This is a genomic window from Mastigocoleus testarum BC008, from assembly GCF_001456025.1.
GTDB lineage: Bacteria > Cyanobacteriota > Cyanobacteriia > Cyanobacteriales > Nostocaceae > Mastigocoleus > Mastigocoleus testarum.
This window is the reverse complement of record NZ_LMTZ01000089.1, coordinates 1-57671: the sequence shown is the minus strand read 5'-3', so window position 1 is coordinate 57671 and position 57671 is coordinate 1. Positions and strand designations below refer to the sequence as shown.

Below are 57671 nucleotides of genomic sequence, written 5' to 3'. Positions count from 1 at the left end.
TTTGCTGAAGGAGAACTTCTTCTAATTGGTCTGCCATGCGGTTAATATGAAATCCCAAAGCCGCGATTTCATCGTTTCCACTAACTGCAACTCGATTGTGAAGATTACCCTTCGCTAAAGATTTAACGGTAAAAGTTGCCGCAAGAATTCTTAAAACTATACGATTAGCAACAATTACACCTGCTCCGCTAGCAATTAACCCTGTCAATAAGGTTGCTAGGGCGATGGTCATAAAAACATGATTGTGAGTATCTTCTTTAATTAGTTCTACTTCGTCACTATGGGGCGTGCTGTGTGTAATCGAGTAGATTGATTTATGAATAAAATGATGAGTAATAGAACCAAATATTAATACAGGAAGAGTTCCCAAACTAACAGAAAAAGCAATAGCTTTGGTACGCAAGTTTGTCTGTTGTAAGAATGAACTCAAACGATTCTTATCGGAGTTATTACCTCGAATTTTTTTTTGAATTACGGTATTTGGTAAAGACTTAACTCCATTTTTTGAATTACCCAAAGTATCATTTGTATAAGGGATTTTATTTTCTAATTCTGAGTTAAAACTTTCTCGATCAAAATTAACTTTTTTATCAAGCATCAATAAATTCTCTCTAATTATATATTGTGAAGAATGCCGTTTCTAGAGTGATGGCTGATTGTTCAAAACTGCTAATTATTATGAAAAATTGCAGATTGCAAAATAGCTTGTGTATTTAATACTAAAATTTGCTCTTGGTTCTGTAAAACCCATCCTCGTAAATAAGGAACCAGATCGGAAGAGAATTTTTCTTGAGGAGACTCTATCTCATTTGCTACTAATCTAGTAGTACCAATAATTTCTGGTACTACTAAAGCTAAGGATGTAGATTCTGCTTGAATAACAAGTATCTTATGTTGTCTGCAAGTACGATTATTAGTCTCTAAATTTAACATATTTGGTAAATCAATTACCCAAATGATACGACTTCGCCAGTTGATTAGTCCTAAGACGCAAGCAGGCATATTTGGAATAGAAGGGATGGACTCAACTGGCACTACAACTACTTCATGTAAATATTTAACTGGTAATGCAGCATAAGTAAATTCATTTAGTTGAAACTTGAGATAAGTATCTGCCAAAGAACTTTGACTTTTATTTATCGTTAAGTTATTGTTTAAATTATTCATTTGATTTTAAAATCAAGCAATTTCTTCTGTTAACGATTTAATTGCATTTAATAATTGTTCGCGACTATAGGGTTTAGTGAGATAAATATCAGCCCCCTGCCTTATACCCCACAAACGATCTATTTCTTGGTTTTTAGAAGTACAAACAACGATTGGTACTTTTTTCGTATCTGGATTTCTTTTTAAGCAACGACATAACTCGAAGCCACTCATTCCAGGCATTACGATATCAGTTACGATTATGTCTGGCTTGCTTTCTAGTGCTATTTCAAAAGCCTCCTTCCCACCTGTAGCTTTGATAATGTTGTAGCCGCTATTAGCAAGATAATAGCTCATAAGCTCCAACTCGCTCGGAGAATCCTCCACTATCAGAACAGTATCAAAACAGTTTGCTTTCACTCTTTAACCTCTCTGAATCCACTAACATATCTATTTGTAATTATGCGAACGCTTATAGAATATCGAGATGCTGGAACACTACTTTCAGTAAATCTCCTTGTGTAAATGGCTTAGTTAAATAACCAGATGCTCTAACCAATTTTGCTTTAGCTCGATCAACAAACCCAGTTCTACCCGTGACCATAATTACTGGGGTACTTTTAAAGTATGAATGTTTACGCAGCAAAGAACACAGTTCATAGCCATCTAGGTTAGGCATTCCAATATCTAACAAAACTAGATCCGGTTTTAAACGAATTATTTGCATCAATGCTTTTAATGGATCTTTGATGCCAACTACAGAAAAAATCTGATCGTCCAAATAATTTTTGATTGCATTTAAGACTGCTGGACTATCGTCGATACAAACTATCGTATATTTTGTACTGTGTATTGATGACTGATTATCATTGTTTTGATAATTGAAATCATTAATTTGTAATGATGATTTGATTTGAGAATAGTCTATTAAATGCGTGCTGTTATTTTGGTCGTTTATTTGCTGGTTTAGACTTTGGACATTTAGATCTACACCACTAACATTCTCGGGAAGAATACTATTGTAGTTATCCACTAAATCTATAACAGAATAACTCTTGTCAGGCTGCTCTGAAGATGAGCGAGATGGCATATTATCATCTGATTCCATATTTTGACTAGATTTCATTACAGTTTTTTGAGTATTACTAATGCTTTGACTAGTTCTTTGTCTTGTTGGTGATAGGTAGCTGTTGTGTTGTCGTGATGTACTTGGAGGAGCATTACTCAATGGTGACGCAGAATCATATTGATTTCTTGGTGAGTGTTTATTGGCGATATTATTAGGCTTCTGACAACGTTCTACAAGTGAATGCCAATCTATATAATTGAACTTTGGTAGCTCTTCCAAAAAACTTCTAGGAGTAAAATCATAGCTTCCCTGCTCTAAAGATAAGAAAGACCTCATCAAGTCCAGCGCTAAATTTTCTATTAATGCACCTGCTTGAGGTGGATCAATATATTTTTTATGGACTAGCCAACAGATAGCTAAATACCCTTTATCTCTAAACGAAGCATCATCTTCATCTTTCCTACTCAATATTCTCTGTAAATGATGACATATTTCTTGATAAATATTTCGGTCACTATCAATTAAATAGCGAATATTCTGAGACAATAAATCAAGCATATTATCTGAGTAACATGCATAAATGATTTTGCTATTCTCTGTATAAAATGACCAAGAACGTAATGGACTAAAGACTTGTAAATGACCATTTGCATACTCAGTATTTATTCTTTGCAACACAGACATAGGATCTAGTTGCTGAAAAAATCTGTACCGAGCGATAGGAAGTGTATCCATTGATATAACTCAATTATTAAAGCGCAAGTGAGTAATCTTTCTATTTATGTTGCTGATAACTTTATTAAGATGAAAGTCTTAAATTGTAGTAAAGAAATATTTATTAAACTATATTTGCTACAAAATTGACCTTTCATGTATTTATAATAGAAATGTGTGTGGAGGGTGAGTTCTCAATTTAAACTCCAATGCGGTAATTTACTACTTAAAAGAACAATACTCAAAATTTTAATTTGAGAAATTTTATACCTAAATATAATCCCAAATTAAATTCAATATTGCTGGGATATACGTGATATTTTCATTACTCCCCGTGAATAAACCCCGTGAATAAAATATTAAGATTGCAGGCTGCGAAGGCTTCAAGAAAAATATCTGAATTAATTGTTCATCCTAATGTTTGCGAAAAACACAGCAGGTACAATTGCAAATTTATCAGGAATAATTTAGTTCGGAAGTAATTTTATCAAAAGTATTTAACTAATAACTGACGTACACAGGTTACACAATATTAGTTGTAGTACGAATTTCTACTAACTATTAATTCTGCTCAACCCCCAACAAATTTTACAATCATACGTAAGTTTTGAGAGGTAGGAGAAAGAAACTTAACCCCAAAATACTTTTGTATCCGAAAATCTAAACAAGGACCTGTTTTCAAAAGCAAGTTAATCCAAAACACACAATTCGTTTAGTCATAGCCTTAAACATTCATTATTTCAGACTGTCAGTAGATGCCATACAACATGGTTTCTATGATACAGATTACTATAAAATCCTAAAAAAAGTTAGGGATAAATATAAATTTTATCCCCAATCTTTGAAAAAGATCGGAGCGGTCACATATTAGTTTATTGTATTTTTAAATAATCATTGAATTATTTATGTTTTAAGTATAAGCACTTAATAAAACTATAATTAACTCATTCTCAGTGATTGTATGATTATTGTCATCAACGTTTATATTGTAGTTTAATTCTTCTCAGCGAAAACGAAGTTTTACCGTATTTTTATATACAAAAAGTTTTAATACTTGAGATATCTCGAATTTATCTTTAAAGACATAAAGTATGAATTTACACTATTTTCATAAAGTTTTATCATTTACTACATTTGAGATTCGTCCTTGAAAGCGAATAAAGGTAATACTTTAAGAATTATAATTCTAAACAACTCATATTTTGACTGAATCATTTATTACCTTAAATTATTACTATTCTTTCAAAATCATAAGTGCCAAAATTTATATAGATTTATTTTTGGATTAATTTTATAGACCTAGTTGAATGGTGATAAATTAATCACTAAATAGTGATTATAAAACTTTATAAATCACTGATAAACAGCAAGTATATAACTGTTATTTAAAATACTTTGTGTTCAGTATTAATATTTTTTTTATGTGTATTTTAATTCCTTAGATGATAAGCCCTAATGTTAATTGCATTAAGTGAATGCTTTGCGTTGACTGCAATTGGAGCTTATTATTTAAAACTGCACCTTACTATTTGGGTTTGAAAACCTGAACAAAAATATTGATCAGTTTCTTAAACAGAATTTTCAGTATATTTTAGTCCAAACGTTTATTTGTTGTGAAGTCGCTTAGGCTAACGAAAAAAAATGTCTGATCTAAGATAATGTCCTGTAATTCAAGGAATGCTTTGAACTAGACAGAGAAGATTACTTCTCAGGATATCTTCATCTGCCAATGAGTAAATTGATACTCAATAGGCTATTCATATGAGAAAATTTAGTTATCAATATATAAGTTATGTAAATAAAAACCTCATTAGATATTATTTAACGTCGATTTCTTTCTTGCTGCAAAGCATCTCTGGAACTGCGTACACTCTGGATAGTGGTACGAGAAAAGTTTGATTGAAATTTTTCAAGTGCTTCCAAAGCTTTGTCAAAATTGGTAATTATTTGTTCCAGATCCGACTTAGATAGTTTTGAAGCTTTTTGTTTGAATTTATGACCAATGTTCGTTAGAGCAGAAGCAGCGTCTGAGCGCAGTAATTGGGATTCATGATTTAAAGCTGCAATTATAAAGGGTAAAGTAGTTTTGAATTGTGCTCCTTTAAATTCAGAACCAATGTTTGCAAGAGCGATCGCTGCACTGTAACGAACGCGAGGTTTTTTGTCTTTTAAGGCTATCACCAGGTCTGGAACAGCAGTTTGAGCCTGGTTACCCATACCACCTAAAGCACGAATAGCATTTACACGGGCTTCGATATTTTTATCTTTAAGGATTCCAACTAAAGTCGACACAACATCATTAAGATTAACAATTTGAACTTTGGAAGTATTGGAATTTTGTGTTGGTAAAACTTGAACCTGGTTTTTTTGTTCTGCCAAGCTAGCTGTTATGGGAAGTATTGGCGATAATATAGACAGCGTTAGAAATCCCGTAATTAAAACAGATGATTGCTGTTTTGAAATTGCTACAGCTTTCTTGAATTGTGCTTGGAAGTTGTTCGAGCAAATACTGTTCATAACTCAATTGACATTAGTACTGTACTTTTATAAGCTCGATCACTAGCAAACCGCATCTTGAAAACTAAGAAAATTTACTTTACTTCCTTGTTCCCATATAAATACAAGCAAAATAAGGCAGATCGGGACTATTTAAGAACTATTCCAACTATTGGTAGATAATTTTAAACAAAATTTACAGAAGATGATAAATTTATTTGATCTGAGTCTTGGCAATGAGGTAAGGCGATTGATGAATATCTGTAGTTAAAAATTTATGTTTTATTTTACAGAGAGCATGAAATAAAAAAAATTTCCAGAAGAAAATACAGCACTATATTTGGTTATATCTTTTTGAGAAATTGTTACCCTATTAACTTAAATTTAAAAAGTATTATCATTGCAGTTCATCAGCTGTCACAAACAAAAAGCTAAATTTGTTTATTTTATGTGTGTAAATTTGAATTTTGTACAGGATAAAATATCAACAGACAATTAGCATAACTTCATTGGAATTCATTATTTATCTGAGTTTTGTGAGTTAGGACATTTTTATTACAATTTTCCCATCCTCTCTTAAGAAAGTGTGAATAAAGTTAATCTCGAAGTCGAACAAGAAAACCTGCGCTTAGATCGCTATCTTTCCCAAGCCTTACCAGAACTTTCACGTTCTCGAATTCAACAACTTATAGAACAAGGAAATGTTCAATTAAACCATCAAATCTGCAATTCAAAGAAAACGATTGTTAAGCTTAAAGACAAGATAAATTTGGAAATACCTCCTCCTGCACCTTTAGAATTAAAACCAGAAAGTATTCCTCTAAATATACTTTATGAGGACGATCAAATACTGATTCTCAATAAGCCAGCTGGATTGGTAGTCCATCCTGCACCAGGTCATCCTGATGGTACTTTGGTAAATGCTATTTTGGCACACTGTCCCAATCTACCAGGTATTGGAGGAGTGCAACGTCCGGGTATTGTGCATCGCTTAGACAAAGATACCACAGGTGCGATCGCAATTGCGAAAACAGAATTAGCCCATCAGCGCCTACAAGCCCAACTTAAAGCTAAAACTGCACGAAGAGAATATTTGGGGGTAGTTTATGGTGCACCTTCCCAGAGCGATGGTACTGTTAATTTGCCCATAGGTCGTCATCCGGTTGATCGCAAAAAAATGGCTGTTGTCTCTGTGGAGAAGGGTGGACGGGAAGCTATTACTCACTGGCAAATTAAAGAACGTTTAGGTAATTTTACACTAATACACTTCCAGTTAGAAACCGGACGCACTCATCAAATTCGCGTTCATAGTACTCATATCGGACATCCAATCGTTGGCGATCCAATTTATGGTTCCGGTCGTTCGCTGAAAGTAAATCTTACCGGACAAGCCTTGCATGCTTGGCGACTTAAGCTAATACATCCTATATCTCAAGAGTGGATGGAATTTTGCGCTCCCTTACCAGAACAGTTTACAAAACTTTTAACTGTTTTGCAAAAAAGAGTTGCTTTTACTTGAAAACAATAGCTGATTTTATCCCACTACATTTCTGGATAAGGGTGTTATTTTGTTTTCCGTTCCCCATCTTGCGACTCTTTACCATCCTGCGGGGTAGTTGCTGCACCGGATGACCGACCAATTGCGTTGTTGCGGGGTAGTCGCGCTGTTCCCTGTCCCCATTCCCTTTCTAGAAAATTATTACTTCCTGACCCGCATACTTAATGTTATGAGGATTCGTCATTGACAAATGATAATAAAAACAAGAATCATTAGTCTGCGATCATTAGCAAAAACTTTTTAATCAAAGTCCTGTAACTAATGATCGATGACTAATGACTAAATATTTAGATTCCAAATTGTTATGTCACACTAAGAATCTAAATTTGCTTAAACAAATGAATTAAACCTTATTTGATGTTGTTCTGCGATAGGGAACGGATTTAGCGATATCAATGTTAAACGGAGAAATTCTTTGGGGAGGATTACCCTGAGCATTTACACCCAATGCCATATTCATAAACAAGGATGGATCTCCTGCTTTTGCTTTTTTCTCCTGGGGAGTAAAACGACGGATTTCGTTTTGCCAAACAATTTGGGGGAAGCCCAATTTGGCACGATAGTAATCATCGTAACGGGGAGATTGAATATTGAAAGGTCTTTCACCTTCTGCTCGTCCAGGTAATGAGCGACGTCGCTGATAGGGAACAGTATCGTAACCAAAGTTATCTAAATACTCGTCACTATCAAGTAACTCATCTACAAAACCTTTTATACCTTTGGTCGCAACCACAATTGACCAAGCAATTTTTTCGCGTTCGCTATAAACATCTCTGCCTAAAACTCTTTGTACGCATTGCTCTACAAAGCGGTAGTTGCTATTGAGGTTGTAAAAGCTTCTTTTAAAAGTATCAGAAAGTACTAGACCGCGAATAAAATCTCTAACTGTAATTTGTCCGCTCCGAAGTTGGGATTCTAAAAAGCGCTCGCGGTCAGATGCAAAAGCATGGAAAAACATTTGACGATAAGCTGCTTCAATCAAATTATCCATGTCGGATACTGAAAGCAGATTTTCTGTCGAATAAACTTTGGGCTGATCGTCACCTGCTTGTACGTAGCCAGCTACCCGCTGGTTTTGAGATGAAGGAGCATAACCCAATAGAGGAATTGACACGCTTTATACCCCCATTTTCTTAATTAAAATTTATAACTTTCAATCACATCTTAAGGGAGCATTAGTAACATAAACTTATAATTATGATAAAAGTTAACGAAACTTAACTGTGCATCCAGTTAAGCTTCTATCTGTTTAAAATTATACTCCAGTATTAGCTCCGTAACTGATGAGTAAAGTCAATACTGCGACTCCTGCGAACAGTAGCAATACTCCTGCAACTCTTTTAAGATCGATCTCTTGAATAAATTTTTCAAAATTAAAAGGTGCGTATGGGTCGTAAATACTCAACATCTTGCCGCTACTGGGAGGTAACTTGTCGCGGTAAAAACTGTCATAACGAGCCATACGGGCAAAAGGTAGTTCTCCTTGGTTGCGCTGCGGCAAAATCCGCCGTCTTTGATAAGGAATTGTCGTATAACCAAAATTACTTAAATATTCGTCACTATTGAGTAAATCATCGATAAAACCTCTCAGCCCCTTAGTTGCTAGCACTATAGACCAAGCAAGTTTTTCGCGTTCGTCGTATACTTCGCGCCCCAAAATTCTTTGGATACACATTTGTACGAAGCGATAGTTGTTATTTGTGTTGTAATTTCGGCTCCGGAAAACATCGGAAGTAGCCAATCCACGAATAAAGTCTTTAACGGTGATTTGACCAGCCCGCAATTGGGATTCCAGTGAAGTTTGGCGGTTGCTAGCAATCAGTTGTTGTTCGTTAAAGATTTGGCGATAAGCTGCCAAGATCAAATCATCCATATCTGATAACGATGGCAGATTATCAGTACTGTAAATCCTTGGTTGCTCATCACCTGGGATCTCAAATCCAGGTACGCGTTGATTTTGGGATGAAGCGGGATAATCTAATAAGGGTATAGCCATATCAGTGCATCTCTAAGTGTATGTAGGTTAACTAGGAGACAAGAAGCAAATGACAATTAGCGTACCAGCAAACAGTTAAATGACAATTGCTCTATTAATATTTAGCCTAGAAGATTTAGCAATCTTTTTTTCTATACTAGCAATAATCTGTAATATTGTTTCATTGTAAAATCGGGAAGTTGAGCCGAATGGCATCGTTGAAAATTTTCAATAAAATTTTATTAGTCTACCTTCCTGAAGTGGGTGGTGCTATAACAGGTAGCACGTATCAAATCCTTTCTACTTGTCCTAAAAGTTACTAGTGACTGATGGGGATAGTATTTAGGGATTTTGCCCTTGGGGGTTTTTACTAGTGGATGAATCTATACCGGCAAACGAGCAACTGATTTTAGCTGCAATTCGAGGTGATATTGAGAAAGTAAATATTTTATTGTCTGAAGGTGTTGATGTGAATGCCTCGGGTCGGGGGAAAACAACTGCTTTGATGATGGCGGCTTCCGAAGGTTACTTAAATATAGTGCATCATTTGCTGGCTGCTGATGCAGACGTAAATATCAAAAATGATTCTGACTATACAGCCGTACTCTATGCTGCAGAATCAAATTACCCAGATATAGTGGCAGCATTAGTTCATAAAGGTGCAGATATTAGTGTCACGAACCACTATGGAGAAACTGCTTTAATGTCACTTGCGCGCCAAGGACATACAGAATTAGTGGAATTACTAATTGCATGGGGCGCAGACATAAATGTCACTAATTTTATTGGCGATACAGCTTTGTACTTAGCAGCCGAGAACGGCCACGCATACACAACTCAAACTCTAATTGATTATGGTGCTTATGTAAATACGGCAAATGTTGTTGGTTGGACACCTTTGATGATGGCAGCAGCACGGGGGGCGACTGCAACAGTTGCAGTATTACTGGAAAATGGTGCAGATGTAAGTGCTCGAAATCGTTGGGGAAGTACTGCTTTAAAGGAAGCAAAAAATGCTGCATCTTTTGCAACAATTGAATTATTAAAACGTGCTGGAGCTAAAGAATAAGTAAACAGTTATAAACTGGAAATGTTTCTTTATTTATCTTATTAATTTGGAACCCAGCATAAGTCTAAATTATTAATCTAGGGCTATATCTTCCATGGTGTTCAGGAGGGTTGTTTGGCACTTTCACCTTTCTTGTCTTTCAAAAAATTAAATTAATATGTAAAAGCATCATTAAAATTAATAATTTTTAATAAATATAGCTTCGACGTCGTATAAGAATTAAAAAGGAAAAGAAAGATGTGAATAGCTTCAAAAACTAAAATTATCGTTACTATAGTGTTTTTTCAGAATATTAATTCTGGGATTTTGTTTCGATATATGAAGTTTGTTCGCATTTTTGTAATACTTTCTCAAGAAAACACCGTTATTAACTGGGAGATAGTTTGAATGGCTTTCGGACCAGCATCTAGACTCGGGGTAGCTCTGTTTGAGGATTCAGACCGAGTTGAAATGTGCCCTGGTTGCTCTGCTGATGATAAAGAAATCATCATTAAAGCAGTTTATAGGCAAGTTTTAGGCAACGCTTATGTTATGGAAAGCGAAAGATTGCCTGTACCTGAATCGCAATTAAAAAATGGAGACATTAGCGTTCGCGAATTTGTACGTCAAGTCGCAAAATCTGATTTGTACCGTTCGCGCTTTTTTGATAGCTGTCCCCGCTATCGAGCTATTGAATTGAATTTCAAACATCTTCTCGGTCGCGCTCCTGATAGCTATGACGAGATGAAAGCTCACAGTGCGATTTTGGATGCGGGTACCTTTGAGGACGAGATAGATTCTTACCTCGATAGTGATGAGTACCAAGACACCTACGGGGAATACATTGTACCTTACATTCGTGGCTATAAAACCCGCAACGGCCAGAGCATGGTTGAGTTTACTCACATGTTCCAACTTTTGCGTGGTGCTTCCAGTAGCGATTTAAAAGGTAATTTGGCTGGTAAAAAGCCAAGACTAAATTCTTTAGTCATAAATAATACTCCTACCCCAATTGTGCCACCTAGTGGTGCTACAAGCGGTTGGTCTTTCCAAAATCCAGCACTTGGTTCTCGGAGCCGTCATGGTGTTGGAGCAACTGCTGATGGTAAATCATATCGCATTGAGGTTACTGGCTACCGAGCAAAAGCGGTAAATCGGATTTCCAAGTTCCGCAGATCTAATCAAGTCTTTATCGTACCCTTTGATAAGCTTTCGGACGAATACAAGCGGATTCACAAGATGGGCGGCGTAATCGCGAGTATTACTCCTATCAACTAAACGATCTGTTTGCAAATTAAATTTGGGAAGATTAGGAAATGGCAAGTACAGTATTGGATTATCCAACTGTGGAACTATGGCAAAATAGTTCCTTGGAAGAATTAGAATTAGTTTTTCGCTCCGTCTACAAGCAAGTTTTAGGTAACGCTCATGTGATGGAGAGCGAACGGCTAGTAAGTGCTGAATCACAATTACGTGATCGCGCTATTACAGTACGGGAATTTGTACGTGCTGTTGCAAAATCTGATATGTATCGGGCGCGCTTTTTTGAGACTTCAGCACCCTATCGCTTCGTAGAACTTAACTTCAAGCATTTATTGGGTCGCGCTCCCCAAGATCAAGCAGAAGTTTCCGAACATATCCGGCGTTGTAATGAAGCTGGATACGATGCTGAGATCGACTCTTACATCGACAGTGCTGAATATTCCGATGCTTTTGGCGAAAATATTGTCCCCTTCTACCGGGGTAATATTAGCCAAGTAGGGCAAAAACAAATCTCTTACAACCGAATATTTGGAATTGTAAGAGGTGCTGCAGAAACTTCTAAGGCTGTTAAAGGCTCAAAGTTAGTTTACTCGGTTGCGGCTAATTCTAGTATCAAAATTAAGCCTAGTAACAGTGCTGCTAGCACCGAAAAAAGGTTCAAGATTTTGGTTACAGGTTCTAAATTTGACAGCCCACGCCGTAAAAGCACAACTGAGTACATTGTTTCCGCAACTAAAATGACACCAACAATTCAGCGGATCAATCGTACCAGTGGCAAAATTGTCAGCATTGAAGAGATTTCCTAGGTCTTAAAACAAAATCAGGAGTTAGGAGTGAGAAGTTGAGGCTTTTAATTCGTAGATTGGGAAATTACAAAAACCCACATCACAGATCGTCTATTAATAGATCGTAAATTATCAGTCGTAACTTTTGACACCTAGCTCCTGGACGTTAGATACTACGTATAAAATAAATTAGATATAAATCAAATTAGATATTAGTCTAAACTAGATCTGTATCTGAAAACAAATTATTATCGTTGGAGGAGTATCAAGAATGTCACTTTGGGCTACAGCTTCTACCGCAGCAGAACTACGTCAAGATGCAAATGAGGACGATTTACAAATAATTATTCGGACTGTTTATAAACAGGTCTTAGGCAATCAGCATTTAATGGAAGGTCAGCGCCTCAGTAGTGCTGAGTCATTGTTACGAGATGGTTCCATATCTGTACGCGATTTTGTGCGCATTGTAGGTAAATCAGAACTGTACAGAGCTTTGTTTTTCAATTCTTCTTCTCAATACAGATTTATTGAATTGAACTTCAAGCATTTCCTTGGTCGAGCACCTCAAGACCAATCGGAAATTTCTGAACATGTTTGTATTTATAACGAACATGGATATGATGCCGAAATTAATTCTTATATCGATAGCGATGAATATCAGCTAAATTTTGGCGAAAATGTAGTTCCTTATCTTCGTAGTACTAGTACTCAAACAGGTGTAAAGAATATTGCATTTAACCGCACATTTGCTTTGGCAAGGGGAATGGCTAGTAGCGACCGCGACACAAAAGCAAAATTAATTACGTCTTTAGGTAGTAATTTATCAACAGCTATTAAGGCTCCGAGTGGAGCTTCTGGCGCTGTCAGCAACACTGGTAAACGCTTCTTGATTAAGGTTTCCAAGAGTGCTGTGGGTCCAAGACCTCGCTTGAGTAAAATGGAATACGTGGTAGATTATACTCGCATGTCCGAGAAGATTCAAAATATTCACAAAATGGGTGGGAAAATCGTCAGCATTGCTGAGGTTGCTTAGTTTGTGAAGTTTTAGATTGCTAATTAGGAATCTTGAGGGGAAAACTTTGAGAATGCTCAAAACTTACCCAAAGTAATTTCTGCATTTTCTTCTTAAAGCGAGGATAATTCAGATTGCACTTGCTTCTTGCTTAGAGAATACATGTAATTCTTCAAACATCGTCATTTTAATTTTTTCTTTGTCTTTAACTTGTATCCCCTCAGTAGATGAGGAGAAATACTGTAGCACTTGATGCTAAGACTTAAGAAAAATAAATGTTATTTTGAGGCGATTTGATGTCTGGTATACTAACCACTGGTACTGCCGACTTAAGTGATTATAATAGTCGCATCATCATCATTGAAGTAACTGGTGCGTTGAATTATCTAGTGCGTAAAAGTAATTATACTCTCAAAGTTCCTTATAATCGAATGCCTGAAAAAGTGCGGCAAATCATCCGTATGGGTCAGAAGATTGTTAGCATTAGAGCAACTTCATCTGTTGGAGCAACAGAATCTGAATGAAGCTCTATCTAGAAAGGTACAGAAATTTAACATAAAATACACGGTTGGGTGTATGGGTCAATTCCTATACTATCTAAACCTTGCCTTGGCTGGAGGCTATATCATATAACCTTTTGCCAAGGAATCCTTTAAAATTATAACTTTTTGCGATCAGCACTTTTGTAACCAAAATTACGAAATTTCTGACAAGTTGCTTCGTACAGTAGCGATTACTCTGTCATGCTTGTTATTTGAGATTTACTGACTTTGAAATTTACTTCTTTTAAATCAGCACTTTCTAGAATTAATATTTTAGATATTTACTGTTGATGAAGTAACAGTATTAAAAATTTGTAAATCTTATAATTTTGGACCGGAGAAAATTATTTGTTGATCGAAAGTGGAGAGAAAAATTCGTTATTTACCAATTTTCTAAAATTGGTAAAGTCAGATTACAACATTACAGTAATTTAAATCAATAAGCTTAAATTCAATCGGATTAAAGTAAATAGAATATCTTTACCCCGTTACCCTCAAGCTTAGAATTTTAAGTTTACATTTTAAGCCTAAACCCAAAATTTAAGGTTTAAAATTAAAGTAGGGAAATAAATATGGGGCTCAAATAACAGAACTTTTAAGTCTGAAAAATCACCAGCCAGTTTTACTTTGAAAGTACCTGACGCGAGTTCCTAGCAATCATGTATTTACATTCAGAACAACCTAAAATGTTACCGCCACTGGCTGAAAAAAAGATGCGATGTTGGATTCGTAGTCGCCACTTAATTTGTTCCGGTAATTTTTTTATTTTTCAGACAGTTGAATACAGTACTGTTGAAAGATTTACAGAATGCGTAACCTCTCTAGGAGGAAGTTTAATATCTGTAGAACCAATTAACAAAATTTGGATGGGAAATCACCGCCAAGTGATTTTATATCAAGCAAAAGCTAGTTTGCATACTCCCCATCACGATTTAAAACAGTATTGGATTAAGTATGGTGCTTTCTATACTCGATTTGACGAACGTGGATGATTTAATTCAAGTTATATCTAAAAAATTCGGTTTTAATTAATTTAGTTTGTCGTAATTTTAATTGATAACTATTTGATTATTTAAGATGTAATTTGATTTAATTTTTTGCCCCAACACTTACGAATAAAATCCAATAATTTATGAAATTAATATAAATTAATATTTTTCTACTTCCAGGCAGAAGATAATTTATATTATTCCTCTTTTAGATATAAATATACCTAAAGTGTTTAGGATGACTTTTGAGACTAAGCTGTTTGTGGAAATTGGCTATTTTTGATTTGAAATAAAAAAATAATAAAAGCTAATTTTTCCACTAAAAAATTATATTGTTAGAAATTTTAACTAATTAAAAAACTAAAAATTGATACATAAATAATAGATATTTGAAGGCCGAACTTTAAATTAAAAGATTTTTGGAGATAGTTTCAATGGTAAGTACTTTTATCAATCCTGCGATCGGTCGCGCCTCAAAATTAGGTATTGGTTTTTTTGAAGACTTAGAACCATTAGAATATAGAACAGGGTACTCAGAAACGGAATTTGAAACCTTAATTCGTGCAGTATACAAGCAAGTTTTGGGTAATGCCCACATTATGGAAAGCGAACGGCTTAAAGTTCCGGAATCACAATTAAAAAATGGTGAGATAACTGTACGTGAATTTGTCCGTCAAATAGCTAAATCAGAGTTATACAGTTCGCGCTTTTTTGATAATTATCCTCGTTATCGCTTTATAGAACTCAATTGTAAGCATTTACTTGGTCGCGCACCTAACGATCATGCTGAAATGCAGTATCACATCAGATTGTTACAGGAATCTGGCGTTGAAGCCGAAATTGATTCTTATCTTGATAGTGAAGAGTACAGTAAGTGCTTTGGTGAAAATACAGTTCCCTATTATCGGGGTTATAAAACCCAATCAGGAAGAAATATATTGGGATTTGGTCACCTTTTCCAGTTACTTAAGGGTAATGCTAGCAGTGATAAATCCAGCGTATTAGCTACTTACTCAGGTTTAAATAAATCCCTGATGACCAACAGTCCATTAACTGTTATTCCTCTAACTGGTCCTTCTACTTATCCTCAACTTACAGATATCAACAAACTAGTAGCTGATATTCTCAAGCTTAACCAGCAAAAAACTTTATCAATAGCTACCAGCAAAAAAGAAAACTCAACAGTTCTGGTGGAAGATGAAATTAGACAACAACAATATCAAGCTTTTCAAAGGACAGAACCAATAGAATTTATATCTGGTGATTCGCCTGATGATATTGAAATAGTCATTCAGGCAGTATACCGTCAAGTATTAGGTAACGCTTATGTGATGGAAAGTGAGAGACTTGTAGTTCCAGAATCTCAACTTAGAAATGGCTTTAGCAGCGTGCGAGAATTTGTTCGTCAAGTAGCTAAATCAGAATTGTATCGATCGCGCTTTTTTGACAACTGTTATCGCTATCGAGCAATTGAATTGAATTTTAAACATTTACTTGGTCGCGCACCAGGTAGTTATGATGAAATGAAATTTCATAGTGCAATTTTAGATTCAGAAGGTTTTGAGGCGGATATAGATTCTTACATCGATAGCGACGAGTATATCAACGCCTTTGGGGAGAACATAGTACCTTTTTACCGGGGTTACAATTCCGAACCAGGTAAAACAATGATTGGTTTTACCAATATGTTCCAACTGTTGCGTAGTAATTCTAGTAGTGATAAAGAACTTACTTCTCCTAATAAACCTCGATTAATACGATCATTAATTCGCAATACTCCCTTTGGTAAGCAAAAAGTCAGCGATGTTGATGCTATTTTGGCGAAGGTGTTCAAACCTAAAGCAGATTCAGCAGCGAAAATTAATTTGTATGCAGCACAACGTCTGCAAGAAGAAAGAGAATTACAGCAAAAAATAGAAGAGCAAGAAAAACAAATAAGTGCTTTAAAAGCTCAACTTTCCGAACTGAGTCCATTTGCAACTATTGGTGCAGCACAACTTAATAGTAGCTGGCAATCTGCTGCTATTGGGGATAGCAACAAAGATAACCTGTCCTTACAACAGCAATTAGAAGTCCAAAAAACTGAAATTAATTCATTAGAAGCACAAATTGCTGATGCTCGTCGTTTTGCTACTATTGGTGAAGCTCGCCTGAATAAATGGCGCGGTCGGGTTTTTTCTAGTTAGATCTTTTTCTAGTCAAATCTTTTCTAGCTAAGTTTTTCTAGTTAAATAAACCTCAATTAAGTACGTATCTACTAAATTTAGCTTTCTTTTTTGAGGTTCTCAATCGCTTCTAGAGACGCAAAATGATGACCTCCGAGTCATGCTGTGACGCGTCTCTAGAATGGGAGATTTGCTCTACAAGTTTGACTCTATAAGTATAATTGACTCGTGAGAAAGGTCGACGTTCCAAATCATAGAACTTATATAGTGTCAAAAGTTTTTATGATTTTTTCTCAAATTCTGTTTTACATAAGCTGTTTTACATTACGCAGATAAGCTATTTTTATTGGCGAGATTCTATACCTTTTGTAAATTTTTTGATTCCACGCAAGTAGGATGTACTACTATTCTCGTAAACATCAAAGTGTCCGACCTGGGGGATGAGTAATAGTTTTTTTGGTACTGGCGCTGCATCATGTAGCTCTTTACTCATCTGATAGGGGACGACAGTGTCAGCAGTTCCATGGATAAATAAAACAGGTACTTTTAAGTAAGGGACTTTGGAGATTGAGTTAAATCGTTGCGTGAGCAATAAATCAACGGGAAACAAGGAGAACAAATTATGATGTTTGATTGTTTTTGCCATTGAGGTAAATGAGCTTTGGATAATTAGTCCACCCACTTCAGGATGTTTAACTGCTAAATCTATCGCAATTGCTCCTCCCAAAGATTCTCCATAAATCACAATATCTTTAGGTTGAATATTTCGATTTTTTACCAAGTAATTCCAAGCTGTTTGACTATCTTGATAAAACTGGGATTCATTAGGATATTGTTTACCTTCACTTTCACCAAAACCCCGGTAATCAATAACCAAAACCGAAAATCCTAATTTTCGTAACTCCTCAAATTTTTTGACCTGAGAACGGAAACTTTTATTACCAGCAGCACCACAAAAATACAATATCGTTTTGGGCGATCTGACTATTTTTGCAGGTTCATTTGTGACTACATTTTTTGCAGGTTCATTTGTAGCTACATTGATTTTCTCCTCAGATAATGGTGCATCGAACCACCAACCACTTAAATATTCACTTTTAGAGTTTGTAATTGGTATGCGCACTTTCTTAACTTCCGGAGAACTTGGTAATGTTTGAAGTTCCGGGCTAGGGCGAAATATTAAGTACCGTTGGTGTGCAAATAGAAATGAACATGCACAGGTGTAAATAAATATCAGAAATCCGAAAAAGATAAGTAGCTGTTTGCGACGAAAAAAGTAAAATTTTAACGTGTTTGCCACAGTTGTGTTTCCTGACAGGTTCCTGTAATAACGTCTAGTTGTTGTCCTCACACCATTCAGTCAGATGATACCCATCAACGAAGAAACCCCTCCCCAATAAGCCTCCCAAAAATCGGGGAGGAAAATTTAAATACTCTTGGGGTGGGGTTCTACAAAATGATAGGTAACTGAATCGACCGAACATCATATTCCTAGTCAATCTTTTCTATACAAACTTATAAACATCCGGCATTTATAAATATTCTTAAATAAAACCTCATAATTAGAGATTTCCCCCAAATTTTCCGGATAAGCAAGTTCGATAAAAAGCTTTTAATTAGGAGGTTAAGACTTAGACTACGGGAAATCATACAAAATCTTAAGATGTAGCATTTTTTTTAATACTACGTAGTATTTGTGGCTCACGACCCTATTAAATGGTATTATTATTTACCAGTTACTAAACCAGTTACTAAAATTTAGACAAATGGAAACATTAAGTGATGAGAATTTTAGCTAATCTGCGAATACCTTCTTGAAGTTGTTGCTTAGTTAATTCTCCATAACCAAAGATAAATTCACCTCTGGAATTGTTACCTTTTGAGTCTAGATTTAGGTAATTGGGGCTCGCAGGTGTCATTTCCACATTGACTTCTGCTGCACGGTGAATTATTTCTTCGTCCCTTAAATCTGTTTGTAAGCAGACCATAAGATGGATCCCAGCTTGATCTCCTAAAATTGTTGCTCTTTTGCCAAAATAATCCTTCAATGCTTGGACTAAAGTTTGGCGACGTTGGTCATATAGCGATCGCATTTTTCGAATATGTCTTTCTAGATGTCCGGCTTTAATAAACTCTGCAAGTACTTGTTGTTCCAGGATTGGTAAGTGACGACCGCTCAACCATTTAGCACGGGTAAATATAGAGACTAAGCTCTTTGGTAAAACTAGATACCCTATCCGTAAAGAAGGAAAAAGAACCTTGGAGAATGTTCCCACATAAAGTACACAAGAACCTCTGTCCAATCCTTGCAATGCGGGGATTGGTCGTCCATTGTAGCGATATTCGCTATCATAATCATCTTCAATGATTAGGGTACCGTTCTGTTGTGCCCAAGCCAATAGTTGTAAACGTCGGGATAGGGATAAAACTGCGCCGGTGGGAAATTGATGGGAAGGGGTAACATAAACTAGCCGAATATTTGATGATGTCAATTTTTGTATTTGTTCAACGATTAAACCAGACTCATCGACGCCAATTGGTAAAATGTGAGCACCGTGGGTTTGGAATATTAATCTTGCACTTAAATAACCAGGATCTTCTATGGCAATAATCTCTTCCGGTTCGATTAACAAACGTAGAATTAGGTCAAGTGCTTGCTGTGTACCATTGGTAATCAGTATCCGGTCTGGTTCACAATTCACAGCACGGGAGCGCGATAAATAATTAGCAATTTGTTCCCTTAAAGGTCTATAGCCCAAAGGGTCTATTGAATAGTCCAACCAATTTTGGTCAGCACTACAGTAACGCGATAGTAATCTACGCCATAATTCGATAGGGAATTGGTCAAAAGCTGGACGCCCAAAGCGGAATTTGATTGTCAGTGGAGAATCATCGATTTTTGCAACATTATCAGCATAGATTAAAATTCTACCATAGCGGGATAATTTAATTGGATTCTGGATAACTTTACTAAAAGATTCAATCGGAGTTGAGTGCAGCAGTTCATCGGGTAGTTGCTTGCAAACAAAAGTGCCGCTACCAACAATAGTTTCTAAATAACCTTCACTATTGAGCTGCTCGTAGCTTTGGGTGATAGTAAAACGAGAAATTCCTAAAGATTTAGATAGAGACCTTGTGGAGGGGATCTGGCTTCCAGGAGGTAGTCTTCCCTTAAGAATTGCTTGACGCAGTTCCTCATAAATTTGCTGGTATAGCGGTTTTGAAGAACTGCTATCAAGTGCGATTGCCACCTCCATATTTCCCATTTTTGATTTATTTTTCTGTTTCCTCGCTATTAACTATTAAAGCAAAGTGGACTGGCACTAAAAAACAAAATTGGCTCTTGTAACAAACCAATAAGGAAATTAACTTATTCTGTATAGATACCAATAAAGTTAAAGTGAACTAAAAAGTAATGTTAGTAATTTTGAGCTTTTATGAAGCCCTCGAGTATGCCTACTGTAAGCAAGATTTGCATCTATCCGATCAAATCCCTTGATGGAGTTGAAGTTAAGGAAGCATCCGTTCTTCCGAGTGGTGCACTTCAAGGCGATCGGGAATTTGCAATGTTTGACGAACAAGGTAAGTTTGTCAATGGTAAGCGCAATCCCAAGGTTCATCAGTTACGGACAAAATTTATTTTGGAATCTAAAGTTATTTCTTTACAAATCCAAGGGAGTGATGAAGAACAAAGCTTTAATTTAGAAGCAGAAAAACCTGCTTTAGAAGGGTGGCTAAGTAGTTTTTTTGGTTTTACAGTCAAAGTGAGGCAAAACTTATTGACAGGTTTCCCTGACGATACTGTGTCAACTGGTCCAACAATAGTTAGTAATGGAACCCTAAAAGAAGTAGCTTCTTGGTATTCTCATTTAGATGAAAATGACGTACGTCGTCAATTGCGCAGTACCATCGAAATTGATGGGATTCCAGCTTTTTGGGAAGATAGATTATTTTCGGAAACAGGGGATGTTGTTCCATTTCAAATTGGGAATCTGAATTTTTTAGGAGTTAATCCCTGTCAGCGTTGTATCGTTTTCGCTAGAGATGCTGTTACAGGTAAAACTCATCCCAAATTCCAAAAAATATTTATTACTAAGCGCCAAGAAACTTTGCCTCAATGGGTAACAACATCCCGTTTCGACCATTTTTATAAACTCACCGTGAATACCAGATTGGCGAGTTTAGGAACTGAAAATCAAATTATTCGAGTAGGTGACAAAGTGAATTTACTAACATAATTCATCATATTTTAAACATGGAAGCAGGAAAACAGGTTGTCATTAGAGAAACAACTGTACGGGAAGATTTCCTCATTGCTAAGCACTTTTACGAAATGTGGCTAGATGTGGGAGTTCCTGAAGACTTAATTCATTCCGACTGGGAAGATAATACTCTTACTTTTATCGAACAAGCTCGACAAAATTTGTTTTACCAGGGATTTGTTGCTCTTGTTGATGGTGTAATTGTAGGTTCTGCAAGTTGTCAACTTTTTGCAGGTTTGTACCCAAATGCTTTAAAACCAGAGTATCGCAAATACGGATATATTTGGGGTGTGTATGTGGAAAAGCCTTATCGCAGACAAGGAATAGCTAGAAAATTAACTAGAAAAACAATCGAATATTTGCAGGAAATTGGTTGTACCAGAGCAGTTCTTAACGCTTCACCAGAAGGTAAACCTGTGTATGAAGGTTTAGGTTTTATTAACAGTAATGCAATGCATTTAGATTTGACTCAGATGTGAGTTCTCCAAGAGAGTAAGTCATTAGTAAAGCGTGTCCTACGGACATAAGTCATTAGCGGATCCGCTAATGTAATGACTTGCGCGTAGCGCCATAACCCTTCTTTTTTAGTCGTTAGGGTAGGCATTCTCAACCTGAATTAGTAAATCATGATACAGAAAAATATTGCAATCCGAGATGCAGAGAACAGAGATATTTCCAGCATTATGGAATTAATCTGCTTAAAAGCTGAATTTGATGGGTGTGCTGAATCCGTACAAACAACACCTGAAAAACTGAAAGACGATTTATTTGGTCAAAAACCACTTGCATTCGTTCTTGTAGCCGAGATAGATCGTAATTTGGTTGGTTTTGCTACTTATCACTTTACATATTCAACATTCTTGGCGAAACCTTGTATTTGGTTAGACGATCTATACATCAAGACCGAATACCGAAGTAAAGGGATTGGTGAAGGTTTAATCCAGAATTTGTGTAAAATTGCACAATTAAAAGGTTGTGGCAGAATTGATTGGACTGTAGCTGCACAAAATGAAAGAGGAATCAAATTTTATCAAAGGATAGGTGCAAAGATTATTCAAAAAGCTAGACTATGTCGCTTGGATATTGAAGCAATTTCTCAGAATTCGTACCAATAGATTTTGAAATGCTATGAAGATATGAAAGTGTTAAATCTCTGCAGTAGATTTTTGTTCATAGATTCTTAATTCGCTATAGGTGCAGATATACATTGCAGGAAAACTGCATCGAATTTAGCCTATCGATAACAACTTTTTGCTATTTTTCAATTTCAGTTAATAGTTAAGTAACACCAAAAAAATTGAAATTACATCATAGTTATGAATACTTCAAAAAAACAAATCGATTCAGAAAAACTGACTCCTACCCAACGCAGTCAAGTTAAACGAGTACCAAAACGTGGGAATTATGAACGTCAAGTAATTTATGACATTTTAGATGAAGCATTAATTTGTCACGTGGGATTTATTGTGGATAACCAACCATTCGTAATTCCCACAGCCTTTGGGAGAGTTGGAGATAAAATTTATATTCATGGTTCTCCTGCAAGTCGAATGTTGCGCTCCCTATCTCAAGGTATCGAAGTTTGCGTTACGGTTACTTTACTTGATGGGTTAGTGCTAGCACGTTCTGCATTTCACCTTTCCATGAACTATCGTTCTGTAGTTGTTTTTGGTACAGCAGAAATAGTTAAAGATCCAGAGGAGAAATTGCAAGCATTAGAAGCCTTTACCGAACAGATAATATCTGGGAGATGGGGAGAAGTTAGATCGCCCAACCGTGCAGAATTACAAGGAACTTTAGTACTTTCCTTACCTTTAAATGAAGCATCAGCAAAAGTTAGAACGGGAATGCCCATAGATGATGAAGCTGACTATAATTTACCTGTATGGGCGGGTGTTTTACCTTTGAAGCTAGTTGCAGGTCAAGCTATTGCTGACGATCGCTTACTTGAAGGTATGGTTGTACCTGATTACGTGGAAAAATACACTCGCGATCGAGTTAATTCGTTTTCGTAGTGGAAACTCAAACAGCAGAACTTGTTTAAAGAGGCTTGCATAATTTAATAATGAGTCTGCTATTTGCTGTTTTGAATAATATTAATTAGGTTCTTCCAGTGTAGTTTCAGGAAATATTACATCTTCATACAGTGCATTCATTTCCCCTTCAAAATTAATGCTTTGCAGCTGAAATAATTTGTTTGCTGATGTGTAAGACTGCAAAACCCAAAGTCCTTCATTATTGCGCCGAAAACACTCAACCCTTTGACGTTTAGTGTTAATTACAACATATTCTTGCAAAGTTTCTAATAGTTGATAATCAGCAAATTTATCTCCTCGATCAAAAGCTTCGGTAGAATCAGATAAAACTTCAATAATTAAGCAAGGAAACTTTTTAAATGTAGTGTTTTCTTTATCCTGTTCGTCACAACTGACCATTACGTCAGGATAATAGTAGCGATTTTGTTTTTCGATCCGGGCTTTCATGTCGGAAATATATACTCGACAACCGGAACCGCGAACATGATTACGAAGAAGTGTAGCGAGGTTTAATGCGATAGTAACATGGGAGTCACTAGCACCCGCCATCGCATAGGCGTAACCATTGATGTATTCATGTTTAATATCACTTTTTTCCTCCATTTGAAGGTATTCTTCTGGAGTTAGATAAAAGGATTGGGGGGATACGACCATTGTTTTTAGGTGAGAAAAACTAGTTTTATTGTAAGTTCATTATGAGCCAATCCATTTGAGTCTGGGAATCCGATTTTTATGACGAAAATGAGTTTTGCTTAACTGAAATTATTGATTTAATTTAGAACAGCATTTCCCTTCACAATTACGCTGACTGCGGATACAACCATACATCCCATAACGCTGACCGTGTTTAGATACAGTAGGAATAGCTAACAATTGCAATGGAATACCTGTTAGCTTCCAAAATAATCTCCCACCTGAATGTAAAATATCCCATGCTTCTCCAATGTTTGGTGCTTCTACAAATTCTCTTAATTCATCATAAAATGCTTGCCATTGAGAATTAATAGTTGGGAGATGACATTTATCGTATGCTTTCATCCCCTCCCAATAATCTTCTAGGTCTTTGCTAATAGACATTTTGGATTTAGATTAGATAGCTTATTTTTAGTAATATAACCCCGCACTAAAAATAATTAAAACTATTAAGAGCAGGCTGATTGAATAGTTTTTTCTGAATTATTCCCGGAGTTATTCCCTGAATTTTCAACTTCTGTTAATTTACCCAACTTCTGCGGAACAAAATCGGATTCTTTCGCATTATTAATCTTAGATAAATAGGAATCTCTTACCGCTAATAAAAAACCTTTGATATTATCTTGCGCCCCTTTCTTTACTAAATCGTCAACTTGTTTAAAGAAATCAGAGCGCCATTTACCATTATTATCACCAAGGGCTTCTACCACATACAAACCTGCTAAATATTCAGCTAAAGGATCCAAACAAAAACGAATTTCGTCTTTAGCGTAACCTATAGTTTGAATCAGGTGTAAACGATTTTCTAAATAATCAAGATGCACTTCAGGCTCATCAATACCCATATCCGACAGTGCATCGATCGCATCATTGAGTTTAGCGTTTCCTGGCTGATAATTTTCCTGCAAACATTCCCAAGCGATCGCTTTCATATCTTGGTGAACTGTACGATCGTCTAAGTTATCTTCAGTCACGTCGCGGTTAACTTCATTCAGATAACCTAACATCAGGCTGGGAACATTTTCAGGTAATGAATTTTCCTGCTGCATATCAACATTAGCAATTAATTGTTCGGCATAAAGTTTAGCCAGCAAGACAGTAATATTACGCTCGCCAATCATTAAGGAAAGGCGGTTACAAGCATCAAAAAATTCTTGGTCTGTAAATTTATCCCGTTTGTCCCGCAGGGTTAAATAAGCTTCCATAAATGAAGACAGCTTATTTGCTTCTATTCGCAGGGGTTTAATGACTGTTTTATTTACCCTTCCCAATTTTTCTTCAATTCGGGAAGTAATTATCAATGCATTGACAGGAAAATTAGGAGATTCTGGTTGAATTGCATCTCGGGTATCAGCACTTAATTCGGAGAAGCGATCAACAATAACTAAAATGCGTCGCTTTCTTAACAAAGGAATCAGTAACTCCTCGCAAATTGGCTCTGGTTCATCAATTAAGGCTTGCAACTGTCCCCGAATTGCTTCCAATAGACTTGATTTATCTTCAACTTCCCGAAATTCCTCTTCTAAAAAGATTGGTAACATCAAATGTTCGCAGAGACGTTTTTCCTTTTCCTCTGCCATTGCCCAGTTAGCAATTTGACAAGCTAAACTAGTTTTACCAATACCACCTTCCCCATTAATTAGTATGCAAGTACGCTGTTTATTGAAGGTCGGATGCAGATTTTCCGAAGTTAGTTGGGGAACGGTATTACCTTCGAGAACTACAGGGATAGGAATATAGCAAGAGCGATAACTAACAGTATCTTTTTTAGGAAACTGCTCCCGCACAGATTTGATATATTTTGCAACCCAAGCATCAAGTACTTTTGGGTGGTAGTGAAACCAACCGACAAATAATACATACCTGAGGGGAACGTTGATGCTGATAAGTGGAAGAGAAAAATCTGTGTAGGGTTTTAGGGCATTATTAATTTTTAATAGCCACAATGGTGTCACCCTGAGCATAATCAACCATAGTAATGGCAGCAAAGTAATGTAAGCAGCAATTCCCAAAAGTAACTTATGTTGTAGTACCCACTCCGAACCCTTATCGAATAAACGAGTTTCTTTTTCAGCTTTAATTGCATTGAGGGGACGACGTATACGGACAATTTCTTCTAGGGTAAATTTATTATTTTCGTTTTCTTCCAGAGTTTTTAGAACTGGTTCGAAATCTGATATTACATGTGCTAACTTGCTACTAGAAAGTTTACTAGCTTCGTCCTGAAAACCTGCGGCGATACCTCCTAAACCTTTAACAGCAGCATGACGTACATAAGATTTTTCATCGTCAAGCAATTTAATTAGATTCGGGATTGCAGATGAAGCGTCGCTTCCCATTGCTCCTAAAGCATAAGCAGCATTTAGACGTACTCCAATATTATTATCTTTTAACGCCCCAATTAATGCCGGAACTGCGACTTTAGCTTCTACACCAATTTTTCGTAGTGCTGATGGTGCATAAATTCGTACATATTGTTCCTTATCCTGCAAAGCTGCAATTAATGAGGGTACTGCAGGTTTTGCTGCTTCACCAATATTTCCTAAAGCAATAGTCGCATAAAGTCGAACTTGTGGGTCGTCATCCTGTAATGCTAATGTCAAGGCTTCAACTGCAGGTGCTGCTTCTACACCAATATCACTTAATACCGAAGCTGCGCGCCAACGTAGGTTACTATCTTCGTTTTTCAAAGCTTCGATTAAAGCTCCAACAGCAGGTTCACCGATATTAACCAAAGCATCAGCAGCATCAGTAAATCTAGCATTCTTGCTTGCTAATTTTTCAATTAAGGGTTCAATCTTTGTATTAGTAGTGATTTGTGCCCAACTATTTCCAGTCCATAACCAGAATATCATCACAAACAACACAGCTACTTTCAGTGACGCCTTTAGTAATCGCCTGATAGTTTGCGTTCTCATGAAATTGTTAACTCCAGTCATGGGAAAACTGAATATATTGTAATCTGCTTATTGACCTAGTTATTGCGAATCATAGAATTTGCGGGATCATAAGTCAGGATTCAGATTTATGTTTTTCTTGATAAACGCCTAAATATAAATAATTTTAGATAGATTTTTCGAGTATTTTTCTAAACATTTTTTAAATATTAATATTTAAAGTTAAAAAACTCATAATCGATGCTTAATTATAAAACTTCATTGTTGTCAACAGTAATTAGTAGATTATTTGGCATTTTCACTATAAAAAAATAAATATAATACTAATTCAATAACTTAAAAAAACATGTAAATAATTTTTAAAACCAAATATAATCTATTAAATATTTTATTTTATTCACTAAAGTAAGTTTTTTAGTAAATAAAATACTTATTAAATATGTCAACAAAATAATCATTATTAGCTACTTTTTATATAAAAAGAATATATAATCGACATTAATTCTATACATATAATTACATATAAGTATCTGTAGAGAAAAACCAGAAAAGATGGATGAAATCACTGAACCATAGCTATGAAAAGTAACGCTATATTTCAAGTATCGTCAAATAAAAAGGTGCAATGAGAGGGGTGTATCTACCAACCCATTATAATTTATGAATCAACTTGAAATCCCATCTTGGTGTCAAATTCGTGCAAGCTTTAAAAGTATTTGGGGTTACGAAGATTTCCGCTTTCCCCAAGGTGAAATCATTCATAATTTATTAGCCCATAAAGATGCATTGATTATAATGCCTACAGGCGGGGGAAAATCAATTTGTTTTCAACTTCCAGCATTATTACAAACAGGGTTAACTTTAGTTGTTTCGCCATTGGTTGCTCTAATGGAAAATCAAGTGGCTGAACTACAACAAAAAAAATTACCAGTAGCCCTTTTACACAGTGAATTACCCCCTTGGCAAAGACGAAAAACTTTGCAAGCATTAGAACAACAAAATTTGAGATTATTGTATTTATCTCCAGAGACTTTACTTAGTCCTAAGGTATGGGAAAAACTGTGTCATCCCCAATTAAAAATTAACGCTTTAATTTTGGATGAAGCCCATTGTCTCGTACAGTGGGGAGATACTTTTCGTCCCGCTTACCGTCGTTTGGGAGCAGTGCGAAAAACATTACAAAAATCCAAACCACCAGGAACAAAGATAAGTTTAGCGGCATTTACAGCAACAGCTGATTTAGAAGCACAAAAAGTTATCCAACAAGTTTTACAATTACAAAAACCACAAATTTATCGCCTCAATCCCTATCGCCCTAACCTTCATCCAAAAGTTTCCATTGCTTGGACTCCACGATCCAGACAACAACAGTTATTAAGTTTTATCAAAGAATTTGTTCAAGGAAATTCTCAACAAGCGGGCTTAGTTTATGTCCGCACAAGGCGAGACAGCGAAGAATTATCTACGTGGCTGCAAAATAAAGGTTACATAACCGCTAGTTACCATGGTGGACTAGATGCAGAGGAACGTCGCAATATTGAAGCAAAATGGTTGAATGGGACAATACCTTTTGTTGTCTGTACTTCTGCTTTTGGTATGGGTATAAATAAACCTGACGTGCGTTGGGTTGCTCATTACCACGCACCGTTATTGCTTTCCGAATACGTGCAAGAAATAGGAAGAGCGGGTAGGGATGGAAAACCTGCTCGAGCATTAACTTTAATTAGCGAACCCACAGGATGGTTAGATCCGGAGGACAAACAAAGACAAAAGTTTTTTAGCGAAAAAATGCGATCGCAATTATTATCAGCCCAGAAATTGATTAAAAAAATACCAGTTATGGGAGAAGTAAATGCTGTCGCTGAGAAATTTACCGAGGGTGAAGTAGTTCTATCACTAATGCACAGCATGGGTAAGTTAGAGTGGCTCGACCCATTTAAATATCGTATAAAAAAGTGTAATTCTTCTGGCTTATCTACCCAATTAAATGCGATCGGGCAAACTAATCAATATTTGATGACAAAGCAATGTCGCTGGAAATTCTTGCTAAATGCTTTTGGCTTTAACGAGCAAGCACAAAATTTACGCTGCGGACATTGTGATAATTGTCAGAGGTAGGGATTGGGGATTGGGGATAGCACTGCGTGCCGCCGCCGCAAGTCCCCAACCCCTAAAACTGCCTTAAAAACCGTAAGTCGCTGGTATAAACGCGACGAATATCATCTAGTTGGTGTAGTACCATTGCAAAGCGTTCTACACCAAATCCTGCTGCAAAACCAGTGTAAACTTCCGGATCGTAACCTACGGCTTTAAGTACATTTGGATCGACCATTCCGCAACCCATCACTTCTAGCCAGCGCCCATTCCACTGTAAATCTACTTCGGCTGAAGGTTCGGTGAATGGGAAATAGCTAGCACGGAAGCGAATAGGTAATTCGCCAAACATCTGTTGCAAAAACTCTTTGATTGTACCTTTAAGATCGGTAAATGTTAGCCCTTCATCTACTGCTAAAAGTTCCAGTTGGTGAAATACTGCAGCATGGGTAGAATCTACATTGTCACGACGATAAACTCGCCCGGGAGCAATGATACGAATCGGTGGTTCCTCAGCTTCCATGAATCTGATTTGTACCGATGAAGTATGGGTTCGCAGTAAATTCCCATCTGGAAGATAAAACGTATCTTGCATATCGCGGGCGGGATGGTCTAGCGGGGTATTAAGTGCTTCAAAATTGTAGTAATCTGTTTCCATCTCTGGTCCAGAAGCTACTGTGTAACCCAAACCAACAAAAATATCTAGGGCTCGGTCAATTATGCCATTGAGGGGATGAATCCGACCTTGGGGACGATAAATTCCCGGCATGGTAACATCTATAGTCTCAGCTTCCAATTGTGCTTGAATTTTTGCTGCTTCCAAAGATTCACGTTGCTTTTCTAAGGCTGTTTGGATTGCTTCTTTTACTGTATTGGCAACTGCCCCAACTTTCGGTCTTTCCTCAGCACTTAATTTGCCCATTGTCCGCAACAGTAAACCCAGCTGTCCTTTTTTACCCAGGTAGCTGACCCGTAGTTCCTCTAGGCGTTCGAGATTGTCACTGGCTGCGATCGCACTTTCTCCTTCTTGTCGCAGTGTTAATAATTGAGCCTCTAAGCTGCTGGGCTGATTCGTCATGGGTTCAACTTCAATACAAATTAATTAATAATTATTACTTTCGAACTTTTAGTCCAAAATTAATGATCTACCAACAAGGTCACATTAGTAATATACCTAATCCGTATCAAAAATAATGGAAGAGATGCCACCTATTTTAACTAGGGTTCGGGAACTAATATAATTTATCTTCCCATTTGCCTCTGTAAACACTTATATATCTGTGCTTACCGATCACTTTATTAAGACGTCACGCTATGCTAACGCTAATCTCCAAAATATATTTTCAAAATATTTTTTGTACAAGTACTTGTGAGGATAAGCAATAACAACTGACAATAACTCTTGGCTAATGAACATCAAATATCAATTTATAATTATTTGCAAATGAAGTTATTAATCAGCAATGATGATGGAATCTATGCTCTGGGCATTCGTGTCTTAGCAAATACTTTAGCTGAAGCTGGTCATGATGTTACAGTTGTCTGCCCAGACAGAGAGCGTTCGGCAACAGGACACGGACTAACTCTACATCAACCAATTCGTGCCGAAATCGTTGAATCGGTATTCCATCCCAGCGTTCGTGCTTGGGCTTGTGATGGAACCCCATCTGATTGCGTTAAATTGGCACTTTGGGCTCTGCTAGATTCTCCTCCAGATTTAGTACTTTCCGGCATTAATCAAGGAGCCAATGTTGGAACAGAAGTTCTTTATTCTGGTACAGTTTCTGCAGCGATGGAAGGGGTCATTGAAGGAATTCCTGGATTGGCGTTTAGTCTTGCTAGTTATACTTGTCGTGAGTTTCAGCCCGCGGCTGATTTTGCCAAAAAATTAGTTAGTCAATTAGGAGAAAAGCCTTTATCAGAATTGATGTTACTCAATATTAATATTCCCCCAATCCCAGCTGAAGAAATAGCTGGAGTTACCTTTACCCGTCAAGGAATAAGACGCTATGTCGATGTTTTTGAGCGTCGAGTAGACCCCAGAGGTAAAAATTATTACTGGCTAACAGGTGAAGTCCAAGAAGATTTGGAACCACCAGAAATTTTAGGACTACCGAAAAATGCACCAATAGATGTTCGCGTAATCGCTAAAAAATATATCAGTGTCACCCCTTTGCAATACAATCTCACTTACGGGAGTGGTTTAGAGAGATTACTTAAAAACGATATGTTTTCTAGTATATTTTAAGTCTTTCTTTGTTAGCAAAAATTACGTTAAATGCACCGAGAAAAAATTTAAGTTATAAATTAGATCCAATGAAAAAAATATTTCTTAACCGAAGCTGCAGAAAAAACTTGTACGTTTCGGAGTCCTAAAAATGTTTTTAGCAAAAATTGCACGAATTAAGAAATTTGGATTGTCAACCAACGCTTTCTTGTTTCACTTGCAACTGGACACCATCAACTTAACACATAAAAAGTAACAATTTTGTATTTATAGCTTGCTTAACACAGCAAGCAATACTTATGTCTAGAATTGAAAATCAATTTATTGTACATTTTTGGGGCGTTCGCGGCAGCATACCGTGTCCAGGTCCACATACAGTCCGTTATGGCGGTAATACTTCTTGCGTTGAAATGCGAGTCGGAGGAAAACGCTTGGTATTTGATTGTGGTACGGGACTACATGTTTTGGGGAAGTCATTACTACCTGAAATGCCTGCAGAAGCTCATATTTTCTTTACCCATTCCCATTGGGATCACATGCAGGGATTTCCCTTTTTCACCCCAGGTTTTGTCAAAGGAAATACTTTTCATATATATGGCGCAATCGCACCTGATGGTTCAACAATAGAGCAGCGCCTTAACGATCAAATGCTTCATCCCAATTTTCCAGTACCTTTGCAGATAATGCAGGCGAATTTATATTTTCGGGATATTAAAGCTGGAGAAGAAATCAAAATAGATGATGTTACGGTACAAACAGCACCACTTAACCATCCAGGGGAAGCTATTGGGTATAGAGTTAATTGGAAAGGTGGTACAGCGGTTTATATTACCGATACCGAACATTTTCCCGACCGTTTAGATGAAAATGTTTTGTGGTTGGCACGTGATGCCGATATCCTCATTTATGATTCCACTTATACTGATGAAGAATATTACTGTGAAAATTCACCGAAAATAGGTTGGGGACATTCAACTTGGCAAGAAGCAGTGAAAGTTGCAAAAGCTGCGAATGTGAAACAATTACTGATTTTCCATCACGATCCAGCCCATGATGATGATTTTCTAGATAAAGTTGGGGAAGAAGTAAAAGAAAAATTTTCTGGAGCAATAATGGCCAAAGAAGGTATGGAACTTCAAGTTTGTGTATCCTAAATAACTAACATCTTTAGTTATCTATGTTCTGTTTTGCAGTCTATTCTTAACCTCTTTATCAAAAAAAATTTCCCGTTAGTAAGTCAAAAATAGTAGAATTTGCATTCGGAGATATTAGAAATTTTAGATTAGATTGGTGATTGAGGGCTTTAACATTAACCCCTTCAATAACTGAAAAACTAATCCAAAACAAATCTATGGGCGCTGATTCAAACATAAATGCCAATATATGACCGAGGAGTTTATCCAACACAGGATGTTGGTTTGCCCTGCCATGCATTGTTTTAGTGATTCACCTCTTTTTGTTTGGATCCAGTAAAAGGGTTAATTGGAAGAGCAAAACTAAAGTGAAAGGAAGTTTTCACTCTAGAAGCTTCTAAATAGTTCTCGAACAAATCTAAAATCTTTGTATCCACGTGCTAAATTTGTCTCAAAATGGGTGTTCTGTGTGGGTTACTTCTTCGACTGAATTGGCGCTAACACCAACATGCCTTGCCCTTGGCAAATTTGACGGCGTTCATCGCGGTCACAAACGGGTGATAGAACCAATATTACCGACTTCCCAGAACAAAATAAGGGGAGAATGGCAGAGTGGAAGAGAAAAGGAAATTAGTGACATATCTGGTGAAGGCTCTTTCACTTCTAATTCAAGCCTTTCTTCTTCTCATACTTACTCTACAGTAGTAACATTTAATCCTCACCCCCAAGAATATTTTACGGGTAAACCTAGAGCTTGGTTAACCCCTATGGAAGAAAAAATTGAAGAACTGCGATCGCTTGGTGTGGAGCAGTTAGTGATGTTACCTTTCGACAAAATTTTGTGTACCTTGAGTCCTGAAGATTTTGTGCAAAGGATTTTAGTGGAACAACTGCAAGCTGCTCGCATCAGCGTGGGCGAGGATTTTCGTTTTGGTTCCCAGCGTAGGGGTACAGTTCAAGACTTACAGCGAATTGCTGCAAGGTATAACATTCCTGTGAATATTGTTTCTCTGGAAACTCAGGAATATACTCAAATGGATGACTCGAATAGAAAAGAACGTATAAGTACTTCCCTTATTCGAGAAGTATTAGCAACAGGAGACATGGAACGAGCCAATGAACTACTGGGTCGTCCTTACGCCCTAGTTGGTAAAGTTGTTACCGGTGAGCAAATAGGTAGAACCATTGGTTTCCCCACAGCTAACCTACAAATACCTAAAGATAAATTTTTGCCGCGCAAAGGAGTTTATGCTGTCCGCGTTTCAATTCTGAACGACATATCAAACAAGTACGAATTTCATTGCTTGGGCGTAATGAATATTGGTAGTCGCCCAACTGTAAATGGTGCAAATCTATCCTTAGAAGTACATTTGTTAGACTGGGCTGGCGATCTGTACGAGCGAACACTTAGAGTTAGACTGGAGAAATTTTTACGTCCCGAACAAAAATTTTCTGGTCTTGAAGCCCTAAAAAATCAAATACAACAAGACTGCGTCAACGCAAAAATTTTCTTTGGTAGTGAATTGTGAGGTTTCAGTGGGAATACTAGGGAATGGTTATAGGAGATTGGCGACTGGGGACTGGCGATTGGGATACTTAAATCCCTAATTCCTAATCTCTAATTTCTAATCCCTAACCACTAATCCCTAATCCCTAGTCGCTACATACTGCATGAGAGAGAAAATTGACGCCCTCAAACAAAATCTAGCTTTGACCATTGTTGGCAAAAATGATGCTATTCGCCTAATACTAGTAGCTTTGCTTTCTGGTGGTCATGCTTTATTGGAAGATGTTCCTGGAGTTGGTAAAACATTGCTAGCGAAATCTTTAGCGCGTTCTATTGATGGCAATTTTCAGCGCTTACAATGTACTCCAGATCTATTACCGACTGACATTACCGGTACAAATATTTGGAATCCTAAAAGTGGTGAATTTAATTTTCTCCATGGACCGGTATTTGCTAATGTCTTGCTTGCTGACGAAATTAACCGCGCTACACCTCGTACCCAATCGGCTTTATTAGAGGTTATGGAAGAACATCAGGTAACAGTCGATGGCGTTTCTCGTGCAGTTTCCCAACCTTTCTTTGTTATCGCGACACAAAACCCAGTTGAATATCAAGGAACTTTTCCTCTACCAGAAGCCCAGATGGACAGATTTATGATTTCATTAAGTTTGGGTTATCCTTCAGCAGCAGAAGAATTACAAATGCTGCAAAATCTTCAAGGTGGATTCAAAGTCAATAATTTACAGCCTTGCATTACTCCAGAAGAAGTACAGGAGTTACGTCGAATATGCGCTCAAGTCAAAGTTGAAACAATATTACAGCAATACATTCTCGACCTAGTTAGAACTACCAGGTATGACGAGGAAATTACCCTTGGTATCAGTCCTCGCGGTACTGTCGCTTTGCAAAAAGCAACCCAAGCCTTAGCTTTTCTATGCGATCGCGATTACGCCATTCCCGATGATGTCAAATATCTTGCTCCCCACGTTCTGTGTCATCGTCTAATACCAAATAACGGGCGCAGCGCTAGAACTGTTATAAAGCGTTTGTTGCGATCGGTTCCGATTCCGTAAGAGTTAATGGGTAATTGGTAATTGGTAATGGGTAATTGGTAATGGGTAATTGGTAATTGGTAATTGGTAATAGCTTGGAATTAGAGCATTTTACTAACAATTGCTGCTGTTTCTTTTGAGGAGACGATAGGAATTATTTCGAATTCAGCTAGGTCTTGCCATTGTAATATCCATTCCTGCAATAGACACAGATCGTCACATTCCATTAGTTGGAAACAACGATTTAAGTTCACTTCAACCCAACTATCGAGATATTTTAAGCCTTTTGGCATCATCCGCCCTTTTTCTTGAAATCGGCGGTATATTTCTTTGGTTTTACCATCCTTAAATCGCTCGATTACCATGAATAGCATATTAAAGAAGGTCTTAAAAAAGATATAAGCTCATGATATTAGGATCTGAGTTTTTTTGCGCTATAACACACCCTACTGTAGAGGAAGTTGCCTGTTAACATAAAGTTTTAAGGATATTTTGAAGTTTAGGGCTAATTAAAAGCAAATTTAGCAAAATATGTAACCCATTTATTGTCCAAAGGTATGAGTTACAAATATACAACAATACACCCGAATATTTACTTACAGGATATATTCATATTGAAATTCAGGAAACAAAAGTAGGTTGAAATCCAGACTTATAATAATCAACCGTTAATCAATGGAATAATAATTTCCAAAAGAAATGAGTGTGAGGAGTATTGTAGATGTTGAAGCGTAAATCTCGCCGAAAGGTAAGGCGCAAGTCCATAGGATTATTTTTGGTAGTCCTAGTCTGGAGTTTAGGAATGGGATGGCTTTTAGCTTTTGCTAGTAATGCTTACAGTGCAGTTCTTACTGCAGAAATTGGTACTGTTGATGTCGTTCCCGCAAAATACCAAATAGGTCAGGAACTATACTTAGAAAATTGTTCTACTTGTCACATTGCCCTGCCACCTGCTGTTTTGCCCAGCCAAACTTGGAAAAATCTTTTGCAAGATTCCCAACATTATGGCGCAACTCTCAAACCATTGGTAGATCCAGGACGTATTTTGGTATGGAGATATATTTCTACCTTTTCCCGTCCCCAAAAAAAAGATGAAAGAACACCCTATCGCGTCAATTCTTCTCGTTATTTCAAGGCTTTACATCCCCAAGTAAAATTACCACGTCCTGTAAAAATTGGTAGTTGTGTTGCTTGTCACCCCGGTGCAAGTAAATACAATTTTCGTCGTCTATCCTCCGAATGGGATAACCCAAAGGAATAGGTGGAGATTTTCTTCTATATCTCATACTTCTATCTTTATTTTTTATTAACCATTGAGCTGTTAAATTTCAAATCATCAACTTTCAAATAATCAGCGATAAACTTGTCCCTTAGCCAGCATTCAGATAAGGTGGCATTAACCATAAACTTTATCGCCCAAGCACTTAGTTGGACCCATAGCTTTAAAAAGCTGGTGACGGGAAACGCTACCTTTGATGGTCGGAGTTCGCTGCTTTTACAGGGGCTGAAATGATACTATTAATTATGTTTAAAATATAATTTATTAATTAAAACAGACTGTGAAAGTAAGCTAATTAGCTTATTTCTATGCCACTGCAAAGTTAATCTTCATTTAAATACCATTTTGTGAATACCGTTGGTAAACTAAACAGGCATGTTTAGGTGAAATAAAGTAAATAATTTACACGTGGCGCTGTCGCGTCAAGTTACTCTATCGCAAACCTTGCCTTTAAATTCGATCACCCTATATTTTTGTTCAAAAACCTGTCATGCTAAAAAATCTGTTCGGCGACCCTAATGCTCGTAAACTAAAAAGATATCAACCATCTGTCACAGATGTTAATCTTGCAGAAGAAGATATAAAAGCCCTATCGGATGAAGAACTTAAGGGCAAAACGCCAGAATTTAAGCAGCGTTTGGCAGCAGGAGAAACTCTGGATGATATTTTGCCAGAAGCATTCGCTGTGGTTCGAGAAGCTGGGCGAAGAGTTCTAGGTTTGCGACATTTTGACGTACAGATATTGGGCGGTATCATTCTGCACAGTGGACAGATTGCGGAAATGAAAACGGGTGAGGGTAAAACACTAGTTGCAACCTTACCTAGCTACTTGAATGCTTTGACAGGTAAGGGTGTCCATGTAATTACCGTGAATGACTATTTGGCTCGACGCGATGCTGAATGGATGGGGCAGGTACATCGTTTCTTGGGGTTGAGTGTGGGGTTGATTCAGTCAAGTATGACGCCACAGGAACGTCAGAAAAACTATAGCTGTGATATTACTTACGTAACTAATAGTGAAGTCGGTTTCGACTACCTGCGCGACAACATGGCAACGGAAATGAAGGATGTTGTGCAGCGTCCACTTCATTACTGCGTAATTGACGAAGTAGACTCAATTCTGATTGACGAAGCGCGGACTCCACTCATTATTTCAGGTCAGGTAGAACGTCCAACAGAAAAGTATCTTAAAGCTTCAGAAATTGCTGTGTCCTTAGACAAAGATGAACATTATGACGTTGATGAAAAAGCTCGTAATGTATTACTGACGGATGAGGGTTTTGCAAAAGCGGAAGAACTTTTAGAAGTTAAAGATTTATTCGATCCAGAAGACCCCTGGGCGCATTTTGTATTTAATGCGATTAAAGCAAAAGAGCTATTTGTTAAAGACGTAAATTATATTGTCCGCAATGGGGAAGTGGTAATTGTGGACGAATTTACTGGTAGGGTCTTACCAGGAAGGAGATGGAGTGATGGTTTACACCAAGCTATTGAAGCAAAAGAACATGTAGATATTCAGCCTGAAACCCAAACTTTGGCTTCTATTACCTACCAAAATTTGTTCTTGCTTTATGACAAATTGGGTGGAATGACAGGAACTGCAAAAACAGAAGAAGCTGAATTTGAAAAAATCTACAAACTGGAAGTAACTGTAATTCCTACTAACAGACCGCGAAATCGTAAAGATATGGCTGACATGGTCTTTAAGACTGAGGTTGGTAAGTGGCGATCTGTAGCGAAAGAATGTGCCGAAATGCATGAAACTGGTAGACCTGTACTCGTGGGAACCACCAGTGTAGAAAAATCTGAGTATCTCAGCGAATTATTGAAGGAATTGGAAATTCACCACGAGTTATTGAATGCTAGACCGGAAAACGTGGAACGGGAAGCAGAAATTGTAGCTCAAGCAGGGCGTAGTGGTTCTGTTACCATTGCCACAAACATGGCAGGTAGAGGAACTGATATTATCCTGGGTGGTAACTCAGAATATATGGCTCGTTTGAAGGTACGGGAATATTTTATGCCCCGAATTGTTCAGCCAGATAATGAAGACAGTTTTGGTGTCCATACAGCATCGGGTTTACCAAGTGCAAATAGCAGTGGAGAAGGATTTGTTCCCGGTCGTAAAGTCAAAACTTGGAAGGCTTCGCCACAGGTCTTTCCCGTGGAGCTAACCAAAGAGACTGAAAAAATCCTCAAAGATGCGGTAGAAGCAGCGGTTCGGGAATATGGCGAACGTTCTTTACCAGAATTAGAAGCAGAAGAAAAAGTTGCTGTTGCTGCGGAAAAAGCACCAACACAAGATCCTGTAATTCAGAAGTTGCGGGATGCTTATCAAGCTGTGAAAGGAGAGTATGAGAACTTTACCCATGCAGAACATGATCGAGTAATAAGTCTGGGTGGATTACATGTAATCGGTACGGAACGTCACGAATCTCGCCGGGTAGATAACCAGCTTAGGGGACGCGCAGGAAGACAAGGTGACCCTGGTTCTACAAGATTCTTCCTCAGTTTGGAAGATAACTTGATGCGGATTTTTGGTGGCGATCGCGTAGCCAGACTGATGGACATGTTCAATGTGGAAGAAGATATGCCCATTGAATCTAAGATGTTAACGGGCAGCTTGGAAAATGCTCAAAAGAAAGTAGAAACTTACTACTACGATATTCGTAAGCAAGTATTTGAGTATGACGAAGTAATGAATAATCAGCGTCGTGCAATTTATGCCGAACGTCGTCGTGCTTTGGAAGGTGAAGACCTCAAAGAAAAGATTATTTTATATGCTGAAAAAACGATGGATGACATCGTCAATTATTATGTCAATCCAGAGTTACCTTCAGAAGAATGGGAATTAGATAAATTGGTTGATAAGGTCAAAGAATTTGTTTATTTATTAGAAGACCTAAAACCAGTTCAGTTGGAAGATATGTCAATGGCTGAGATTAAAGCCTTCTTACATGAACAGGTACGCATCGCCTACGACATGAAGGAAGCTCAGATAGATCAATTCCAGGCGGGATTAATGCGTCAAGCCGAACGTTTCTTTATTTTGCAGCGGATTGATACTTTGTGGCGGGAACACCTACAGCAAATGGATGCTTTACGCGAATCCGTAGGTCTACGGGGTTACGGGCAAAAAGATCCGCTAATTGAATACAAGAGTGAGGGTTACGAACTGTTCTTGGATATGATGACCAACATCCGTCGCGATGTGGTTTACTCATTATTTATGTTCCAACCCCAACCTCAGCAGACAGTAGAAGTATCTTCGGGATCGGGAGTGGTTTAACAGTTAACAGTTAACAGTTATCAGTTTTCAGTTTATGGCTAAYGCCATGCCCTTACGGGCTGCAGTTTTCAGATGAAAGGTAACAGGAATAGGTAGAATTTTATGGTTGTTGGGTAAGTTATATTGGGGCGCAAAAATATATCAGAAAATATATTTTATAAATCCTGTTAACAAACCAAACCTCCCTAAAAAAATCAATAACTTTTAACTGTTAACTTTACCCATAAGAGCGTAAAGTTAGTCATAAAATGTTAACTGGTAACTAACTGTTAACTGTAGCCCGTAAGGGCGTGGCATTAGCCATAAACTGTTAGCGGATTCGTAGGTAGCGCAGCTATAGCGTGCGCGACAGCGCATTAACTGAATCAAAACCAACCTTCCTGCTCTAAAGTTTCAATCATTTGTAAGCCGCGAGTATCCCCCACTCCCAGGATGGCTGACTTTGCATCTTCGCGTACTCCCAAATCCGTATCTTCAGCAAAAGCTTCGATCAAAGCATCAATCGCTGTTGCATAAACAACATTAGATGGAAGTTGGCGACACAATTGTCCGATTGCCCAAGCACAGTTACTTCTGACCGCAGCCACAGGATCTTTAACTAAAGTTTCAATTAAAGCCGGCATTGAGCCCACAACAGCTTCATAGCCAACATCTGACATCTGTGCTAAAGCGCTACCAGCCCACAAACGTACTGCTGGAATATCAGTTTTTAAAGCATCTGTAAGAGAAGTAAGACAGCGTGGATCTCGACAATTACCTAAAGCCCACACTACACCTTTACGAACATAACCGTTGAAGTCATTATTGAGTCGTTCTATTAATGGTTCTACAACTTCTGGACTTGGATTGCGTCCGATCGCATAAGCCGCACTAACCCTCACTAAAGGACAGGTATCTGTTAATAGCTTAATTAAAAGTGGCATTGCCCGTACATCTACAATGTCACAAAAAGCACGTGCTGCCAACATCCTTTGTTGGGGTTGGGGATGTTCCAATAGTGGGAGCATTTCCTCCGGATCTGGCTTGGGTACTTCTGACTCTTCAGTCAGTGGCTCCATATTATCCAGTGGACTTTCGAATTCTGCTTCTGCTTCTAATAAACTTAACTCTTTTTCGTCATACATATTTCAATGGTAAATTGAGATGATTTTAAAACATCCCCAAAACAACATAAAATCCTGTACGGATAATAGCTTTATTGTATGTGTTACTCAGTAGCAACTGTATAACTATTATCCTGTAGCAGGATAAATAAAGTTTTTATCAACTTAAATTTTCTATCAATTTAATCTTCAATATGCAAAGATTTTATCATCCACAGTGACTGAGTTTGATAGCCCAAATGATGATAAAGATTTAATGCTGCTGTATTTGCCGGGAAAACCTGTAAGCCAATTTGGCGATCGCCCCGTTCTCTTGCCCAGTTTTGGGCGTGTTCCATTAAAGCAGTACCTATACCACGTCGACGATGTTGGGGCGCAACATAAACCAAAAAGATATGAGCATGACGATTTCCGGAAACTTGATCGACAGCATTTCCAATCCATAAACATCCTACTGGAGAAGACAAAGAAATGGAGGAGTACTCTTTTCTATTTGTGTTATTTCCCGTTTCTCCAATAAAATCAACCCACCATAAAGGTGTTTGTGGCGATAAATACTGTTCGACTGTTTGCACTAGATGAGAAAAGTCTTGCTGGGGAAACATATCTTGATAAGTTAGCCGCATAAACTTAACCAACAGCGCTCGATCCAAGGTGGAACCAGAACGAATTTGGTACCCAGATAAAATTTGTTTTGTCATCTATCATTTGTTATATTTCATCTGTCATTTGTCATTTATCCACTGACTGATGACCAATAACTAGTGATAAATTTAAATGTTAATTTACTTCGCTATTGTTTGCAGTTAGTTTGTTTACAGCTTAGGAGCATAAAAAGCAAGAGATTGTTCCTGCAAGAAAAATCCAATTTCTCCGTCAGTTTCAATAGGTGCTGGTGCAGCCATATCTGAAGGTAAGAAGATTCGAGCACTAACTGCAACCAGAGCGAAAACAAATATCAGCACTACTAGTAAGGGAGCAATGTACTGACGAAATATAGACATATGAATTTAAAAACTAAGATACCCTACCGTAACATGATACCTAAAGTTTTGTTAAAAGAGGGATTAGGGATTGCGTTAGCGGAAGCGTGGCATTAGCCATAAGCACTGCGTGCCGCCGCCGCAAGCGGCAATGGGGATTGGGGATTAACGTTAGCGCCTAGCGTAAGCGTACCGGATCCGCAAGGTAGCGCAGCTATAGGTATTGCGTGGCGTTAGCCATATAGGGATTAGAGATTAGGGATTATTAACTCATTACTTATTACTTATTACTTATTACTTATTACTTATTACTTATCACTTATTATTTTTCCAGTCACCAATACCCAGTCGCCAGTCCCTAGTCGCCAGTCCCTAATCCCCAATCCCCAACCTAATCCCAACCGGCTTGTTCGCGTTTGAAGTGAGATAAAGCTTTTTCCCAATAAAAATTTTCCGGCATGTCGGGGTCATATTCTTGTTTGACTTGATTGAATCGACGTTCTGCTTCTTCAACGTCACCATCTAACATCTCAATCAGTCTGGTTCTGTAATGACTGTCACGCATGGGCTTTTCTCTTTCAATTCCTCTCTCTTGCTGTAATTTCAACGATTTACCCTGCTTCATTTCCCAAAATAAAAGATAATAAATCGTCCCAAAAATCACAATTAGGCTGAATGTTCCTAAAGAAGTAACCAAATTCAGTTGCATGTATCCTAAAATCAACTGAGAGAGGACATATCCTAATAAAACACCGGTAAATGAAAGGATAACAGTGGAAATAAAAGTAGTAGTTTTCTTAACCATAAATAATTTTACTTATTATTAAATTCTGCTCTTGTGACTTTTATAGAACTCCTTACAAATAAATAAAATAGACATGAATACCAATTTAATTATGTTCGATTTACTATTGGAATGAGTGAATTAATTTCGGAACAAAAGATAGTTCCTAATTGTTCAATCTAAACAATCTCCAGTTTTAAGAAAAAGCAACAGAGGAGAATATTAGATATACTTTATTTTTCTACAAATGCTATAGCAACATAACTCACCAACTTACATCCATTTTTTATTAGAACTTATACAGTCTTGGATGGAATAATAATATTTATGGTTAATTCCAAGTTACATAATGGGGTTTTTTAATTCTGTCAACTTTGCTTTAAACAGAAAAAATTACTTGGTTTGTATTAATCTTAAAATTTTCATAAAAGTAAACATTATCCTAGTTTTTTTGAATACTAAGGCATATTAGCCCAAGTCGCTTGTCAGTTGTAGTGTGCTAAATATCCTTCATGTGTATCGAACGCAATATTGACAAATAGTACAGGTCATCTGTACTTTTTTGTTGTGTCGACTTAAATCTCGATAGCATTGGTTGAAAAGAGTTTCAAATAGAAGTGTTGAGCTTAGTAGAAGTGTTGAGCGCGTGCGTACAACATATAGAGATGATGGAGTTTGAAAAGAAGTAATACTCTCTTATATAGTTGAATCAATTCGTTGTAGCACATTGCAATAAGGACAGTCATCAGTATCGGTGACTGATAGAGCGTAGCGTTAATCGTTAGTACTGCATGGTAATGGGGATTGGAAAATTATATGATAACTGTTAACTGACAACTGATATCTGATGTCCTTTAATTTCTACGTTCTTTTCTGCTAAACATTTTTCCCAACCTTTACGGGTACCTATTTCACTTTTTTGTTCTAGAAGTCCTAGTTCAACTTCTTTTTTAGTTAGTTCGGCAAATTCTTCGTAACTTGGATAATTTGGAGTGACAAAGGTTTCTTTTCGATGCAAAATTGGTGGGTTGCTCCTTGTTGAATAATCGCTGCGAGTTACTTTAAATGTTTGTAAGTGAATACTGATACTTGCTTTTAAGGCTGGATGGGGATCTGTGTCAAAATCTGGATAAAATAGGTAAGATATTCGCGGTTCATCAATGCAAAGTTTAATTAGAGTTGCACCTTCTGCACGTCCAAAGTTACGACTTGCACAACCCTCATAAATTCGCAGGATGGGATCTAGTTCCCCAAGTGCAGAAAAATGAACATAAAGAGCACCGCGAGTACATTTACCGATTTTACTTTTTTTGCAGGCAGCTTTTAATACTTCTGTTTGTCCTAAACTAAATAGTTTGCGATCGCCGACTTCACAAGCATCTTGATAAGTTCCAAAAAATGCTTTGATGTCATGACGAATTTCTGAAGGTAACTCATTAAATTTCGGACGCTTTTCAAACTGGGTAAGTGCGAGATAAACTTGAATATCTAAAGAACGACGATAAGCGATCGCATCCCATTCTGCTTCGTCGGTTGCTTGTAAAATTAATTTGAATGCTTTACGAAAGCTACCGATTTCTAATAAAATTTTTTCTTCATCTTGCGGTGCTAATTCTTCTTTAACTGGCAATCTACCCCGTTTAGTATAAAATTTCATTAATGGTGCTAGTAATTCTTGATAATCTTCAAATTTTTTACCAGCAATTCTAATTCTTGGGGCGATCGCACCGGAACGAAACCACTCCAGACGAAAGCTTTCTTTTTGATTATCGTCTCGGAATACAAAATAAATTCCTAATCCAACTGGTATTGCATCAACCCTGAGAACTTGATCAATAAATTTTTTCAGTTCTTCCTGGTCATAATATTTCTGAAAAGTGTTGCGAGATGTGACAATACCATCACCGTAAGGAAGTTGAGTTTTGCTATTGGGAGCATTAACTAAAACTTGTGCAGAAACAATTAAAACTTTATTAGTTAATTCCCAAGCTTTTAATAAAGCTTCACAACGTTCTTCAGGATTTTCAATAACGTTTAAAACATATCCTAAATTAACAATATCAGAATTAACCCGGCGTTTCTTAGGGTCGTAATAAGGATCCCAGCCTTTACTTTTATAACCTAAATGTTTCAGTCGCTTTATATCACCACCATGTCCGCATCCATAATCAAAAAAACTTGTTTCTTGGGTAAGAATTTCTAATTCAATTGCTAGCTTGACTGGACGAGATATATCATTACGGTGAATAGCAGCTTTGTGACGTTCAATTACAGTAGCTTCTGACATAAGCTCAGACAATTTGTAGAGACACCAATTTAATCGTACTTATTGGTAATTGGTAATTGGTAATTGGTAATTGGTAATTGATAATTGGTAATTGGTAATTGGTAATTGGTAATTAGTATCTGTTCATAAAAGAATCTCCCCTTATTCCATTACTAATTACTGTGCACAATACCTGTGGCTGCGCTACCTACGGAACCCCTATCTACGGATCGGATCTGTCCGGTATGCTTACGCTAGGTACACGCCCCGCAATATTTCGGTTACGCTTATCGCTAGCTGCTAACATTACTCATTACTTATTACTTATTACTCATTACCCATTACCCATTACCCATTACCTATTACCGATTACCCATTTTTCAATTTTTGGTGGCTAATTCAATCAAATCTTCAATTTTCTTGATATTTGGGTCGCCTGATAAGTAACTGATACCGCGATGTAGGTGAAGACGAAGTTGGGTTGCGAGGGTTTCTTTATCGATAGTTAAACCATCGTTATAGCAGCGTTGTTTGAGAGCTAGCAGCAGCATTTCAGAGATTTCCCCACCAAATACACGCCATGTCATTTCAACATTACTATCTTGGGGAATTGCTATGGGTGAGGGTGGGGTTGGTTCTGCGAGAGAGCGACATAAAGCCCATCTACATAAAATATTCCATTGATCGATTTTGGTTAGACGTTTGAGTTTGATCAGTTGGTCTTTAGCTGTTTGGGAAAGACGAATGCGTTCTATTGGGGTTTCCATGGGGATTGGTAATTGGTAATGGGTAATTGGGGATTGGGAATTATGAGTTGAGAAAGTAAATTTGGAAATTGGGAATGGGAAGACCTGATTTTGAGAAATTAGAAGTATATAAGTTAGCAGAAAATTTGGCTAATGAAATTTGGGAAATAGTTATATTTTGGGATTATTTTTCTAAAAACACTATTGGTAAGCAAGTGGTGCGTGCTGCAGATAGCATTGGGGCTAATATAGCAGAAGGTAGAGGACGTTATAACTTTCAAGACAATAAACGTTTTATAAAAATAGCTAGAGGTTCTCTAAATGAGACAATTCATTGGATGAGATTAGCTTATAAACGTAAATTATTAACAGGTGAACAAGTAAATATTCTCAAATCAATTATCGATGAATTATCCCCAAAACTAAATGCTTACTTAAACTCAATCGGTAATCAAACTAATTCATAAGCAATTACCCATTATCAATTACCAATTACCAATTACCAATTACCCATCACCAAAAATACCCCTCTTTTACTGTTGTTTGACGTGATTTTGGATCGTATTTGAGAAGATATTCATGGGCGATCGCTTCGTTTTGACGCAGGGTTTTGATTTCTTTTTCGCCGATTTCGGTGTCGGTAGAAAGTAATATTACTTGGTGGGAAGCTGAAGGAAAGTATCTTTCAACTAAGTTAGTGCGGTGAGAAGAATCTAAACGTCCAAGGGGAGTGTCGATCGCGACTGGTAAGCTACGTCCAGATACGCGAGCTAATCCCCATAAAAATGCGATCGCTAGTAGTTGTTTTTCTCCTGCTGAAAGGCGATGCTTGGGTACGGGTTTTCCCTGTAGATTATAGAGGGAAAGGCTGAAAGTATTGGTGTCTATGGCGATGCGGTGTACAAGGTCTGATTTATGGAGCAGGTAACGAAAACATTCTGTAACTTCAATTTCGAGTTTATTGAGTTTGCGTAATGTAAGTTTTTCGCGGAAAATTTTCAGGGTTTCTTGGACTTTTGCTGATGCAGCGATGATATGTTCTCGATTTCGGCGATCAATGTTTTCGACGCTGTATTCCTGTAAGTTTTTTTTGGTTTTATTGATGCTATCTGCTAGTTCTGTGAGTCGATGATTTGTTGTTTCGATTTTGGCTTTGAGTTGAGCAACTTTATCTTGTGACTCCTGGAGTGTTGTCACTAATTTTTTATATTCTTCGGGTTCTGCTGCTCTTTGGATTTGTCTTTCAAGGTTGATAATTTCTTCTTCTTTATTTTTTAGACTAGTAAGTTGTTGTTTAGCCAGTTTTTCTGAGTTTTGTAAATAGTAAAGAATATTTCCCAGTTGACTCAAGGTTTCAGCGTCTGCTAATAACCAAGATGCTTGTCCTTGTAAAAAACTGGAATTTAGTGTGTCAACATCTTGTTCGAGAAATTTTTTGATTTCGTCGATTTTAGTTGCTAAAACTTCTTGTTGATTAATCCAAGTAAGTAAACGTTTATCTCGTTCTTCTAAAATTTCTCTCGCCATTTGGGCTTGTTGGATTTTTACTTCTTTTTCGCCCTGTCTCTGTGCTTGTGTTAATAAGTCTTCAACTAATGTTAGTGGTAAAGCACTCGCTGCTAGTTCGGACATTGATTCGCGAGAATTTTCCAATTCATCAACTTTTGCTACTTTTTGTTTTTCTAGCCGATCACGTTCGCCAGCAATCTTACCACCATCGGAAACAAATTTATCAAATGCCGATTGCTGATTTTTTTCTGCTATTTTTAATTCATCTTGTAGAGACACGCCATGGCTCGTCTCTACGTCATATTCTGTTTGTAACTGTTGCAATTGTGCTTCGATTTCTTCGAGGTTTGCTAAATCTTTTGTATCTGCTAACTCTTTACGCTTGCGGTTAACCAATATATCAATATCAATTGCTAAACGTTCGGCTAATTCTAAACCTAATAATGCTCGAATTGCTTCAGTTACAGTTGCAGGAGGAACATCCTGTTCTGCTAATTCTTTAACTTGTTCGCCATCAAATAAAAATAAATTAGAAATACCTAATGGTAAAAGATTTTCTATATATTCATCCCAAATATTAGCTAAAGAATCAATACCCCAAGTTTTATCTTCTTCGCCAAAAATCCCCAAACTATCTTTACCATCTTTTGGTTGTTTAGACCAATTTCTAACTATTCTATATTTAACAGGTTGGTTATTTTCAATATGTTCAAAAGCTAATTCAATTTGAGTTTTCTCAAAAGGTTGGGCGTGACTATTAACGCATTGAGAAAGAAAATCACTATAACTTAAATTACCGCGAGTAGAACATTGGGCGCGATGACCGTAAAGTGCGAGACGAATAGCATCCATTAAGGTGGTTTTTCCCCCACCATTCATTCCACCCAATAATACTATCGGACGTAAATTTTCATCGTCAGTTTTAGGATCGAGATTAATAACTTGTTCGCCAGAATATGGTCCGAAGTTTTTTAAGACAAGTTCGAGGAATTTCATTTGCTTGGGGATTGGGGATTAGCGACTAGGGATTGGGGATTAGTAACTCATTACTCATTACTCATTACTCATTACTCATTACTCATTACTCATTACTCATTACTTCTTACTTTTTTTCTTAAACTTCATACTCGCCCAATCCGGAACTTTACTTTCACTTTCCTCTTGTTCTACTGCGTCTCCCAAGGTTAGTTGTTTGACTTTCGCGACATCTCCTTTATCAACAGCATCTTTTAAATCTCTTTTGAAATGAGCATTTTTTATTGCTTCTTCTGGAGTCCGAGAACTACTTCTAAAACAACCTTCTAATGCTTCATAAATTCCCACGCGACGAGATTTTTTACGATATTGACGTTCTGTATCTAATAATTTTGCCATTAATTCTAAATGCATTCCGTCGCCATCACAAATTTCCTCCAATACCGCCCATTCATCACTACCTAGTAAACTATAGTCAGCACCGGGTCGGGGATCGATAAATTCTTCTCCAGTCACTTCTTGATAAATCCTGGGTACACTATCATCAAACTCATGTCTTTCTTCGAGCCAAATCCGGCGAATTTCACTCAATTCTTCTGTGGTAATTATAGTAATATCGCGCATATTTTCCGGCGCGGTACTACGCAATTGTTTTTGCATAGTGAGGAGTTTTCTTAACCAATCTTCCCTAGCTTCTTTAAGGTAAGGACCGGGAATTGGCTCGACGGAAATGTCACCTTCTATGTTACGTTCGTACAGTTGAACGTCTCCGCTTCTACGGCGAAAATCTCTTCTTTTACGACCTTCTTCAATATCTAATTCTTTACGGAAATCTAGTAGGGGTTGTAACCATTCTTTCTCTTCGTCATTTTGAATCATCGCCGATAATGATTTATCCTGACTCACTAAGGTACAAACCCAACAACCAAACCGAGAACTACCACAACTCGGAGTTGATGTATCTACCACCAGAGGACATTCATTATCTGCGCTCGCACCTCTATACATGCTAAATAAGTCTTTGTTACTGTATCCCCAAGGGTTTTCCCATTGCATGAGGTACAGCCAAACTTCGTCGTTGCGCCAATCTTCAACTGGGCTATAAACTAAAGAATTCGGTAAATTCATGTTGGGACTGAGACGCTCGCGGACTCGTTTTTCTTCCCATTTTTTCATTCTGTTCGCACGCTTCGCACTTTCAGCTTTACGAATTCCCAAAACCAAAATTGCTTCACCATTAGTACGAATCACATCGCGAATAAACCGATTTGAGGGACTAATTTTCAGACGTTCGGTACACCAGCGAAATTTTCCTCGGGGTGCTGGGTAACCTTTACCAATTAAACCCACCCAAAATGTGTCTTTTGTTTCTGGTTGCAGTAAATGAGGTTCAAAAGGTAGTTGTTTTTCCTTAACTGCTACCTTCATTTGCTTGAGGGAATTCTTGACCCATTGGGAAACGTAGGGATTTTCCACTAGAGTATCTGTGGTAATTACATGTATCGTTTTGGTACGCTTTTCCGGTGGAAGTTGCGCGATCGCATTCCAAACTAGTTGTAAGGTCGCGGTACTATCTTTACCACCAGAATATCCAATTACCCAAGGAACCTCATCTAAGCAATATAACTCTTGGATTTCTGTGGTGAGACTCTGGATGTCTTCTACTAAATCTGCGACAGTCCGCTGACTTTGACTTTTTTTCTCTTTTTGTTGGGTTGTTGTCATTGGTCTGTCCTGGGTTTAGCTACTTTTGTAAGATTGGACAAGTTAAGGTTAAACAAATTTAATTTGGAAAGTTTAAGCTAGAAAGTTGAACTTAAAAAAGTTAAGTCTGAAAATTTAAGTTAAAAAAATTTAAAAGTACATTAGCGTAGGTTAAGTTTCTAAAACTTTTACGCTGTTAGGAAACAAATAGTAATTTTTTATCTTCTCAAATCCTCCTCAAAAAAGAGGATTTCTTACTTAAGCTTTGCTCCAGTTAAAATGCAACTTCGCAAATTCAAGCCGGGAGTTCTTGTTTTGTAGCAAAGAACATATTATTTGGGACATTATATTTTGCTTTCAAGGGAACGAGAAAAAGAAAAATGTCCTAATAATTATGAAGATTGCTATAATCCACCAAGTTACACTAATGAAGGAAAATAAATATCCATAATAAGGATTCTCTAGTCACCCCTCAAATAATTGATTGGGAATTTATCTGAATAAGGGCAAAACTAGTATTACATAAATTAAGGTTTTTAAAAACTTAATTTATAATGTCTCAATTTTCTATATATTTAATCTGTGTCAGGATTTTAACTTCAAGATATTAATATGATAGCTAGTGCATCCGATCCCATCGCCGATATTTTTAGCCAGTATGATGATGCGGAGGAACGTAACCAAAAATTACTAATTTCTCTATTTAATGAGTATATTTCCGGAGAAGAACAACTAATAGTTCAAAAAACTCAGATGGGTGGTACTGAGGCTTATGTAGGTTCTGTCACATTGGAATGGCTCGCAAATCGGGTTGATTTCGCTTCCCATTTACCCTTGCTGCGACATAAGTATAATCCCGCAACAGATAATATCGAAATTGACGCTGATAGTATTGATGAGATTCAACAGCGTCCCCTTGATTGGTCGCGTCAAGCACCTCTAGTACAGTATTTAGCATCCCGAAAACATCATAAGTTCCCCCCGGTTTTAGTCGTTATCAACCAACCTTGGGTAGATAATCCTAAAGCTAAACAATGGAATAAAAAGAAATGCGCCAAAAAATCTACCACCCAATTCACACCCCTAGGTAAAGATGGTAATTTTGGCTTGCTTAATGTTTCCGAAGATGACGTTACTATCTATGCTTTGGATGGTCAACATCGATTGATGGGAGTACAGGGTTTGATGAAGTTACTGAAAACCCAAAAACTCGAACGCTACAAAAAAGATAAATCTCCCTACGGAAGTGCGATCGCAATCGACGATCTAATCGAACAGTATCAGATATCTCCGGCTTATTTAAGAAAATTACCCAAGGAAAAGATTGGAATCGAGTTTATTTCAGCGGTTGCGACAGGGGAAACCCGCGAAGAAGCAAGAAGACGAGTAAGGTCAACATTTGTTCATGTTAATTTGATGGCTGCACCTTTAAGTAAAGGACAGCTAGCACAGTTAAATGAAGATGATGGATTTTCTATTGTTGCGAGAAAGATTGCTGTAAGTCATCCGCTTTTGGAGCAAAAGGAAGATAGAAAACCCCGAGTAAATTGGAATAGTGCTACAGTAGCAGCAAAATCTACAGTTTTAACCACCTTACAAGCACTCAAAGAGATGTCCGAAAAATATTTAGGACATAAATATCCCCAATGGAAACCTTCAGATAAAGGTTTAATTCCCCTAAGACCGGAAGATGAGGAATTAGAGGAAGGGATTCAACATTTTCATGAATTTTTCGATAATTTAGCGAGTTTATCTAGTTACAGATTGCTGGAATATGAACAGACACCGAGTTTGCGACGCTTTAGTTTTGAAAAGGATGGTGGTGGTGAAGGAAATCTGCTTTTCCGTCCTGTGGGTCAAGTTGCTTTAGCACAAGCTTTGGGAACATTGGTATTCAAAAAAGGGTTTTCCTTAGAAAATGTTTTCAAGAAATTGACTAAGTTTGACCGGGAAGGGGGTTTTAGCGGGATGGAATACCCTAAATCTCTATGGTACGGAGTTTTGTATGATCCGAATCGAAAACGGGTATTAGTTGCTGGACGGGAACTCGCAGCGAAGTTACTGATATATATTCTGGGTGGGACTCAAGATACTCAAGAACGCGCTCAATTGCGGAAGAGTTTAGCTCGCGCTCGGACTTTTGAAAATAAAACTGTGGATTTTGAAGGGAATTTTGTGGAACCGAAGAAGGTCGGACTTCCAAATATATTGTAGGGAAAAGGGAACGGCGAATAGAAAGTGTTTTACACGACCATCCACTATCGGAGGTAGAGACGTAGTATTACTGCGTCTCCAAAGGGGTTTGGGGTTTCGCATATTATCTTGCAATGAACGATAAATGATGCTGTAATAATTACCATTTGTTATAGCAAATAGCGTCCATATCCGTCAGAGAATAAATTAAATCCCAAAAATTCGAATCCTAAAAATTTGAATCCTAAAAATTTAAATCCTAATAATCTAAATCCTAAAAATGATTTCTACAATTAACTTATACAGAGTTTTAACCCAGAGAATTTTAACCGCTACAGGGATAGCTATTCTCACCTCTTCAATCTCTTTCAATGATGTAAAAGCTCAATCTTTACCACAGAGAGAAAGTTTCTCCATCGCTCAAGCTTCTAGAGGAATAAGAGGAATAGAACGAAAAATACCCCTTTCAGAAGTACCAATAACTGTTATTACTTCTGTCAAAACTGTTACTGGGGCTGAAGCAACAGAAGCAGGAGTGGAAATGAGATCGGACGGTTCTATGGTCTATGAAATATATGGTCAAAACCAACAAGGTTTTCAATTTGTTGTAGATGCGACTCCTAATGGAACAATTGTTGAAGTTGACGAAGAAGTAGACAGCAGTGCTGTTCCTGAAAATATCATGAAAGCATTCAGGCGATGGGTACCAAATGCGAAAATTGTCAGCAGCTGGCGAAGTACGCGTATAGGTGCATTATTTTATGAATTTGTCATTGATGATGATTTCTGGATTGAAATTCCTGCTGAAGCTGATCGAGTAATTATCCACAAATTTAAACGTTCCTAGTCAGTGGGAAAATTCAGTTCTTCAAAACATATTCATGAAAACCTTTACAACCGTTAATCAGCAAATTGCTGTAATAGCATTGACTGCGATCGCTACAATTATTTCTCATACCAATCCTGTCTTTGCTCAATTACTTAGGGGTGCGGGTGCTTCTTTTCCTCAACCCCTCTACGAGCGCTATCAAGTGGAATATGAGCGAGACACAGGTAAAAGATTTAAATATACAGATATTGGTAGTGGGGCTGGGATTCGGTTATTTGCTAACGAATCTGTAGACTTTGGATCTACCACCTTAATTCCTACCCCAATTGAGCAAAATCAAATGGAAAACGGTTTGTTAATGGTACCGACTGCGGGAGGTGCATTAGCTATTGTTTATAATCTCAAAGATGTAACTGCTAATGTTAAATTATCTCGCGATACATTAGCAAAAATCTTCACAGGTAAAATTTCTAACTGGCAACAAGTTAATTCCCGTTTTCCTAACAGAGATATTCAAGTTATAGTTCGCTCAAATAGTAGTGGTACATCTTTTATTTTAAGCAAATACTTAGAACAAATTACTAATGGCAAAATAGTTGCTAGTAGAAAACCAAATTGGGGATTTGAAGTCTTTTCTGGTCATACTCAAGATAGTGGAGTAGCAGGAGAAGTCAGGCGTATTGATGGTGCTATTGGTTACGTACAGGCAGGTGTTGCTCAAAGAAATAATTTATCCGTAGCTAGAATTGAAAATCAAGCTGGACGTTACGTTAAACCGACTTTAGAAGAGACCAAGAAAGCGTTAGCTAATGTCAAATTTAAGGAAGATTTTACCGCTGAAAATATTAATAATCCGGGGGATGGTTATCCTTTAGTTAGTTTGACTTGGTTGCTATTTTATAAAAGGTATCCCAATCGAGATACAGTAACGGAAAGTAAGGAATTATTAACGTGGATTTTAACTAAGGGTCAAAGTTTTAATGAGGAATTGGAGTATACAAAAATTCCTGAAGATGTGACTCAGAAAGTAATTGAGAGTATTAATAATGAGTTAAGGGTTATTCCTTATTAATAGGTAATAGGTAATAGGTAATAGGTAATGGGTAATTGGTAATTGGTAATTGGTAATTGGTAATAAAAAGTTTCCTAAGCCGAAAATTTAGGGCTATTCTCTCTGAGTTATGAACAATAAATATGAGTTATGAACAATAAATAATAAAGAATATGAAAAAAATTACTATATCGAAATATTTTGCTTCAGTAATTCTGGGTTATAGTTTACTAACTTTCTCTCCGGTATTGGCGCAAGAAAAAAATGATAATTATTCTGAAAATGTTTCTGATTTACACTCTTTTTATTTACAAACTCCTAGTTCACAAAATCCTGCATCACAACCTCAAGTAACGAAAACTTCTAATTCCCTTAAACTGATATCGCAAACTCCGAGATATCGCGAACCTCCCAGATTTGATGGAATTATTAATGTTAATGAATTAGAGGATGTTAGCCCCGGAGATTGGGCTTATGAAGCGCTGAGTAGTTTGGTAGAAAAATATCGTTGTATTAGTGGTTCTACTGAAAAAACTTTCAACGGTAATCGAGTAATGACTCGTTATGAGTTTGCAGCAGCTTTAAATGCTTGTTTACTAAGAATTGGACGTTCGATTTACAGTTTAAATAATAGATTTTCAGACCAAGAAGAATTAGCTGTTGTTCAAAGATTACAAACAGAATTTGCAACAGAATTAAAAACTATTACTGCTAAAATCGATAATATAGAAGAAAGAGTTACCTTACTTAAAGAACGTCAGTTTAGCCCTACGACAATTTTACGGGGTACTGTAGATTTTAATTTAATTAGTGCTTTTGGTAATAGTACAGCTGTTGCTCCAGGGGAAAATTCCACAGAAGAATTAGATCAAATCCCCACACTATCAGCACGAAGTACTCTCAGTTTTGATACTAGCTTTACAGGTAAAGATAGATTACAAGCCACTATACAAGGAGGAAATGTAAGTAATTTCGGCGCTGACTTCACTGGTACAGATATGACTCGTCTGATTGGTGCGACTAACACTGGTAACGATGTCACCTTGGGTACAGTATTTTATCAATTTCCCATAGACGAACGTGGGACAATTGCGATCGCACCGACTGCAAATTTCCCCACTCGGATTTTCCCCGCTCTTAATCCTGTCTCCCCAATATCCAATTTTGGTGCTGAAAGCCCGATTTATTCCTTTGCTTTTGGTGCGGGTGCAGTAGCTTACTATCAATTCACTGATGAATTAGCTGCAGGTATCAGTTATTTAAGCACTTCTGGTAGCAATCCAGATGAAGGACTATTTAAGGGTCAATATACTACATTAACTCAAGTAACCTATACCCCATCAGATAAAGTTGGTGTTGCTTTCACCTACGGTCGTTATTATGCGCCAGATCCTGGTTCAACCGTTAACGTCACTGGGACTAAAGGTAGTCAATTTGCTCAATTACCCTTTGGTGGTGATACTGCAACTTCCTCAGATGCTTTTGGTTTGCAATTTACTTACAAATTGAATGATAAGTTGATTTTAGGAGGTTGGGGAAGTTACTTTAAAGCTAATGCTGAGACTTCTCCTAGCGTGAGTGGTTTTAGTGGTTCATCTGGAAGTAATGCAGATATCTGGAGTTGGGCTATTACAGCATCCTTAAAAGATTTGGGTAAGTTGGGTAGTCAATTAAGTTTTGTTTTTGGTATGCCTCCCAAAGTGACTAATAATGATGTTGTAGAACGTCAAGATGAAGATACTTCTCTGCATTTTGAATTATCTTATCGCTACCCACTTACCGACAGAATATTTATTACTCCTGGATTTTTGGCGATTACGAATCCAGAACATAATGCTGATAATGATACCATTTGGGTCGGGTTGATGCGTACTAGTTTTAGTTTTTAGATGTAGAGACGTGATTTTTAGATGCAGAGACGTAGCATGCTACGTCTCTACGAGGATTTCCGGTTACCCATAAAATTTAATTCGCAGGTAAAACATATAAACCTTCTTCAGCATCAGAATCAGGTAAAATCTCTCGACTGCTACTAAGATTTCGACTTTCACATAAAGCTGCAAAAGATTGTAAACTATCCAATCTTGCTGCAAGCTCGCTTAAAGTATCTAAATATTCTGCAATTGCAATTTGACGATGTGTCCATTTTTTATCCCATTGGGAGTTATGGGACATTTCAAACTCTACATCGACATTGGTTTTCTTTCTGCGAATTTGATCGGGAGATAATGCGCGATCGCTCTGACTAATTGCGACAATTCTTTCTACTCTTTCTGGGGTAATATGGTCTTTAAAGTGAGAATTTGAAAAGCGATAAGCGGTTGACAGGTAAGAATTTTCATCCTCGATTAGTTTGCGACCCCACTTGTCTGCAACTTTTTGAAACTTGGGGACTTCTTGAGCGAGTAACTCTTTTGCTTCTTGATTTTGACCAATTTCCAGGAGAAGATTTGCTTGAGTTGCGGTTGCGATCGCCCAACCTTGAATTGCAATATCAGTATTGAGCATTAATTCAGCGTCTAGTTCTGGGGATACCTGTAAAGCTTGATTTGCTAAAAATAAACGTACTCTATCAGCAGTTCTTAAACATTGTCTCGGTGATTCGTTAGGAAAAAGTTTGCGATCGTTGAGTTCAACGTTTAAAGCTACTATTTCTTGAATTATCATTGCTTGCTGAATATGAGAAATAGCTTTAGCAAGACTTTGTTGTTTTTGTCGGTTATCTTCTACCAGTAGATAAAGGTAGGTGAGTTGTCCAGAGATAGTATCTAAACGATTATCAATGTGGTTCAAACCAGCTTGAAGGCTGTTAAATCCTGTATGTAATTGATTTTCTATTCTATTTAAGCCTGCTCCTAGTCTATTAAATCCTACTTCCATAGACTCTTGAAGATGACCTAATTTTTGCTGGACTTGGTGTAATTTATAGCCCATATAAGCAAAACCAGCAATGCTGACACCAAGATTTAAAACACTAGCACCAGCAGCAATTTGAGTTAATCCCATTACTGAAGATAAGCTTTGTTCTATACCAATTAGTTTGTGATATGTTAACCCATGACCAATGATATTAACCCCTTCCATAACAGGTGAAAATGGGACACCCATTAGTCTGTTAGTTAATCCAGGTGTTTCTGCTAAGTGACGTACAATTTGACCAGCGTTTTCCGTACCAGCAGACCAACGAACAACACTTCCATAGCGTGTCATTGAACCATTTGATAAACCTTTGATAATTTCTAGACTATTAATTAAAAGAGTTATATTTATAGGTATTGTCATATATTTTTTCTTTTTTGTTTTTTATTTAGCGATTATAAATTTCAAATTTTGTATAAGCTTCCATCTGCAATCTAGGTGATATATCAAAATTCACAACTAAATTAGATAGTTCACGAAAAGCGTCATATCTATCAAGTTGGTCTATATTCTTGTTAAATCGACATTCTGGTTGCTTTAAATTAATAGAAATTAAGTGAATGTCGTATTCTGATTCTTTTCCTTTTGGAACCGAATAATGAGCTTTTATATTATCTATTTTTTGAGTAAATTCATTCTCATTACCAGAACCGAGCCATAAATATTTTGTCATTTCATAAAGTTCTTCACTGTCATTAACATTGATGTTTTTTTTCGCTCTTAGTGATTCGATAAAATCTGATTGATCGGCATAAATAACTAAAACTAAAAACTGTTTAGTAACTCCTTTAACTTGAGAGTATGGAGAATTACTCACATATTCATATTTGTCGGTTTCTCGATAAAAAGTTGATGGTTGTGATTGTGATGGTTGCGACGGTTCTTTTTTGTGATTAATTAAATAAATCTGATAACCGACTGCTATAATTATGAAAGCTATAATTGTAATGATTGTCATTTTTTCATTCTTAATATTTTTGTATCCGCTCAGTAAGTCGGGGTAAGAAGAAAAAAGAAGAAGGAACAAAAGTAGAGCATGTGTCGTAGAATATGACCCATGACGCAAAAACCATCATCAGAGAAATTAGTATCGGCATTACTGCAATCCATTGACCCAGGACAGATTGCAGACTCCCAGGTGCGTCAAACAGTAGAAGTACTGCTCAACCTCATAGAGCAACTAAATTCAAAGATCAAAGAATTAGAAGAAGAAAATCAAAAATTACGGGATGAAAATAACCGTCTCAAAGGAGAACAAGGTAAACCAGAGATCAAAGCAAATGTAAAGAAGGGGTTTGAAAAAGACCACTCATCAGAGAAAGAGCGAACAATCCCGAAAGAACACAGTAAAAAAAGTAAAAATGAGACAATAAAAATA

General features: G+C 37.1%; 49 protein-coding genes (1 of these 49 running past the window's edge). 25 read left to right on the top strand and 24 right to left on the bottom strand.

Annotated elements, in window-relative coordinates; translation table 11 throughout:
• The 5 genes from BC008_RS16895 to BC008_RS16875 all read right to left on the bottom strand — a co-directional run.
• On the bottom strand, window positions 1-598 hold the 5' end (the start) of the coding sequence (locus tag BC008_RS16895; protein WP_058183704.1) for a GAF domain-containing protein. 2063 nt of this gene lie to the left of the window's left edge; only the first 598 of its 2661 coding nucleotides appear in the window; its start codon is at window positions 596-598; the stop codon falls past the left edge of the window.
• 71 nt (window positions 599-669) lie between these two features.
• Window positions 670-1167: a chemotaxis protein CheW gene (locus tag BC008_RS16890; RefSeq protein ID WP_036263664.1), complete on the bottom strand. Its 498-nt coding sequence runs from the start codon at window positions 1165-1167 to the stop codon at window positions 670-672.
• 12 nt (window positions 1168-1179) lie between these two features.
• Window positions 1180-1566, bottom strand: a complete 387-nt coding sequence (locus tag BC008_RS16885; RefSeq protein WP_027840166.1) for a response regulator transcription factor — start codon at window positions 1564-1566, stop codon at window positions 1180-1182.
• Between the two features lie 52 nt (window positions 1567-1618).
• A complete protein-coding gene (locus BC008_RS51385; protein ID WP_027840165.1) occupies window positions 1619-2950 on the bottom strand; it encodes a response regulator in 1332 nt (443 codons plus the stop codon).
• A 1800-nt stretch (window positions 2951-4750) separates the two neighbouring features.
• A complete protein-coding gene (locus BC008_RS16875) occupies window positions 4751-5446 on the bottom strand; it encodes a HEAT repeat domain-containing protein (protein ID WP_027840164.1) in 696 nt (231 codons plus the stop codon).
• Between the two features lie 565 nt (window positions 5447-6011).
• Between BC008_RS16875 and BC008_RS16870 the strand changes: the two genes are divergently transcribed.
• A complete protein-coding gene (locus BC008_RS16870) occupies window positions 6012-6944 on the top strand; it encodes an RluA family pseudouridine synthase (RefSeq protein ID WP_027840163.1) in 933 nt (310 codons plus the stop codon).
• Between the two features lie 382 nt (window positions 6945-7326).
• On the opposite strand, the gene BC008_RS16865 is transcribed toward BC008_RS16870, so the two are convergent.
• Window positions 7327-8097, bottom strand: coding sequence for a phycobilisome rod-core linker polypeptide (locus BC008_RS16865; RefSeq protein WP_027840162.1), 771 nt, complete (start codon window positions 8095-8097; stop codon window positions 7327-7329).
• Between the two features lie 141 nt (window positions 8098-8238).
• Window positions 8239-8979: a phycobilisome rod-core linker polypeptide gene (locus BC008_RS16860; protein WP_027840161.1), complete on the bottom strand. Its 741-nt coding sequence runs from the start codon at window positions 8977-8979 to the stop codon at window positions 8239-8241.
• Between the two features lie 352 nt (window positions 8980-9331).
• Between BC008_RS16860 and BC008_RS16855 the strand changes: the two genes are divergently transcribed.
• The 7 genes from BC008_RS16855 (at window position 9332) to BC008_RS52475 (ending at window position 16783) form a co-directional block, all read left to right on the top strand.
• Window positions 9332-10027, top strand: a complete 696-nt coding sequence (locus BC008_RS16855; protein ID WP_235595883.1) for an ankyrin repeat domain-containing protein — start codon at window positions 9332-9334, stop codon at window positions 10025-10027.
• Window positions 10028-10414: 387 nt separating this feature from the next.
• Entirely contained in the window at window positions 10415-11284 is an 870-nt protein-coding gene (locus BC008_RS16850; RefSeq protein ID WP_027840159.1) for a phycobilisome linker polypeptide, read from the top strand.
• 38 nt (window positions 11285-11322) lie between these two features.
• Entirely contained in the window at window positions 11323-12075 is a 753-nt protein-coding gene (locus BC008_RS16845) for a phycobilisome rod-core linker polypeptide (RefSeq protein ID WP_027840158.1), read from the top strand.
• Window positions 12076-12325: 250 nt separating this feature from the next.
• Window positions 12326-13087, top strand: a complete 762-nt coding sequence (locus tag BC008_RS16840) for a phycobilisome rod-core linker polypeptide (RefSeq protein ID WP_027840157.1) — start codon at window positions 12326-12328, stop codon at window positions 13085-13087.
• A gap of 275 nt (window positions 13088-13362) precedes the next feature.
• Window positions 13363-13590 (top strand): phycobilisome linker polypeptide, encoded by a 228-nt coding sequence (locus BC008_RS16835; protein WP_027840156.1) that lies wholly within the window; start codon window positions 13363-13365, stop codon window positions 13588-13590.
• A 677-nt stretch (window positions 13591-14267) separates the two neighbouring features.
• The gene (locus BC008_RS16830; protein WP_058183703.1) at window positions 14268-14600 is read left to right on the top strand and encodes a hypothetical protein; all 333 of its coding nucleotides are present in this window, start codon (window positions 14268-14270) and stop codon (window positions 14598-14600) included.
• A 431-nt stretch (window positions 14601-15031) separates the two neighbouring features.
• The gene (locus tag BC008_RS52475; protein WP_058183702.1) at window positions 15032-16783 is read left to right on the top strand and encodes a phycobilisome rod-core linker polypeptide; all 1752 of its coding nucleotides are present in this window, start codon (window positions 15032-15034) and stop codon (window positions 16781-16783) included.
• A gap of 322 nt (window positions 16784-17105) precedes the next feature.
• Here the strand turns inward: BC008_RS52475 and BC008_RS16820 are convergent, their stop codons facing one another.
• Both BC008_RS16820 and pdxR read right to left on the bottom strand, forming a co-directional pair.
• Window positions 17106-18062, bottom strand: a complete 957-nt coding sequence (locus tag BC008_RS16820) for an alpha/beta fold hydrolase (protein WP_027840155.1) — start codon at window positions 18060-18062, stop codon at window positions 17106-17108.
• A gap of 475 nt (window positions 18063-18537) precedes the next feature.
• Entirely contained in the window at window positions 18538-20019 is a 1482-nt protein-coding gene (gene pdxR, locus BC008_RS16815) for a MocR-like pyridoxine biosynthesis transcription factor PdxR (protein ID WP_027840154.1), read from the bottom strand.
• A 195-nt stretch (window positions 20020-20214) separates the two neighbouring features.
• On the opposite strand from pdxR, the gene BC008_RS16810 reads away from it, so the two are divergent.
• From BC008_RS16810 to BC008_RS16795, 4 genes are all read left to right on the top strand, one after another.
• Window positions 20215-21000: an MOSC domain-containing protein gene (locus tag BC008_RS16810; protein WP_027840153.1), complete on the top strand. Its 786-nt coding sequence runs from the start codon at window positions 20215-20217 to the stop codon at window positions 20998-21000.
• A gap of 17 nt (window positions 21001-21017) precedes the next feature.
• A complete protein-coding gene (locus BC008_RS16805) occupies window positions 21018-21503 on the top strand; it encodes a GNAT family N-acetyltransferase (RefSeq protein ID WP_027840152.1) in 486 nt (161 codons plus the stop codon).
• Window positions 21504-21650: 147 nt separating this feature from the next.
• The gene (locus BC008_RS16800) at window positions 21651-22139 is read left to right on the top strand and encodes a GNAT family N-acetyltransferase (protein ID WP_027840151.1); all 489 of its coding nucleotides are present in this window, start codon (window positions 21651-21653) and stop codon (window positions 22137-22139) included.
• A gap of 201 nt (window positions 22140-22340) precedes the next feature.
• The gene (locus BC008_RS16795) at window positions 22341-23039 is read left to right on the top strand and encodes a pyridoxamine 5'-phosphate oxidase family protein (RefSeq protein WP_027840150.1); all 699 of its coding nucleotides are present in this window, start codon (window positions 22341-22343) and stop codon (window positions 23037-23039) included.
• Between the two features lie 81 nt (window positions 23040-23120).
• On the opposite strand, the gene BC008_RS16790 is transcribed toward BC008_RS16795, so the two are convergent.
• From BC008_RS16790 to BC008_RS16780, 3 genes are all read right to left on the bottom strand, one after another.
• The gene (locus BC008_RS16790) at window positions 23121-23714 is read right to left on the bottom strand and encodes a Uma2 family endonuclease (protein ID WP_027840149.1); all 594 of its coding nucleotides are present in this window, start codon (window positions 23712-23714) and stop codon (window positions 23121-23123) included.
• A gap of 108 nt (window positions 23715-23822) precedes the next feature.
• Window positions 23823-24137, bottom strand: a complete 315-nt coding sequence (locus BC008_RS16785) for a hypothetical protein (protein ID WP_201026135.1) — start codon at window positions 24135-24137, stop codon at window positions 23823-23825.
• A 65-nt stretch (window positions 24138-24202) separates the two neighbouring features.
• Window positions 24203-26671, bottom strand: a complete 2469-nt coding sequence (locus BC008_RS16780; protein ID WP_058183715.1) for a HEAT repeat domain-containing protein — start codon at window positions 26669-26671, stop codon at window positions 24203-24205.
• Between the two features lie 639 nt (window positions 26672-27310).
• On the opposite strand from BC008_RS16780, the gene BC008_RS16775 reads away from it, so the two are divergent.
• Window positions 27311-28768, top strand: a complete 1458-nt coding sequence (locus BC008_RS16775) for a RecQ family ATP-dependent DNA helicase (RefSeq protein WP_027840148.1) — start codon at window positions 27311-27313, stop codon at window positions 28766-28768.
• 52 nt (window positions 28769-28820) lie between these two features.
• Here BC008_RS16775 and pheS read toward each other — a convergent pair whose 3' ends face one another.
• On the bottom strand, window positions 28821-29822 hold the full coding sequence (pheS, locus tag BC008_RS16770) for a phenylalanine--tRNA ligase subunit alpha (protein ID WP_027840147.1): 1002 nt from the start codon (window positions 29820-29822) through the stop codon (window positions 28821-28823).
• A 366-nt stretch (window positions 29823-30188) separates the two neighbouring features.
• Here pheS and surE point away from each other — a divergent pair, with 366 nt between their 5' ends.
• From surE to BC008_RS16745, 4 genes are all read left to right on the top strand, one after another.
• Window positions 30189-30992, top strand: a complete 804-nt coding sequence (surE, locus tag BC008_RS16765; protein ID WP_027840146.1) for a 5'/3'-nucleotidase SurE — start codon at window positions 30189-30191, stop codon at window positions 30990-30992.
• A 278-nt stretch (window positions 30993-31270) separates the two neighbouring features.
• Complete coding sequence (locus BC008_RS16760) at window positions 31271-32125, top strand: MBL fold metallo-hydrolase (RefSeq protein ID WP_027840145.1); 855 nt, start codon at window positions 31271-31273, stop codon at window positions 32123-32125.
• A 416-nt stretch (window positions 32126-32541) separates the two neighbouring features.
• Complete coding sequence (locus BC008_RS16750) at window positions 32542-33633, top strand: bifunctional riboflavin kinase/FAD synthetase (RefSeq protein WP_027840143.1); 1092 nt, start codon at window positions 32542-32544, stop codon at window positions 33631-33633.
• Window positions 33634-33775: 142 nt separating this feature from the next.
• Entirely contained in the window at window positions 33776-34684 is a 909-nt protein-coding gene (locus BC008_RS16745) for an AAA family ATPase (protein ID WP_027840142.1), read from the top strand.
• Window positions 34685-34764: 80 nt separating this feature from the next.
• On the opposite strand, the gene BC008_RS16740 is transcribed toward BC008_RS16745, so the two are convergent.
• Window positions 34765-35037: a DUF3303 domain-containing protein gene (locus BC008_RS16740; RefSeq protein ID WP_027845598.1), complete on the bottom strand. Its 273-nt coding sequence runs from the start codon at window positions 35035-35037 to the stop codon at window positions 34765-34767.
• A gap of 347 nt (window positions 35038-35384) precedes the next feature.
• Between BC008_RS16740 and BC008_RS16735 the strand changes: the two genes are divergently transcribed.
• On the top strand, window positions 35385-35924 hold the full coding sequence (locus tag BC008_RS16735; RefSeq protein WP_058183701.1) for a cytochrome c: 540 nt from the start codon (window positions 35385-35387) through the stop codon (window positions 35922-35924).
• A 508-nt stretch (window positions 35925-36432) separates the two neighbouring features.
• Entirely contained in the window at window positions 36433-39231 is a 2799-nt protein-coding gene (secA, locus tag BC008_RS16730) for a preprotein translocase subunit SecA (RefSeq protein ID WP_027845599.1), read from the top strand.
• Window positions 39232-39596: 365 nt separating this feature from the next.
• On the opposite strand, the gene BC008_RS16725 is transcribed toward secA, so the two are convergent.
• The 6 genes from BC008_RS16725 to dndE form a co-directional block, all read right to left on the bottom strand.
• The gene (locus BC008_RS16725) at window positions 39597-40355 is read right to left on the bottom strand and encodes a HEAT repeat domain-containing protein (protein WP_027845600.1); all 759 of its coding nucleotides are present in this window, start codon (window positions 40353-40355) and stop codon (window positions 39597-39599) included.
• A 161-nt stretch (window positions 40356-40516) separates the two neighbouring features.
• Window positions 40517-41035, bottom strand: a complete 519-nt coding sequence (locus BC008_RS16720) for a GNAT family N-acetyltransferase (protein ID WP_058183700.1) — start codon at window positions 41033-41035, stop codon at window positions 40517-40519.
• Between the two features lie 114 nt (window positions 41036-41149).
• Entirely contained in the window at window positions 41150-41338 is a 189-nt protein-coding gene (locus tag BC008_RS16715; protein ID WP_058183699.1) for a hypothetical protein, read from the bottom strand.
• 370 nt (window positions 41339-41708) lie between these two features.
• Complete coding sequence (locus BC008_RS16710) at window positions 41709-42122, bottom strand: hypothetical protein (RefSeq protein WP_027845602.1); 414 nt, start codon at window positions 42120-42122, stop codon at window positions 41709-41711.
• An 805-nt stretch (window positions 42123-42927) separates the two neighbouring features.
• Window positions 42928-44388: a DNA phosphorothioation-associated putative methyltransferase gene (locus BC008_RS16705; protein WP_027845603.1), complete on the bottom strand. Its 1461-nt coding sequence runs from the start codon at window positions 44386-44388 to the stop codon at window positions 42928-42930.
• Window positions 44389-44747: 359 nt separating this feature from the next.
• Complete coding sequence (dndE, locus tag BC008_RS16700) at window positions 44748-45134, bottom strand: DNA sulfur modification protein DndE (RefSeq protein ID WP_058183698.1); 387 nt, start codon at window positions 45132-45134, stop codon at window positions 44748-44750.
• A gap of 74 nt (window positions 45135-45208) precedes the next feature.
• On the opposite strand from dndE, the gene BC008_RS16695 reads away from it, so the two are divergent.
• On the top strand, window positions 45209-45580 hold the full coding sequence (locus BC008_RS16695; protein WP_058183697.1) for a four helix bundle protein: 372 nt from the start codon (window positions 45209-45211) through the stop codon (window positions 45578-45580).
• Between the two features lie 46 nt (window positions 45581-45626).
• Here the strand turns inward: BC008_RS16695 and dndD are convergent, their stop codons facing one another.
• Both dndD and dndC read right to left on the bottom strand, forming a co-directional pair.
• Window positions 45627-47618: a DNA sulfur modification protein DndD gene (gene dndD, locus BC008_RS16690; protein ID WP_027845914.1), complete on the bottom strand. Its 1992-nt coding sequence runs from the start codon at window positions 47616-47618 to the stop codon at window positions 45627-45629.
• Window positions 47619-47717: 99 nt separating this feature from the next.
• On the bottom strand, window positions 47718-49322 hold the full coding sequence (gene dndC, locus BC008_RS16685; protein ID WP_027845913.1) for a DNA phosphorothioation system sulfurtransferase DndC: 1605 nt from the start codon (window positions 49320-49322) through the stop codon (window positions 47718-47720).
• Between the two features lie 591 nt (window positions 49323-49913).
• Here dndC and BC008_RS16680 point away from each other — a divergent pair.
• The 4 genes from BC008_RS16680 (at window position 49914) to BC008_RS16665 (ending at window position 55263) form a co-directional block, all read left to right on the top strand.
• Window positions 49914-51515, top strand: a complete 1602-nt coding sequence (locus BC008_RS16680; RefSeq protein ID WP_027845912.1) for a DGQHR domain-containing protein — start codon at window positions 49914-49916, stop codon at window positions 51513-51515.
• 259 nt (window positions 51516-51774) lie between these two features.
• The gene (locus tag BC008_RS16675; protein WP_058183696.1) at window positions 51775-52341 is read left to right on the top strand and encodes a hypothetical protein; all 567 of its coding nucleotides are present in this window, start codon (window positions 51775-51777) and stop codon (window positions 52339-52341) included.
• A gap of 34 nt (window positions 52342-52375) precedes the next feature.
• Window positions 52376-53395 carry a phosphate ABC transporter substrate-binding protein PstS gene (gene pstS / locus BC008_RS16670; protein WP_027845910.1) on the top strand — a complete coding sequence of 340 codons (1020 nt, stop codon included), beginning with the start codon at window positions 52376-52378 and terminating at the stop codon, window positions 53393-53395.
• A gap of 152 nt (window positions 53396-53547) precedes the next feature.
• A complete protein-coding gene (locus tag BC008_RS16665; protein ID WP_027846663.1) occupies window positions 53548-55263 on the top strand; it encodes an iron uptake porin in 1716 nt (571 codons plus the stop codon).
• A gap of 76 nt (window positions 55264-55339) precedes the next feature.
• Here the strand turns inward: BC008_RS16665 and BC008_RS16660 are convergent, their stop codons facing one another.
• Entirely contained in the window at window positions 55340-56656 is a 1317-nt protein-coding gene (locus tag BC008_RS16660; RefSeq protein ID WP_235595882.1) for a hypothetical protein, read from the bottom strand.
• Window positions 56657-56681: 25 nt separating this feature from the next.
• Complete coding sequence (locus tag BC008_RS16655; protein ID WP_058183695.1) at window positions 56682-57251, bottom strand: hypothetical protein; 570 nt, start codon at window positions 57249-57251, stop codon at window positions 56682-56684.
• A gap of 99 nt (window positions 57252-57350) precedes the next feature.
• Between BC008_RS16655 and BC008_RS16650 the strand changes: the two genes are divergently transcribed.
• A partial coding sequence (locus BC008_RS16650) for a hypothetical protein (RefSeq protein WP_456152291.1) occupies window positions 57351-57671 on the top strand: 321 nt, incomplete at its 3' end.

Coding starts and splice junctions, on each gene's coding strand:
- BC008_RS16890 (WP_036263664.1), bottom strand. CDS start 1,167: ATGAATAATTTAAACAATAACTTAACGATAAATAAAAGTCAAAGTTCT.
- BC008_RS51385 (WP_027840165.1), bottom strand. CDS start 2,950: ATGGATACACTTCCTATCGCTCGGTACAGATTTTTTCAGCAACTAGAT.
- BC008_RS16875 (WP_027840164.1), bottom strand. CDS start 5,446: ATGAACAGTATTTGCTCGAACAACTTCCAAGCACAATTCAAGAAAGCT.
- BC008_RS16860 (WP_027840161.1), bottom strand. CDS start 8,979: ATGGCTATACCCTTATTAGATTATCCCGCTTCATCCCAAAATCAACGC.
- BC008_RS16850 (WP_027840159.1), top strand. CDS start 10,415: ATGGCTTTCGGACCAGCATCTAGACTCGGGGTAGCTCTGTTTGAGGAT.
- BC008_RS16845 (WP_027840158.1), top strand. CDS start 11,323: ATGGCAAGTACAGTATTGGATTATCCAACTGTGGAACTATGGCAAAAT.
- BC008_RS16840 (WP_027840157.1), top strand. CDS start 12,326: ATGTCACTTTGGGCTACAGCTTCTACCGCAGCAGAACTACGTCAAGAT.
- BC008_RS16835 (WP_027840156.1), top strand. CDS start 13,363: ATGTCTGGTATACTAACCACTGGTACTGCCGACTTAAGTGATTATAAT.
- BC008_RS16830 (WP_058183703.1), top strand. CDS start 14,268: ATGTATTTACATTCAGAACAACCTAAAATGTTACCGCCACTGGCTGAA.
- BC008_RS52475 (WP_058183702.1), top strand. CDS start 15,032: ATGGTAAGTACTTTTATCAATCCTGCGATCGGTCGCGCCTCAAAATTA.
- pdxR (WP_027840154.1), bottom strand. CDS start 20,019: ATGGAGGTGGCAATCGCACTTGATAGCAGTTCTTCAAAACCGCTATAC.
- BC008_RS16810 (WP_027840153.1), top strand. CDS start 20,215: ATGCCTACTGTAAGCAAGATTTGCATCTATCCGATCAAATCCCTTGAT.
- BC008_RS16805 (WP_027840152.1), top strand. CDS start 21,018: ATGGAAGCAGGAAAACAGGTTGTCATTAGAGAAACAACTGTACGGGAA.
- BC008_RS16800 (WP_027840151.1), top strand. CDS start 21,651: ATGATACAGAAAAATATTGCAATCCGAGATGCAGAGAACAGAGATATT.
- BC008_RS16795 (WP_027840150.1), top strand. CDS start 22,341: ATGAATACTTCAAAAAAACAAATCGATTCAGAAAAACTGACTCCTACC.
- BC008_RS16790 (WP_027840149.1), bottom strand. CDS start 23,714: ATGGTCGTATCCCCCCAATCCTTTTATCTAACTCCAGAAGAATACCTT.
- BC008_RS16785 (WP_201026135.1), bottom strand. CDS start 24,137: ATGTCTATTAGCAAAGACCTAGAAGATTATTGGGAGGGGATGAAAGCA.
- BC008_RS16780 (WP_058183715.1), bottom strand. CDS start 26,671: ATGAGAACGCAAACTATCAGGCGATTACTAAAGGCGTCACTGAAAGTA.
- BC008_RS16775 (WP_027840148.1), top strand. CDS start 27,311: ATGAATCAACTTGAAATCCCATCTTGGTGTCAAATTCGTGCAAGCTTT.
- pheS (WP_027840147.1), bottom strand. CDS start 29,822: ATGACGAATCAGCCCAGCAGCTTAGAGGCTCAATTATTAACACTGCGA.
- surE (WP_027840146.1), top strand. CDS start 30,189: ATGAAGTTATTAATCAGCAATGATGATGGAATCTATGCTCTGGGCATT.
- BC008_RS16760 (WP_027840145.1), top strand. CDS start 31,271: ATGTCTAGAATTGAAAATCAATTTATTGTACATTTTTGGGGCGTTCGC.
- BC008_RS16745 (WP_027840142.1), top strand. CDS start 33,776: ATGAGAGAGAAAATTGACGCCCTCAAACAAAATCTAGCTTTGACCATT.
- BC008_RS16740 (WP_027845598.1), bottom strand. CDS start 35,037: ATGCTATTCATGGTAATCGAGCGATTTAAGGATGGTAAAACCAAAGAA.
- BC008_RS16735 (WP_058183701.1), top strand. CDS start 35,385: ATGTTGAAGCGTAAATCTCGCCGAAAGGTAAGGCGCAAGTCCATAGGA.
- secA (WP_027845599.1), top strand. CDS start 36,433: ATGCTAAAAAATCTGTTCGGCGACCCTAATGCTCGTAAACTAAAAAGA.
- BC008_RS16725 (WP_027845600.1), bottom strand. CDS start 40,355: ATGTATGACGAAAAAGAGTTAAGTTTATTAGAAGCAGAAGCAGAATTC.
- BC008_RS16720 (WP_058183700.1), bottom strand. CDS start 41,035: ATGACAAAACAAATTTTATCTGGGTACCAAATTCGTTCTGGTTCCACC.
- BC008_RS16715 (WP_058183699.1), bottom strand. CDS start 41,338: ATGTCTATATTTCGTCAGTACATTGCTCCCTTACTAGTAGTGCTGATA.
- BC008_RS16710 (WP_027845602.1), bottom strand. CDS start 42,122: ATGGTTAAGAAAACTACTACTTTTATTTCCACTGTTATCCTTTCATTT.
- BC008_RS16705 (WP_027845603.1), bottom strand. CDS start 44,388: ATGTCAGAAGCTACTGTAATTGAACGTCACAAAGCTGCTATTCACCGT.
- dndE (WP_058183698.1), bottom strand. CDS start 45,134: ATGGAAACCCCAATAGAACGCATTCGTCTTTCCCAAACAGCTAAAGAC.
- BC008_RS16695 (WP_058183697.1), top strand. CDS start 45,209: ATGGGAAGACCTGATTTTGAGAAATTAGAAGTATATAAGTTAGCAGAA.
- dndD (WP_027845914.1), bottom strand. CDS start 47,618: ATGAAATTCCTCGAACTTGTCTTAAAAAACTTCGGACCATATTCTGGC.
- dndC (WP_027845913.1), bottom strand. CDS start 49,322: ATGACAACAACCCAACAAAAAGAGAAAAAAAGTCAAAGTCAGCGGACT.
- BC008_RS16680 (WP_027845912.1), top strand. CDS start 49,914: ATGATAGCTAGTGCATCCGATCCCATCGCCGATATTTTTAGCCAGTAT.
- BC008_RS16675 (WP_058183696.1), top strand. CDS start 51,775: ATGATTTCTACAATTAACTTATACAGAGTTTTAACCCAGAGAATTTTA.
- pstS (WP_027845910.1), top strand. CDS start 52,376: ATGAAAACCTTTACAACCGTTAATCAGCAAATTGCTGTAATAGCATTG.
- BC008_RS16665 (WP_027846663.1), top strand. CDS start 53,548: ATGAAAAAAATTACTATATCGAAATATTTTGCTTCAGTAATTCTGGGT.
- BC008_RS16660 (WP_235595882.1), bottom strand. CDS start 56,656: ATGACAATACCTATAAATATAACTCTTTTAATTAATAGTCTAGAAATT.
- BC008_RS16655 (WP_058183695.1), bottom strand. CDS start 57,251: ATGACAATCATTACAATTATAGCTTTCATAATTATAGCAGTCGGTTAT.